Here is a 55,181-nt window from a genome sequence, read left to right as displayed (position 1 = left end):
ACTGGTGTCGGCCCTGGGCCAGCTGGCCCTGCAGACCATCCACGAAGTGGCCGAGGCCGCCGCGGCCGGGCACGCGGACGCGCAGCTGAGGGACTCGGACGAGTTGGCCCGACGCGAGCGCCAGTTGCTGGAACTGCTGCTCCGCGAGGACGCCGCGGAGGCGACAGCCATTCAGGCACTAGCCAACGCCGCGCGGTGGGCAGTACCGGAGCAGGTGGCGGTCGTGGTGTTCGGACCGGGCACAGACGGTTCCCACAAGGAGCCGTTCGGCCGGCCGATGGGAACCGTCGCGGACTTCGATGCACACCCCCCGCGACTGCTCGTGTCCGACCAGGTCGGCGCGGCCGGTGTCAGTGACACGGCGCTGCCTCTGGCGCTGCTCGGGCGCCCGGTGGTGATCGGTCCGACTGTGCCCCTGGCCAAAGCCGCGCACTCGCTGCGCTGGGCGACACGCGCCCTTCACCTCATGGAGCGTGGAGTCCTGCCGCAGCAGGGCCTCCTGCGATGTGCCGACCACCTACCAGCGCTGTTGCTGTACAGCGACGAATCGCTCTTGGCGCAGATCGCCGTACGCGCCCTGACACCGCTGGAGGCGGTTCCTGAAGCACAACGCAGCCGACTCCGCGAGACACTACTGGCCTGGCTGCTCGGTGGGTGCAACGTCCCTGCCACGGCCGCCCGCATGCACCTCCACCCGCAGACCATCCGCTACCGGCTCCGGCAGTTGGAAAAGCTCTTCGGAGACAAGCTGCACGACACCGACACGAGGCTGGAACTCGTCCTCGCTCTTCAGTCCGGATTCAACGTGGTATGCCCCGGATCTGATGGAGTCGGGTTGCTGGACAATTGACGATCCAGCAGCCTTCGGAGGTCGCGATGCCCCGCCGCCATCCGCCACAGTTCCGCCACACGGTCCTCGATCTCGTCGGATCCGGCAGAAAGGTCGCCGAGGCCGCCCAACTCTTCGGCGTCAGCGACCAGACGATCTATGTCAGGCCTCGCCAACATCCCATCGATACAGGGCAGTTGCTCGGCACACCTAGCAGCGACCAGCCAGAACTCGACTCCGCCCAACTCGGGACAGTTCGGAGTCTCCATCAGACCCGGAGCGGTTCAGTCAGAGGCGATCCCTCTGCTGTTGCATCTGCACGAATCTGAGACCGTGTTTGAGATCTGCCGTGCCCAGGTGGGTGCGTGGTCATTGAGCCTCATGTGAGCGGTGCTGGGGGGAGAGCACCCGTCGGACTTGACGGACGAGCAGTGGGCGTTGGTGGAGGTGTTGCTGCCGTCTGCGAGGGCGGGTCCGAAGGGAGGGCGGCGGGAGAAGTATCCGCTGCGGCGGATCGCGGACGCGATCTTCTACGTCTCGCGGACGAGCTGCGCTTGGCGGCAGCCGCCGAAGGACTTCACGCCGTGGCCGACGGCGTACTGGGTGGTAGTTCACGTTGTGGCACGACGACGGAACAGTCGAACGCATCCACGACGCACTGCGCGGCCAGAACCGTGAAGCCGACGGCCGCGACGCCGAGCCGAGCGCGGGCTTAATCGATTCGAGGTCCGTCCGCAATGCCGATACCGTTCCGGCAGCCACCAGACGATTCGACGCGGGCACGGAGGTCAAGGACCGTAAGCGGTTCATCGTCACCGAAACCCCCGGCCTGCTGCTGACCGTGCACGTGGTCGCGGCGAGCGTGCAGGATCGGGATGGCGCCCGCCGACCGCTGCTGTGGACGCGTCTCGGCCATCCGGGTATCAAGAAGATCTGGGCGGACCAGGGCTTCGCCGGCCGCTTGGTCAACTGGACCATCACCGTGCTCGACCGCCAGCTGGAGATCGTCCACAAGGACTCTGATTTCCCGGCAAGCCCTTGGCAATCTGCCGATGTGCCAGTCAAGACCCGCCTCCGCGGACACCAGTGCGGCGGCCCGGACACCCTGAGACGTCCAGCCGGTAACCGTCGTACCGCCGCGGCGTGCGTCGCCGCCCGGCGACAAGGACGAGCGAGTCGTCGAGGGAAGGTCGTCGTCGAGCAGGACCAGCGGTGGCAGGCTGCCCCCGTCGGCCGCCATCCCGTCGAAGCGCCGCTCGTGGCGTGAGTCCGCCAGGATCGCGCCGGGCGCGCAGTCGGCGAGGATCAAGCGCAGCCGGGTCATGGCGCGCCCGTTGGTCGGCGGATCCGCCGCTCGCCCCCCGTGCTCGGCAGGCGCGACCGCAATCCCCCGGGGAACGCAAATATCCGTCCTCCCGTAATCGAGCGAACGGCTTACGACCTGCATCAAGGCTGGTCGGGACGACAGGATTTGAACCTGCGGCCTCACCGCGCTCCCCGCGTGTGCCGGCCACACCCGACCACGCCGCCTGTCATTCCTCTGCCCTGACAGGGCAGGATCGACGCACAAGGATTCTCGTGATCGGCGGAACGTGGTTCCTGGGCAAGAAGATTACGGAAGGGGTACTCGCGAAAGGCTGGTCTGTCACCACCTTCAACCGCGGACGCTCCGGCCAGGACGTTGAAGGCGTCGAAACGGTACGCGGGGACCGAACAGCCGGGGATGACCTTCAGCGCCTCGCCCGGCAAGGGACTTGGGACGCTGTGATCGACGTCCAGCTCCGACTTCCCGCCCCGCGACATCCTGCTGGCCACAACCGCCCCAAGTGCCGCAGCTCGCCGCTGGGTACACATCTCCACCGTGTCCGTCTACCAGGGGTGGCCACACCAGTCCCTGACCGAGGTGTTCGGGAATGCCGCGGTCTTCCTCCGCCCCGGGGTCATCCTGGGCCCCGGGGAGCACGTTGGACGGCTCCCCTGGTGACTGACCCGGGCCAAGCAGGGCGGGAAGATCCTCGCCCCAGCGCCGAGCAGACAGCGGATCCCGCCGGTCGACGTCCGCGACGTGGCCGAGTTCGCCCTGGACCAGGCCGCGAGCGACACGAGCGGCGGCTACACCTCACCCACCCAGACGGGATCGCCTTCGAGGGGTTCATCAGCGAGTGCCTTTCCCACCGGAGGAGTAGGACCGCCCGTGTGGGTGAAGCCGGATGTACTTGTCGACCACGGCGTTGCTCAGTGGACCGAGTCGCCACTGTGGCGCACGCACGCCGGCACCTGGGCGGTTGACTCCAGCCGGGCGGTTGCTGCGGGACTACGGTGCCGACCAGTCGCAGAAACGGTCCGCGACACCTGGGCCTGGCTCGCAGCGGATGGGCGTCCCCTGGGCCACCCGAGGTGGGCAGAGCACGGGATCGCCTCGGAGAAGGAAGCGAATATCCTCGCCTCCTTGTGATCAGGAGGCAATGGCAAGGAGGGGAACGGGAGGGCCAAGCTGGCACGGTGGAAAGACCCGGGACATCTGATCACCGGGACATTTGATACGCCGATGCCGTCATCGACAGACCGGGAAGGACCGCAAGTGCGGGAATGGACGTGGCCCTTCCCGGCCGCCGCCCCATGATCGGCCGTGAGACACCCGGTCGGGATAGGGTCCAACGGTCCCTGCATGGGCCCATCGATAGGGACCAACGGCCCTTCTTCTCTTGGCTGTTGCCGGTCCAGGTGGGTCACCTGCGCGATCGCCGCGCGGTTTTGCGAAGTCATTGCGAGCCCAAGAGGTTCTGAGGGGCCCCGCGTTCGTATGTCCGTGCGTGCGGGATCCGCAAGCCGGATCAGGAGACACGGTGCTCGTTTCACGGAACGCGGCGGGAACCCTCTTTGTTAGTGGTGCGCTCGCCGCCACCCTGGGGTCCCTCCTCTACCCCGCCATGCTCGGAGTCCAGAAGGTCAACAGCGCACCCGAGCGGGTCATCGCCGCCCCGGAGAGCGGACAACTGACGGAAGCCGACCAGGATTTCGTGGTCAAGGTGCGCGCGGCCGGACTGTGGGAGTACCCCGTCGGCAAGATGACCTTGCGCAAGGGCACGACGAAGGCCGTCAGGACCGTCGGGCAGCAACTGGTTGCCGGGGCCGCCTCGTTGGACGCCGCCTGCCGCAAGACCGCCAGTGAGCTGGGCATCGCGCTGCCCGACCAGCCGTCGCCGCAACAGCAGGGGTTCGTGTCCCGGTTGAACGCCGACGGCGCCGAACAGTTCGGCGCCGACATGGCGACCACCGTGCGCGCGGCGGACGGCCAGTTGCTCACCACGATCGCGAGTGTCCGCAGCACCACGAGGAACTCGCTGGTCCGCGCGCTAGCCGACGAGGCGAACGACACGGTCCTGGACCACATCACGGACGTCGAGAAGACCGGCCTCGTCGACTTCGACCAGGCCCTCTTCCAGGAGACCTCGCCGCCCACGCTCCCGGCCAAGGACCTCACCCCACCGCCCGCCGTCGCGGGCCAACCGCAGGTCACCCTCACGCCCCCGGCCGACAGCACGGTCCCGCCGAGCCCGACGGTGGGGTGAGGGCCCCGGCCGATGAGCACCTCTCCGGTAATGCGCGTCCATCGTCGCGCCGGAGAGGCGCGGCGGGTGGCCCGCGGCAGCGTCCGTACCGGCCATGACCACGGCCTGATCGCGCTGGAATGCCCCAGCGGTGAACCACGGTGACAGTGCCCCCCTTCGGCAGTCCGGCGTGGTCCACGCCCATGGCCGGCGGCGGCTCCGTAGGCGTCGACCGTGAGGACCAGCCGCTCTGGGCGGTACACGCGGTCACGGGCGAGGCACGCCGACGTCTGCACACCGGCGGAGAGATACATGCAACGCCCATGCCGGCGGACGAGACGGTGTACGTCGGCAGCGAGGACGATGTGCGGTGCGGCGCTCCCAGCCGGCCAGCCAACCCGTTGACGGCTTTTCACAACCCCCTCCGAATCTCCACACGTCCTCCTTCCAGTGACCCGTGCGACAGAAGTGACCGATTCCCTGAACACGCGCGCGGGCTGGGGTTAGCCTCGTATCCCACTTCGGTGAACTGGCGTACGACGAACGTGACTTCGGGAGATTTCTTGTCGGAAGAGCGGCCGGTGCCGGCGGCCGATGCCGCCGCCGCGCTGCGGCAGACCGGTTGCTCACCACTGCGGAACGGCGACCCCGGGCGCGTGGGCCCCTACGTGCCGATGGCGTTGCTCGGCAGTGGCGGCATGGGACGGGTCTACCTGGCACGTTGCGCGGACGACGGCCCCGGTCTGGTCGCGGTGAAGGTGATCAGGCCGGAGTACGCCGAGGATCCCAGGTTCCGGCGCCGGTTCGAGCGCGAGGCATCGGTGCACGCCCGTCTTCGTACGCCGCACGCTCCGCGCCTTGCCGGCACGGGCTTCGATGACGAACTGCTGTGGATGGCCACGGAGTACCTCGCCGGCTTCGATCTGGCGGAGGCCGTACGAGAGGTCGGTCCTCTGGCGCCGGCCGCGGTCTGGCGGCTGGTGGCGGAGCTGGGGCAGGCTCTCGCAGACCTCTCCGTCGAGGGGATCGTGCACCGGGATCTGAAGCCGTCCAACGTGCTGCTGTCCGCCCGGGGCGCGCACGTGATCGACTTCGGTATCGCGAAGGCCGCGGACGCGAGTGCGCTCACCGGTACCGGAAACCGGGTGGGGACTCCTGCCTACATGTCGCCCGAGCATCTGCGCGAGGGGCGGTCCGACACGGCGTCTGATGTGTTCTCGCTGGCCGGGACGCTGGTCTACGCGACAGCGGGGCGGGCGCCGTTCGGCGACGGAACCGGTGTCGACGTGATGCACCGGGTGGCGTACGAGGACCCCGATCCCGAGGTGATCGGTCAGATCACGACGGCGGACGCGGAGCTCGGTTCCCTGCTGACCGCCTGCCTGGCCAAGGAGCCCTCGCGGCGGCCCACCCCGCAGGACCTCATCGAAGCGGCCGCGGCGTACTGCGTTGCGTCCACCTGGCCGCAGCCACTGCGCAGCAGGGTCCTGGACCGGCAGCGGGCATGCGAGGCGCTGCGCCGCGTGCCCGTCGCGGGCATGTCCGGTTCAGGGTCTCCGGGTGACCTGCCGCCGGTCGCCTCCGCGCAGATGCCCGAATCCGCTCCGCCTGGCCGGGAGAGCGCAGCCAGGGCCGCAGACGGACCGGTGGGAGCGCCTGCCCGGGCCCGGAGGAAGCGGTGGCTGGTCGCCGTCGCGGGCATCTCGGCCTGTGCCGTGGTCGCGGTGCCGTTACTGCTCATACGTCAGGACCCTCCCGCCGCCGACCCGGCGAAAGGTGGCGCCACAAAGGTCGTCGGCACCGCGCCCCGTGGCGACTCCAGCGCTCAGGTGTCGCCCAGCATGAACGGCCAGCCCCGGCCGAACGTCGACGGCGCGGTCGGGGACCGCGAGAGCCGGACCGACTCCACGCCGCGGCCCGGCGCTTCCGACTCCGCCAACGACCAGCACGACACCGCCTCTGCTCCAGGTACCGCGCCGAGCACCACCCGCTCGCCCTCAGCGACGGCCGACAGCCCCTCCGGCGGAACCGACACCGCTCCCTGGCTCACCGAGTGCCCGTACTACTCCGGCAACGGACGCACACGCCTTGGCGACAGCGGCAAGCGCGTACAGCAGGTTCAGTGCATGCTCACCGAACGCGGGTACAGCGTGGGAAGCACCGGCGTGGACGGCGAGTTCAGTACCGACACGGAGAGCGCGGTCCAGGCCTTCCAGTCGGACCGGGGCTGGACGCCGACGGCGTCGTGGCCCACGACACCTGGGTCGCGCTGCGCAGCACAGTGTGACGTCCGGGCCACGCACTCGCGAGCATCCGTCCGCCGCTCATGCCGCCCGCCAGGACCGCAACGGGTGGTCCGGACGACTCGTCGCTAGCCGTGATGGAAGAAGGGGTCCACGTCAGCAGCTTCGGCGCGCACCTGGATGCGATCTCGGCGGCGACGGAGGACCGGCATGGCAATCAGGGACAGTGGGCGCCGCCATCGGGCGGGGCCGGCTCCGGGCCGCAGGGCGGCGCGGCGGGGTGGGGGTGGGCCGACACGGCGCTACCGTCACGAAGGTGACAGGCAACGATTCCGACCGGCGGTGGTCCGCATCCATGCCGGCCGCCTACGAGCGGTACCTCGTGCCGGTGGTCTTCCAGCCGTTCGCGGAGGACCTCACGGCCCGGGCAGCGGCACTCGACCCTCGGCACATCCTCGAACTGGCAGCAGGCACTGGCGTGTTGACGTCCGAGCTGCTCGCGACGGCACCCTCAGCCGAGGTCACGGCCACCGACCTCAACGAGACCATGGTCGCTCTCGGGGCGACCCGGGCCCCGGGCGCGGCCTGGCGGCAGGCCGACGCGCAGCAGCTGCCGTTCCCGGACGCGAGCTTCGACCTGGTGGTCTGCCAGTTCGGTGTGATGTTCTTTCCCGACCGGGTCGCCGCCTTCACCGAGGTCCGCCGAGTGCTGGCCCCGGGCGGCCGGTTCCTGTTCAACACCTGGGCCCCACTCGCCACGCACGGCTTCGAAGTCGCGCTGCAAGCCGGACTGGAGCGGGCCTTCCCGGTCGACCCGCCGCGGTTTTTCGCCACGGTTCCGCACGGCTACGCCGACCCCACCCTCGTGACCGACGACCTGACGGCCGCCGGGTTCACCGTCGAGGACCAGCTGGAACTGACGCTTCAGGGCCGGGCTCCGTCGACCGCCGATCTCGCCACGGGATACCTCACCGGGACGCCGGTGCGTGCGGCCGTCGAGGATCGCGGCGACGCACCGGCCGTCCGAGCCACCGTCATCGAAGAGATGACGGCCCGTCTGGGCCCGGGGCCGGTCACCGCCCCCATGACGGCGTACGTATTCCGAGCCGCGGCCTGAACACAGCGCACAACGTTGCTGCCGTGGTTCAGCGGCCCGGCTTTCCGGGGCGCCGCTTGCCGACTCTGCGCGCGGTCGACGACGTCGACCTCAGGCTGCGCCGCGGGCGGACCCTGAATCCGGTGGGCGGATCGGGCTCGGGAAAGTCCGCCGCCGCGCACCTCGTGCCGCGCCTCGCCGACGCGAGTTGCGGACACATCCAGTTCGACGGCGCCGACGTCGGACAGTGGCCCGGGGACCTTATCCCCGATTCGAAGACCAGCGGGCACTGTGCGCCGGCTCGCTGCGCGAAGGCGGGAATGCAGACGCCGACTCCATGGCTACCGCCTCTGACTTCGCGCCCTCACAAGAGAGCGGTCCGGCAGACTGCCAGGAAAGGAAGAGCCTATCCGACCAGCGAGAGTGACGTTTTCCGGGCCTGTACCCGCCGCAAACCGACCAGGACGGTCCAGACCTTCCCGCACCAGCACGGTCCGCTCCGCTCGAAGTCCTCGTGAACCTCGAATAGTTGATCCCGGCCGCCCCGAGATCCCCCGGCGGAATCAGGTGCGTGTGCCCTCCAACGTCGGGTTGTCACGAAAACGAGCCGCCAATCGGTCATCCAGGGGAAGGGCATCTCGCGACGGGCTGCCCAGCAGCGTCATTCGTCCCAGAAACGGAGACAACTTGTTCGCCGCCTACCTTACGGTGACTCTCCTCGGCGTGGTCTTCAACGGTGCCGCCGCCGTCACCTACCTCATCGGCCACGAATACCCCAAGACCCAGGCGGACATGAAAGGGATCCCCCGCAAGTGGGTACCGGTGCTGGGCATGTTGTTGGCAGCGGGCACCGCGGGGCTGCTCGCCGGGCTTGCCGTGCCCGTTCTGGGAACCCTGGCCGCCGTCGGCCTCGTGCTCTACTTCGTCGGCGCCATCTTCGCCCACCTGCGGGTCGGTTCCCGCAACGTCGTCGGCGGGATCGTGTTCCTCGCCACCGCTGCGGCCGCCCTGGTGTTGGGGCTGGCCTACCACGGCGCCTACTGACCAGGGCAAGAAGCGCCGGCCGACGGTAGAGCTCCGACGCGGGTAGCGGCGTCGGAGCAGGGCCGCATGAGTTCGTCGGCACCGGAGTCGAACGGGGTGATCATGCCCTGTACGACTCCGGGCCGGTCCTGGCCGAAGGCCTTAGCCAGGCCGACTGGTCCAGGAAGGCGGGAGATTGCGAGCGGGCGGCTGGGCGGCTTCGCCGGGCGCGGCGGGCGGCGCGCCCGACTGCTTACCTGACGTCGACGAAGTCGCCGGTCGCTGTCGAGGAGGCGGTGGTGGCGGTGCCCGCGAAGGCGTAGCGGTAGTAACCGTCGACCGTGGCCTTGGTGGTGGTCTTCAGGACGCCGGTGGTGCTGGTCTTGACGGTCTTCAGGGTGGTGTACGTGCTGCTGCCCTTCTTGCGGAACTGCAGCTTCACGGGCTGGGACGCATAACCCGCGTACTTGCCCGTCGACCAGTTCGCGCGGGCGAGCTTGCCCGTGACCGTGATGGTCTTGCCCTTCTTGACCGGCTCGGGCGTGGCGTTGGCGGTCAGCGTGGAGGCCTTCTTGATCGCGGTGGTGGCGACGTCGTCGTTGTAGCTGGCGTTCGCGTACAGGTCCCACGCGCCCAGGAACAGCTTCCACGTCCCTGCGACGCCGTTGTCCTTCATGTCGGTGGCCGGGTGGATGTTGAAGACGGCCTTGCAGTTGTAGACGCCCTGGGTCGCGGTCTCCGTGCAGCTGGGGTCGTCGTCCGTCCCCAGGCCGCCGGTGATGCCGTCCGTGGTCGAGCTGTCGGTGCCCTGCCACAGGAAGGCCTCGGTGAGGGCGACGCCGTTCTGGTCGGTGGCGGTGTACGTGACGGTCACGGACTTGGTGCCGGTGACGCCGAGGACGATGTCCTTGCCACCGTTGATGACCGCGTTCGAGAACTTGGTGTTGCCCAAGGAGTCGTTCGGACGAACGGTCGTGGAGGCGTCGGAGGCGAAAGATCTGAGCTTCGTCGACGCAGCCGTGCGCTCCGACGCCTGAGCGGCGGCCGGAAGAGCGAGCGCGGAGAGAACGACGGCACCGGAGACGGTGACGGCCGCAACACGTATACGCATGAATCCCCCAAGGGAACCTGAGAGGCCCGCCGAAGTCCCCCTCCGGTCGGGCCTGTTGATCTCCGCATCATAGGAAATCGATTCAGAAACAGTGAAGATCCTTTGGGCAATAAGTGAGTAAGGGGTCACGGCTTTCACAAGTTGCAGAACGTCACGAAGCGCAAGAAGCTGGAAGCATCAGGCCGGGCTTCTCAGCAAGAGCCATAACACCGTGGTGGCGATCACTGTCGCGCCGCCGGCCTCCTCCTTCGCCCGGCCACCGGCCGACGGCCACGTATGCGCTCGCCCTCGCGGCAGAAGGCACGCGTGCGAAGGAGGCGTCATGAACGCGTCGGCCGAGAGCGGGACCGCCGTGCCCCGCTACTGCACTCAACACCCGCAGTCCCAACCCGTGTTGCGCCCGGACCTCAACCCGAATCGGTCCAGGGCCATACTCCTGGTCCGCGCCAAGTGGATCAACGGCACCGTCCTGCACTACGCATTCCTCGACCAGGGCGGCGACATCGGTGGCCCTGAGCAACTGGAGGAAGTCCGGCACGCCTTCCGGGCCTGGAAGGCCCTGGGGATCGGGCTGGAGTTCCAGGAGGTGGCCGATCCCGGCGACTCGGAGATCCGCATCCTGTTCCGGGAGAGCGAAGGGTCCGCGTCGTACGTCGGCCGGGACAACCTCGGCATCCCCGTCACCGAGGCGACCATGACGTTCGGCTGGGACCTGACCACCCCGTACGGCAGGGCGACCGCGCTGCATGAGATCGGGCACGCGATCGGCTTCGCCCACGAGCACCAGAACCCGTTCGCCGGGATCGTCTGGGACGAGGCGAAGGTCTACCAGGACCTCGGCGGACCGCCCAACAACTGGCCTCACGAGGTCACGTTCGACAACATCCTGCGCAAGCTGTCGCAGAACGAGGTGACGGGTTCGTCCTGGGATCCCGACTCGATCATGGAGTACAGCTTCGGGCCCGGCCTCATCGTCCGCCCGGAGGCCTACCGTGACGGCATCCCGGAGACGCTGGGCCTGTCCGCGACGGACAAGGAGCGGGTGCTGCAGTGGTACCCGCCGAAGGCCGCCAAGCCGGCCCGGCTCCAGCCGTTCCAGTCCACGCCGATGCGGCTCGCCACCGGGGACCAGGCCGACTTCGAGATCGTTGCACCGGAGACCCGCAGCTACCAGGTCGGCACGTTCGGCAACAGCGACGTCGTCCTGGCCCTGTTCGAGGAGACCGCCGACGGTCTGCGGTACGTCGCCGGCGATGACGACAGCGGGCAGGACCGCAACGGACGCCTCGATGTCCGGCTCGTGAAGGACCACCATTACGTGGCCCGCGCCCGCCTCTACTCCAGCTGGGGCAGCGGCTCCATCGCGCTCATGTACTGGTGAAGGGTGCCGGCCGCCCGAGGGGCGGCGAGGTCGACCAGGCGGCCGGCGAAAGCCTTCCGGAGGCGGAACGGGCCGTCAGCCGTCCGTGGCCGTGACGTCCGCGGCGTACACGAGGGCGACCCGGTGGTTGTACTGGATGGTGTACATCGCCTTGGCGCCGGTGACGACCGTTCCGCTGGAGGGGAAGAAGTCGTCCGTGAGGGACGGTGCCGCAGTGGCCACATAGGCCTGACCTGCCGGGACCACGTACATGCTCAACGGGGCCTGCGTCGAGGGAGACAGGCCCGAGGGGTACTCGCCGGCGTCCGGGTAGCTGGAGCCGTAGACCGCCACCGACGAGGTGCCGGCCGCTGCGATCACCTTCACGCCGTGGGCCGGGGCAGTGTTGCAGCCGTCCGGGTTGTGGAACCACACCTTCGCACCGCTGTACCAGATGGCGGTCCAGTCGCCGTCCTGACCGGCGACCACGAACTGCTGTCCCGCCACGGCCGTGCTGCCCCAGTCGTTGATCCGGTCGGTGCCGGCCGCGCCCGCGTGGATCGCCTGGTCGCCGAAGAGCGGGGCGGTGTCGCTCGGTTCGGTGCGCAGGTAGACGAAGTTCGACGGCTGCTGCACCTCGGTGCACGCCGTCGTGGCACCGGTCGGGTCGTCGGAGGGGCAGATCTGGACCGTCTGCGTGTTGTCGTCGAAGCGCGGAGCGATGGTGACCACGGAGCCGACGGGGCCGACGCCGTGCTTCGACGTGTGCACTCCGAGCAGGCCCATGAAGTGGTTCCAGTCCCAGGACGGGCCCGGGTCCCAGTGCATGCCGGAGACGAGGGACGACTTGGGTCCGGCGACGTTGTCGTGGCCGATGATGTGCTGGCGGTCCAGCGGTATGCCGAAGCGCGCGGCAAGGTACTTCACCAGCTCGGCCGTGGCCTCGTACTGCGCTTCGGTGTACCAGGTGGCTCCGTGCGCCGCGTAGCCCTCGTGCTCGATCCCGATCGAGTGCATGTTGGTCGAGTAGTTGCCCGCGTGGAAGGCGAGGTCCTTGGTGGGCACCATCTGGGTCACTGCGCCGTCGGAGGACCGCATGACGTAGTGCGCGGCGGCGCCGCCCGCCTGCTCGAAGGTGGTGATGGCGGCGTCGTACGAGCTCTCGGTGTCGTGGATGACGATGCTGTCGATCCGGATGCCGTTGGCAGGGCGGTTGGAGACCTGGCCGTTCGACGCCGCCGCCGGGACGAAGGTGCAGGCGACGGTGGTGGGACACTCGGTTTCGGTGTCCGCCGCGGACTCCAGGTGCAGCGAGGCCAGTTGTCCGGTGGACGGGCTGACGTCGCTGTCGGCCGCCAGGGACACGCGGCGGCCCTCGGCCGTGGTGCGGTGGGCGCCCTTCTTCACCGTGGCGAAGACGCGGTCGGCGAAGGCCTCGGCGCCCTGCCGTCGGGTGGACTGGCTGTAACGGGCCACGGCCGCGTACCAGTTGGCGGGGTCGGTCGACAGCGAGCCGGTCACCGTCTTCTGGTACGAGGCGAGAAGTGCCGCGCCGCCGCGGATGTTGGCCGACGGGTCGGTGCGCAACTCCTTCACCGACAGCCCGGTCAGCTTCGCGGCCGCCTGGATGGTGTGCAGAGCCGGAGCGGCGGCCAGCTTCGCCAACTCGCCACGGCCGACGGCGCCCGCGTCCCCGGAGGCCATCATCGCGGGAGTGACGTCCGTCAGGTGCATGGGCCCGTAGCCGCCGTCCGTGCTGTGCTGTCCGGCGTGCGTGTCCCAGGCCGACTCCTGGTACGCCACCGCCAGCAGCACCTGACGCGGGACGTGGTACGTGTCGGCGGCGGTCGTGAACTCCTGTTGCAGGGTGGGCTCCGCGGGCGCCGCATCACCCGTGGCCAGTGCAGGCATCTGCGTGGCTGTCCCGCCTGCGATGGCGAGAGCGGCGGCCGCGGCCAGCAGGGCGGGACGGCGGCGCTTTGACGCGTGTGCGCGCCTGGTCTTTCCAGTGGTCATGAAAGGGTCCTCGGACCTCAGAGAGTTCAAGTGGCCGAGTAGACGGGCGCATAAGACGACACATCGGTGCATCGACCGGTCGGCACGCGCACGGCTCCACACCCTGCGCAGGGCTCCGTCCATCGGAGTCTGGGCAGTGGATGATCCCCTCGGGACGATCCGACGTCAACTCCGGCTAGTCAAAGGGCACTTGAGGGGGATGGTGTCGGGTGTGACAATCACGGTCTCCCCGTCGCTTCTGGCAGACCTGATCCTTTGGCGCGGGGAGTGGAGGATGAGCTGGTCCCGCGCGTCGAGTCGGGCGACCCACGGCGTCAACGCGCGGACGTCTTCCGCCAGTTCAGCGTGGTGTCCTCGCGACCGGTAAAGACCGAACGTCGTCCAGCCCATCGCCTACGGGGCTGTGTGTTCGGCTTTCTCCAGCCATTCGGTGTACCAGCGGGCGAACCCCACCGGCATGGCGTCGTCGTCGAGCAGCGGGGCGAGGTCTACGTCGTCCACCCGGTTGTCGGACCAGATCGTGCCGCGGTGGCTGCCGCTGACGATCAGCCACTCCCTCTGGGCGCAGCCCAGGTGGCAGATCACGATGGCGCCGGCGGTGCGCTCCGGGGCGAACATGACATCCCCCCAGCGCTCGTCCCATCCCTCCATGGCGGCGTCGAAGTCCTCAGTGTTGTCGAAGTCCTCTTCCTCGGGGCATTGGGCAAGGAGGTCGTCGAGCAGCTTCGGGTCAGGGCCCTGTTCGGGAAACGGCTCGGAAAGCATCGACAGGTCGGCCATGTCCGCGCCGTCGCCTTCCCAGCGCCAGCGGCCTTGCTCGCGCCGAACCGGGAACAGACCATACGCAGGGCCCGCGCCGCCCGCGCCGACGTGGAGCAGGAAAGTCCGGTACTCCTCCGGCAGCCGCACGCCCATCTGAGCCTCGAGTTCGGCAAGCTCGTCCTGGGTGAGCGGTTCCTCCAGGACCCACTTGTGGCCCGGTGCCCCGAACACCTTGTCGCCGCCTGGCCCTCCGCCTGCCGCCTCGACCCGCTGACGTATGCCCACCCACCACTGATCAGTCATGTCCAGACCGTACGTGCAGCCACCGACATCTGGGCGCGGGGCCCAGGGCCGAGGTGCCGACGGGCAACGGAGCGGCCCGACAGCCGCTGGGGAGAGCGGCGCGTCACGACGGGTTGTCATATGCGCCAGGTGCTGGAGTACTGGATGTGCAGGCTTGCGGGTACGTTGCGACGGGTCTGGGGCCGTGGCCAGGGGCCGGGGCTGAGCTCTACGCAGAAGTGCCGGGCGTCCGGGTGGCGATGCAGATGGGACGGGGCTTCGTCGACGAGGCCGCGAAGTGTGGTGCCGTGCTCGCGAAACGCGGTGGAACTGCCCACGATGAACAGCGTATGCGCAGCGATGTGGAAATCGAGGTGGTCGCGGTACGACCGGAATTGCCGCTGCCGGTAATCGATGACCGCCTCGTCGGGGAAATCCTGGGCCGGGGTGGTGGGGGTCTGTGGTGTGCCGGCACCAAGTCGTGCCCGTACCTGTTTCCACGACGCGATCGGAAACTGCAGGCTGTGGTGGGCCAGAACCAGGTCCAGCGAGACCGGTTCACCTTCGCTCATGACGCCGTTGGGGACCGGGTTGGCGCGGATGGGCAGGTAGACCAGCGAGTGCGCGGACCGGGCGGCCAACGCCCACAGGTCGACGAGTTGGGCTGCGGCATGCCGGTCGGCGTACATCGACAGCCAATGACGGTCGTCGCGCAGCGCCAACCGTTCCGGGGTCGGGTCTGCCCGAATCACCCGAAACTCGTTGCTGCCCAACCGGACTCTGTGTATGTGCACCAGCTGTTTCACGGGCTTCCTACTGCTTCTCTCTCCTGATCGAGCCGAACCCTGCGCACCATGACACGATCCCGGGCGACATCGCACGACGGGGAAGGAAGACCGATGGCGCAACCCGAATTGTTCGATCTGGAAACCGTCGTCGTGGGGCAGCCGAAGCGTTCGCGATGGCGCAGCTACACAGGTCCCGCCCTGGCCGTATCCACCATCACCGGGATCCCACTCGCGCATGTCACACGCACCGACCCCACGCACTCGGTCCTCACGACGACATCCGGCGAGCTCATCGCTCGTATCGAACAGTACGGGCCGGCGGAGTTCCGCTTCACCGACGCCGCGGACCAGGAGGTCGGCACCGCCAACGCCCCTGGATACCTCACCACCCGGCAGCTGATCCTCCACACCCACCGGCAACGCCGCTTCCTCCTCACCCGGCCGGGGCTCCCGTTCACCCGATGGCAGCTCACCGAGACAGATCCGGAAGGAAGCCCGGCACCGGACATCCTCGGCCGGGTCACCGTGAGCACCACCGACTCGTGGATCGGGCTGCAGCAGTACGTCGTCGAAACCGACCCGCGCCTGGAAGCCTCCGAACGCCGCACCGTCCTCGCCTCGGTGGTCTGCCTGCATCGCCTGCGCCGGCCTCCGGACAGCACCACAACACCAGCGTGAGGAGGGCCCCGGCAACGCGTCCCTGGACGCGGGGGGGGCGGACCGTCGAGCACGACCGCAATGCGGATCTTCGGTAGGGTCGGCCCGAATTCCCCGGGCCTCGACCACCCCCCAGTCAACACCGAAGCTGATCAAATCCCCCAGCAAGAGAGAACGCACTCGACCTGGCCGGCATCAGCGCAGGTCCAAGAGCCTCGCCCGGTCAGCGAGCGACCCTGGTCGTGTCTCTCCTCGGAACGTAAGACGGTGACTCCTCCACCCCGTAAACGGGGTGGCTTCTCGCTAAGCGGGTTGAGCTTCGCGGCGGACCAGCCCGGCCCGTAGAACGTTCAGGGCGCCCACCGTGTCCGCGTGCGCGCGGTGGCCACACGAAACGCAGTGGAATTTCTCCTGGGTGGGCCGGTTCTCCTTGGCGGTGTGCCCGCATTCGGGGCACCGCCGGGAGGTGTTGCGGGGGTCCACGGCCATCACTTCCCGTCCGGCTCTTTCAGCCTTGGCGTTCAGGATCGCGAGGAACACCCCCCATCCGGCATCAGCTATCGAGCGGTTGAGCCCGGCTTTGGACGCGGCCCCGTTGGGCAGGAATTCGCCTGGCCTGTCGGGGTCGGGCTTCGGTGCGGGGGCCCGGCTCATGTTGCGGATCTTAAGGTCTTCGTACGCGATAAAGTCATGCTCACGGACCAGCGTCAGGGCGCTTTTGTGGGCGTGGTCAAGCCGCCGGCGTCGCACCTTGCCATGCAGCTCGGCAACCTTCTCCACGGCACGCTGGTGGTTGGCGGTGCGGTCCCTGGCCTTGCATCGCGGGAACCGGGACAGGGCTTGTTGCGCGGCTTCGAGCTTCACGGAAGCCTTCTGCCGGTGACGCGGATTGGCAACGAAGTTGCCGTTCGAGTCGGCGAGGAAGTTCGCTATGCCCACGTCGATGCCGACGACACTGCCGGTGGCGGGCAACGGCTCGGGCTGTGCCTGCTCTGCCGTCAGCACGACGAACCACTTACGGCCCTCGCGCTTGACGCTGACGGTCTTGACCTTGCCGGTCACCGGCCGGTGCTGGTTGACCTTGACGTGCCCAACGCCCTGGAAGCGGACGCGGGTGACCGGGTCGTGCGGCGCACTGTCCCAGCGGCAGCCGTCCCCGTCCTTGGGGAAGTCCACCGTGTCGAACCAGTTCACGCCTCGGAACCGCGGGTATCCAGGCGTCTCACCTGCTTTGACGCGGCGGAAGAACGCGGCGAACGCCTTGTCGAGCCGTCGCAGTGTCGCCTGTTGACTGGAGAAGGACCAGCGTCCCTGACGTTCCGGGTCGAAAGCCCGGATGTCCTTGAGCTGCGCAGACTGCATTCCGTACGTGACGCTTGTCTTCGACACGTGCCGGTAGGCGTCGCGGCGTTCCTGCAACGCGCCGTTGTAGAGCGAGCAGTGATCCCGCATCATCTCGCGAAGGGCCTCGTCCTGACGGACGGTGGGCCGCATGAGGAACTTGCACGCACGGATCATTCAGCCCACCCCCTTCGGGTCGGGTCGACCTCAATTCGAACATTGGTTCATGTCACCACGTTGGGAACCAAACCCCGATGTACGGCGCGGCCGTCACGTCCAATACAACCTGCACGCACACTTGGTATTTGCCACCAAGTACCGACGGAACGTCTTCAACGACACCATGCTCACCCGCTGCGAAGAGATCATACGGAAGGTCTGCGAGGACTTCGAGGCAGACCTGATCGAGTTCACCAGCGAAGAGGACCACGTGCACCTACTGGTGCATTACCCGCCGAAGGTCGCACTGTCGAACCTCGTCAACAGCCTCAAGGGCGTATCCTCGCGCCGGTTGCGGCAGGAGTTCACCGGCCGAGTGAGCCGCGCCATCATGCACGGCCGCTTCTGGTCAGGCTCCTACTTCGCCGGCTCATGCGGCGGCGCACCTCTCCAGGTAGTCAAGGACTACATCGAGAACCAGAAGCAGCCGGACTGAGCGCCGTGCCGCCGTGGAAGCTTTGTGAAGCGATGCTGCGGCGCTCCGCGCCGCAGGGCTCAGGATCGGATTCTCCCTCCCCGCCTCAAGGCGGGGATTCCCTCCGAAGAGGAGGGACGACAAGTTGACCCAGTGGTTGCGAGAGCGAAGGGGTCGTTTGGGGGTTCCATGGCAGGGCGTTGAATCTGCTGTGCTGTCCTGTTTTCGGCGACTTTCCGGGGGAGGACAGTACGTGATCGTGACCATGCGCAGTGAGGATCTGCCGCCCGCCGACCGCTTTCCGTGGTGGTGCGAGCAGATGGCCCAGGACATCGTGCCGTCGATGGTCAGCAGCCCGCACGCCGACGACTTCCGGTCCACGGTGACGGTGGCGGAGCTGGGCCCGGTCCTGCTGACGGCGCTGGACTACCCCGAGTTGCACTCCGTGCGCTCGTCGGCCCTGGTGCGTCGCTCGGACCCCGAGCGGTACGGGCTGAGCGTCGTCATGGCGAACGAGCTGTGCTGTGCCCAGCGGGACAACGAGTCCCGGCTGACCCCGGGCCATCTCCTGCTCCACGACACCTCTCAGCCCTTGGAAACGCACGCCGGGGTCGGCCGCGGGGAGATGGTGATGCTTCAACTGCCCAGGGCCGCGCTGCCGTTGCGTCCGGAACGGCTGTATCCGCTGCTCGCGCGGGCCATGTCCGGCGGCACCGGGATGAGCGCCGTCTTCGCCCGCTATCTGGTCGGCGTCGCCGGGGTTGTGAGACGGGGCGAGGTCGGCGAGCGCGAGGTGCGACGGCTCGGCGGGGTGGCCCTCGACCTGGCCGCCGCGACCCTGGCCTCGTACCTCGATGCCGAGGACCGGCTGTCCCCCGAGACCCGTCGGCAGGCGCTGCTCGCCCGGATCGAGGCGTTCGTCGAACTCAACCTCCCGGACCCGGAGTTGACGCCCGCGGCGATCGCCGCCCACCACCACATATCCCTGGGCTATCTGCACCGGCTCTTCCAGCACCGCGAACTCACCGTCGCGGCCTGGATTCGCCACCTGCGCATGGAGCGTGCCCGGGCCGACCTCGGCGACCCGCGTCTGCGCCATCATCCGGTCCATGTCCTCGGTGCGCGCTGGGGCTTCCGCCACGCCGCCGACTTCAGCCGCGCCTTTCGCACGGCGCACGGCATGCCCCCGGGCGACTACCGCCGCCAGGTCCTGGAGGCAGCCGGCACGGCAGTGGACGTAGCGTCAATCAACCGGTGACGCAACGCCAACGACGTCACCCCCTGCGCACTGACACCGTGTCCAACAGGTTCACGAACAGGAGTGCAGGATGAGTACGACAGCTCAGACAACCACGGCACAGGTCCGTCAGGCGATGGTGAGCAACTGTCTCTGGGGGGTCCAGCACACGGCAGACATCCACTACCCGCCGAAGCCCTCGGAGGCCCGGCCGATGCCCATCGGCATAGCCGTGCATCATCTCCCCTTCACGACCGACTGCTCCGGCTTCGCGACGCTGATGGCGAAGTGGAGCGGGGCTGGGGACCCGAACGGCAGCGGGTTCAACGGGGAGGGCTACACCGGCACGATGCTCGACCACTGTGAGCACATCAGCGCGGCCGAGACCCAGCCCGGTGACTTCGTGGTCTTCGGCCCGGGCGGCGGCGACCACGTGGTCGTCCTCGTCGAGAGCGCGGCCAAGGGGCTGGGGGCGCTGTGCGTGTCCCACGGCCAGGAGGCGGGTCCGCTCAAGACCACCGTGGCCGACGAGGCGAACTCGCATCCGAAGCCCATCACCTATCTTCGGCTGCCCGGCGGCGGTACCGGTTCGCCGACTCCGCCGTCCTCGAACCACAACCCGTTCTGCCCGCTCACCGTGGACGGCGGGTTCGGGCCGCTGACCGTCAAGGCGCTCCAGTGGGTGCTGGGTGTGAGCACGGACGGGCAGTTCGGGCCGAACACCAAGAAGGCCCTCCAGAGCCACCTCCATGTGCCGGTCGACGGCCAGATCGGTCCGCAGACCGTCAAGGCCCTCCAGGCGCACGTGGGTGTCCCTCAGGACGGGGACTGGGGGAAGCAGACCACGGAGGGGCTTCAGAAGGCGCTCAACGCGGGCCGCTTCTGAGAAGCCGGGGGGCGGCAGCCGGCCGAGAGCTCGGATCAGGGAGGGTGCTCGCCCGTGGGGGCGGGTGGGCGCAGCGCCCCGGGATCCTGACCGGCGTGCGGCTGCCGGCCGGAGATGCCGCGCGAACCTCGTGTTCGCGCGGCATCGACGGTTATCGGCCCGCTCCGTAGCGGAGGCCGTCGAGGAGCAGGTCCAGCAGGCGGTCGGCCCGTCCGCGCTGGTCGGGGGCGCTGGTGATCAGGGAGATGCCGCTGAGGCTGAGGCCGATGTCGACGGGGTCGATGTCCGGGCGCAGGAGGCCGGCTTCGGCGCCGGCGTGCAGCAGGGTGTTGACCGCGGTGCTCAGTCTGTCGAGGGACTCGGCGAAGGGGTCCGCGCCGGAGGCGATCGCGGCCCGCAGGGCTTCCGCCATGCCCTGTTTGGCGGCCAGGTAGTCGATGAACCTGTCCATCCACAGGCGCAGCGCCCGGTCCGGCGGGAAGTCGGAGAGCAGCTCCGCGGCGCTGTCGCAGACCCGGGCCAGCTCGTTGCGGTAGGCCGCCTCGACCAGCGCCTCGCGGGTGGGGAAATGGCGGTAGAGCGTGGCCGAGCCGACGCCTGCGGCCTTGGCGATCGTGTCGATCGGGACGTCCGCGCCCTTCTCGGAGAAGGCGCGCACGGCCGCTTCGAGGATGCGGTCCCGATTGCGGCGGGCATCGGCACGTAGTGGGCTCGGCTGGGCGGGCAAGGCTGCTCCTTTCCTCGAGGGATCAGTCTACCTGGACAACCGGGGAGTTCCCCGGTTACCGTTGTGACTAACCGGGGAACTCCCCGGTTACTGGCCGATGCCACTCGATGTCAGCCGATGCCAGCCACCCTCGACCAGGAGAACCCTGATGAGCTCCCCGAAGACCGTCCTGATCACCGGCACGTCCTCCGGCATCGGCCTGGCCGCCGCCGTCGGCGCCGCGCGGGCCGGCTGGACCACCGTCGCGACCATGCGGGACACGGGCAAGGCCGAGGCCCTACTCAAGGTCGCCGCCGAGAACGACGTCGCGGACCGTATCCAGGTCAAGCGCCTGGACGTGACCGACCCCGAGAGCATCGCCGGCTGCCTGGACGAGGTCATCGCCGAGCACGGCCACCTCGACGCGCTGGTCAACAACGCCGGCGCCGCCCAGGTCGGCACCATCGAGCAGAGCAGCCTCGACGACGTCCGCGCCGCGATGGAGGTCAACTTCTTCGGCGTGGTCGCCACCACCCGCGCCGCCCTCCCCCACCTGCGCGCCACCCAGGGCCGGGTGATCACCGTCACCAGCGTCGGCGGCATCGTCGGCCAGCCCTTCAACGAGGCCTACTGCGCAGCCAAGTTCGCCGTCGAGGGCTTCATGGAGTCCCTCGCCCCGGTCGCCGCCACCGTCGGCGTCGACGTCTCCGTGGTCGAACCGGGCGCGGTCGCCAGCGAGTTCGTCGCCAACCTCGGCCTCGACGTGCCCGCCCTGCTCACCGCGGCCGGCCCCTACGCCCCCGCCCTCCAGGCGTACATCGCCCGTACCCAGCAGTCCTTCGGCAACGCCCAGACTCCGGCCGAGGCCGCCGCGCCGATCGTCGAAGCCCTGACCGCCGACCGCCCGGCCTTCCGTATCCAGACCTCGCAGTGGGCCCGCGACTTCGTCGCCACCACGCTCGCCGACCTCGACGGCTCCGCCGTCCAGGACGTCACCCGCACCTGGGTCCGCTGAACCACCCCGGAGCAGGAACCACCTTCGCCGCTCGGGTGCCCTGACCACGGTCAGGTGTCCTGTACGACCAACCGGCCCTGCTCGGCGTCCGGTGAGACGAACGCGAACGCTGTGGGCGCGGCACCGAGGTTGAGGTGGAACGGCTGGAAGTTCGGGCTCAGTTGCAACGCCAGGTTCCAGGGGCCGCCGTCGGGCCAGTCATCTCCTTGGAAGAACGCCGGTGTTCCGCCGATCTTGTCGCCGCTGATCCGCTCCCAGTACTGATCGTGATCGTCGGGCTGCGGCCTCCCGTGGTCGTGCTGAGGACGGAAGTCGGGGTCCGTGTCGGGCCGGAGCCGGACGGTGTACTCGGCGTCGGACCCGTCCTCGGCGTGGTAGAGGGTGGGTCCGGTGGCCGTCGGGAGCGTCGAACCGCCGTAGACACCGCCCGGCTGCACGATGACCGCGTTCGCTCCCTCATCGGGAAAGGCGATGTCGGGGTCGAAGAAGGTCTCGTCGCCGTGCTCCGCGTGCGTCACGAAGACGTACGCCAGCTTGCCTCGCCCCACTTCGCCGAGCACGGCCCCGAGCTCGATCTGACAGACGAAGCGCATCGGCTCGTCCCACGCCTCGTTGACCGGCCAGCGCGGCTCGGCAAGCCACACCGGCTGGCCCCCGAACTTGGTGACCGGGGCGGTGATCGGCGCGTCGGCAGCAACGAACGCCTCGATCCTCGACGTCGCAACCATGAGCACCCTCCTCGTCGTGACCGCCCAGACAACCAGGGCGCCGCGTCAGACCGGACTACCGACCCATCGACCAATCGGCCAATCGACCTGCCGACGAAGCCGAATTCAAACGCGCGTTTAAATTAGCATCGGCGCTCCGATGCACGGCGGCTGGTCGCACGTCCCCCAACGCCCAACGGCAGTCGGTCAGTCCGTCCGCCGGGCCGTGAAGTGGTGCGTTCCGGCGGGTAGTTGGGAGACCGTGACCCGCCCGTCGACGTCGGCCACCCTGCCGTCCAGCGCTCGGCGCCCGTCCCACACCAGGCGACCGCCCATCCGCACGCTCAGGCGGCGGCTGTCCCCCGGCACGACGACCGCGCCCCGCGTCCCCTTGGGGACATCCACGCCGAGCCGGAAGACGGTGGCGGAGTTCTCCCAGGCCACCCGCAAGGGCCCGTGCGGGGTGGGGAGTTGGCCTTGGGCCCAGGTGACGTCGCCGGGATGCGGGCGGACCTCCCAGGTGGCGTATCCCGGCGTGGTCGGCCGGGCGCCCAGCAACTGGTGCGTGAGCGCGGGCAGGACGCCGGTGGACCAGCCGTGCGCCATGCTCGTATACGCGTCCTCGTACAAGGAGCCGCCCGGGCCGATGCCCTCCCAGTTGGTGATGCCCGGGTCGTGGCGGTCCATCCACCCGTAGGTACGGCGGATCTGGTCCAGCGCGGAATCGGCCCGGCCGGCCGTGAAGCGGGCCACGATCTCGGGATACGACGTGAACGCGTACACCCGCTGTGAGGCGCCGTCGAAGATCGTGTCGTTGTCCATGAACGCGTTGCCGTACGGGCGTTGTGTCGTGCCGTCGAGGTGGGCCAGGGCCGATGCCGCTCGGTCGGCGTCGGCGATGCCCGTGGTCACGGCGAGGGCGTTGCCGTCCTGGGCGTGGCGCGCGGGTCCCGTGCCCGAGTCGAGGTAGGCGCCCGCGGCTCCGTCCCACAGGTGTGAGTTGATCGCGTCCTTCACGGCGCCGGCCCGCGTCGTCCAGCGGGACGCGTCGGCCTCGTGGCCCAGCAGGCGGGCCAGCCGGGCGGCGTCGTTGAGGGCCTGGACGTACAGGGCGTTGTAGTAGGTGATGCGTCCCGTGCGGGACAGGAAGGCGTAGTCGCCGTATCCCCCGGTGTTGTTCAGCCCCTTGCTCAGCAGGCCCGCCTCGTCGGTGACGCTCGGGTACCAGGTGTCCAGCACCTTCAGCAGCTGGGGGTAGTAGCGGGCCGCGTAGGTGCGGTCCCCGGTGTAGAGGACGTAATCCCAGCTGCAGGTCACCCACCACAGCGGATAGTCGAACAACGGGAGGGTGTACGTGGCGATCGAGGCGGGCGGGATCCAGCCGTCGGCGCGCTGGTGTTCGGCGAGGTCGGCCAGGACGTTGCGGACGGCGGCCGCCGCGTCGTCGTGGGTGAGGTACAAGGTGGGGGCGGAGACGGCGAGGTCGCCGACGTAGGGGTCGCGGTCGCGTTTCGCTCCGTCGTGCAGGACGAGCTCGCCCTCCAGCGAGGCGCTCCACGCGCCGCGCGGGTCGACGTCGTCCTGGCGGAAGGTGTCGGTGACCAGTTCGTTGGTGTAGGCGGCCCCGTACCAGTAGCGGTTGAGGTCGTCGTCGGAGCACAGGAACCAGCCGCGGTAGCTGGCGGGTGTGCCCAGGTAGGCGGTGAAGTCCAGGCTGACGGCGTCGATTTCTACCGTTCCCCAGGGCTGGGCCGCCGGGGCGTCGGAGGCCAGGGCGTCGAGGGTGACGCGGAGGTAGCGGAAGCCGTGCAGCCCGTCGGCGTAGACCTTGTCGCCCGCCTGGAAGCCCTTGCGGTCCCGCCAGTCGGCGCCCTGCGCGGGTACGGCGAACTGGTCGCAGCCGCCGCCCGCGCCGCCGGACTGGTCGGAGCGGGTGAAGTCGGAGCGGTCGGTGAGGAACTGCCGTGTCTCGGAGAACGCCAGCCGCACGCCGGGCGAGTTGTCCGAGGCGGACGTGAACCGGATACGCGGGTAGCCGACCACGACCTTTCCGAAGTCGACCGTGACGCTCGGCGCCACCACCGGTTCGACCGGCTCCGGCCACACCTCGTTGATCCGGGTGAACGCACCCTTCGAGGTGTCCTGGACCCCGGTCACCGTGATCCGCACCCGGCTCGTGGAGACCGGCGCACTGAAGGTCACCGCCCGCTGGATGACATCGTTGTCGGCGACCGTCGCGGCGTTCTCCCAGGCCTCGCCCGCCCAGACGTCGACCGTGAAGTCGGTCGGCACGCCGTCACTGTTGGAGATCACCGTGATCCCGGACATGGCCTGGGCCTCGGGCAGGGTGATGGTCAGCGTGTCGGGGAAGGCGGCGAGGGTGTCGTCGTTCCAGAAGGTGTCCGGGTGGCCGTCGATGGCGTTGGCGGCTTCGTAGGTGCGTGGCTGCCCGTCGTTGCCGTTGTTGCCCGCGTGCGACGAGGATGCCTCGGCGGTGGTGCCGTCCGGCCAGCGAGGTGCGGGGGTCGGCTGCGGGCGGCGCAGGGTCGTTCTCGCACCGCCGGGCTTCAGCAGGGCTGCGGGGTTGCCGACGTCACCGGCCGAGTCGAGTACGCGCCCGGGCCGTACCGTGCGGGACGCCGGTCCCTGGACGTAGCGCTGCCAGCCGGTGCCGAGGCGCGGCGCCGGCTCGGGGGCAGCTGCCGCACCCAAGCCCGCGCCGGGCGCGGCCGCGGCCGGGCCGGCGACCAGAGGGGTGGCGGTCAGGGCGGCGGCTCCCGCCCCGACTCCGGCCGCGAGGACCGCGCGACGGCCGGGGCCGGGTTGTTCGGTGCTCGGCGATGTGCTGCTCGATGTCATGGCATCCCGTCCCTCGAAGGCGGCTTGAAACGATTCAATACGCTGGGGCAGGGCGACGTTATCCCAAGACTCCGACCGCGTACAGACACCGCACAGACGCTCCACCGGTTTCGATGTGGAGCATTCAGTGCTGCACCGACAGACCGGGGCAGTGGCGCCGCATCGCGTCCAGGACCGCCTCCGGCGGTACCGGCAGGGTGTTCGTGGCCATGTTGGCCGGGCCGAAACCGAGTCGGGCGTTCATGGACGCGGTGCTGCGGACGAGCCTGGGCGCACGGGCCAGGTAGGCGTCGGGATCGTGCAGGACCAGCTCGATGAAGAGCTGCGAGGTGTTGCGTACCCGTTGTTCGCGTATCCGCACGGCGGCTATCTCGTCCCAGCCGAAGCGGCCCAGCCTCGCGTGGTCCACTCCCCCGTCGTCCAGCGTGAGCTCCGGTCGGTCCAGGCTCAGGCGGCGGCCGATGAGCACCGCGCAGAAACCGAAGAAGGGGACGGCAGCCGCCCCCGCCACCGTCATCTTCACGGTGCTGTGGGCGACGAGGAACACCACGCCCGCGGCGACGAAGAGGAGGGAGCCGGCCAGCATGGCCCACACGCGCGCCTTGGGGAGCGGGTAGACCGTCGGGGGCAGTGGAACACCGTTACTGATCACGGGCTCAGACGATAGGACCACTGCCCTGGTCGGCGGAAGCCTTTCGCGGGTCGGCCACTGTCACGAGTTGTTCGAAGAAGAACTCGTGCTTGAGGAACGACGTCTCGTGTTCCGCCCCGGGGTACGGCGGGACGAGCTGGGCCGCCTGGATGAGGCGCCAGCCGTCCTGCAAGGCGGCGACACCCGTCTCGTACGGTGGCTCGTCGGTGTCTCCGGTGGTGGGGCGGGTCGTGCCGGTGCCGTCGTAGCGGGCCCAGCCGAGGACCGGGGAGTCGAGGGCGGAGGTGGCCAGGTAGAGGACGAGGACCTGCTGTCGGACTGTGGTGGAGGTGGTCATGCCGTGCTCCTCTGCGCCGGTCGGTTGGCGATGCGGGTCGCCCAGTACGCGATGTCGAAGTCCGGGTCCGCGGACAGGGACCGCCACAGCTTGATGCGGTTGTGGATCTCCAGGCGCCCCGTGGCCGGTTCGTACCAGGGGAAGGTACGGCCCAACTCCTCGCCCACGGCCGGGTCGTCGAGGTCCGTCGTGTCCCAGAGCCGTACCTGCGGCACGGTCGGGTTGAAGCGGATCTTGTACATGTGGCGGACGGTGTCACTGTCGTTGCGGCGGCCGCCGTGCCAGATGCCGTGGTGGAGCAGGACGACGGTGCCCGCGGGGCAGGTCAGCCGGATCTGGCCGCGCAGGTTCTGGTAGCGGCCGGTGTCGGACTCGTTGGTGCGGCGCAGCTGGCTGCCCGGGACGATGAGCGTGCCCCCCATGTCCGCGGTGACCTCCCGGGGGTAGTACATGAGCTGTACGTCGAAGGCGTCGGGCCGGACGTCGATGATGGCGTCGGCGTGCAGCGGCTGTGCACTGCCCTCACGCGGTTCGCGGGTGTGTACGTAGTGGTGGTCAACGGTCGGGTCCGGGCCCACCAGGCTCTCCAACGCGCCCGCGACGGCGGGCAGTTCGACGAGGCGGCGGGCGAAGGACCCCTCGGGGAACGCCTTCGGCACGGCCGTGCCGTAGGGCACGGAGGGCAGCCCGGCGGCGAAGGCGTCGAGGGCTTCGTCGTTCAGTTCCTGGGGCACTATGCCGTCCAGGCGCAGGAAGCCGTGCGCCACGAACCGCGCCACCTGGACGGAACTCAGGAGTTGTCGTGTGGTTGGCATGCGACAACCGTAGGAAGCGGCAGACCGTAAGTCGTGGGCTGTAATCGACGAGTACTGGTAATTTTCCACCATGTCGCATCTGGTGGAGCTTGCCCTCGATCTGCCTCCGCACGTCGAGAACGCGGGCGTGGGCAGCCACGGACACGCCGGTCCGCACGACGTGTTCCGGCTGCCGCGGCTGTGGCAGCTTCATCTGTACGGCTACTCCGGCATCCTGGAATTCGGCGGCTTCCGGCATCCGATCCGCCCCGGCCACATGAGCCTCGTGCCACCCGACACCGAGGTCCACTTCCACTACGACGCCACACCGTCCGAGCATCTGTACGCCCATTTCCGACTGCCCGGCGAGGGCGAACTCCGCCCGATCCCGGTGATGCAGGACGCCGGTGCGGACGCCGTGGTGCTCGGCGGCCTGCTGCGGCAGACGGTCGCGGCCGCCGCACAGTCCCCGGCGCGGGCCTCCGCGGAGCTGTGGACCGTGTTGTGGCGCATGACCGGCCTGACCGGCTCCGGCGACACCCACGAGACGTCCCGGCATCCCGCCCTCCGCTCGGCCAAGGCCCACATCGAGCAGCACCTCGCCGGTCCGCTGGACATCCCGGAGATCGCCCGTGCCGCCGGGATCTCCCACACCCATCTGACCCGGCTGTTCCGGGCGGACACGGGGCTCACGGTCGTCGGCTACATCCGGCACCGCCGGATGGAACGCGCTCGGCACCTCCTGATCGCCTCGACGCTCGCCATCCCGGCGATCGCCGCGACCGTCGGCATCCCCGACCTCCAGGCGTTCAACAAGACCTGCCACCGGGAACTGGGCGCCTCACCCCGGACCGTCCGACGCACAGGGCAGCCGGAGCGGCCCCGCTGACATGCGGAGGGTGCTCGTCCCGAGGCGGTTCAGGGGCTCGTGCGGGTGAAGGTCAGGTGGGTGACTCCGCTGGGCGAGGAGACGGCCTCGATCTCGTAGTCCTTCTCCAGGTCCTCCAGTCCTTCCCAGAGGCGTACTCCTCGGCCGAGCAGGATCGGGGCCACCACGACGTGCAGGTGGTCGATGAGCCTGGCGGCAAGGAAGTCGCGGACGACGGTGGGGCCTCCGCCGATGCGTACGTCCTGGCCGTCCGCGGCCTCGCGGGCCCTCTCCAGCGCCTCGGCGGGCGAGGTGTCCAGGAAGTGGAACGTCGTGCCGCCCTCCATCTCGATCGACGGGCGCGGGTGATGGGTCAGGACGAAGGTCGGCGTGTGGAACGGCGGGTTCGGCCCCCACCACCCTTTCCACTCCGGGTCCTTGTGCCATCCGGGATGACCGAACTTCCCCGCCCCCATGATCTCGGCACCGATCCCGGGTGCGAACCGCCGGGCGAAGGCGTCGTCCAGGCCCGCACTCCCGCCGGGCCGGCCCACCATGTCGTGCCAGAACCGGGTGGCGAACATCCACTCGTGCAGCCTCTCGCCGGCGTGACCGAACGGCGCGTCGAGGCTGAGGCCCTCTCCGGTGCCGTATCCGTCGAGGGAAATCGAGAAGTTGTGGACTCGGGCCAGTGACATGGCGGGCGACTTCCTTCCTGATGCCGTTCGGACGGTGCTCGGAGGTTAGTGGCCGATTCCGCGCTTCGCGACATTTGAGCCACCGCTTCAACGTGTGGCGGCGGCACGCGTCCGGAGAGGAGCCGGTGGCCCGTCGGCTCCGTCATGTTGACGGAGCCGACGGGACGCAGTTCCGCTGGAGGTCCCGCCGGGCGGGTCAGCGTCCGCGGCCGGTGCCCAGCTCCGTCAGAACGGCCTCGGCCATGGCCGCCTCACCCTTCGCGTTGGGGTGGGCCGGAGCCGCCGGTGAGGCCGGCTGGAGTGGCTCGATCCAGCGGTCCGCGGGCGGTTTGCACATGTCGTGGTCGCGCGTAGGGCCGTAGGTGTCGACGTACTCGACGTGGTTGAGCGCGGCCGTCGCACGGAGCATCAGGTTCAGGCGCTTCTCGGTGTCACGCAGGTAGGGGAAGTCCTTGGCTGCGAAGGGCACCGAGGGGTAGCAGCCGCTGCCGTCGTCCGGCAGGAGGTCCGGATATCCGACGACCAGCACGCGTGCGTGCGGTGACCTCTCGTGCACGGCCCTGAGCACCTTGGTGATCTTCGGTGCCGTCTTGAGGATCGTCAGCGCCAGCTGGTCGACACCGGACGCGGTGTAGTACTGCTGGCAGGGGTTGCCCGTCAGGTCCTTGGCGGAGAGCTGCGCGCAGGTGGCGATGATGGAACCGAACCCGACGTCGTTGCCGCCGATCTGCACCGTCACCAGGTCGGTGTCCCGGTCCACCGCGTCCAGCTGGGGTCCGTTGGTGCCCTGGGGCTTCCACATCTCCTCGGTGGTCGCGCCGGCGCAGCTCATGTCGATGAGAAGGGTCGCTCTTCGCTCCGCCGCCACCAGGGACGGGTAGTTGTGATCGGAGCGGGCACAGTTCGCGTCCACCTGGTCGGGGATCACGGGACCCGAGGTGTACGAGTCGCCGAGGGCCACGTACTCGGTGTGCCGGTCGCCGCGTCCGCCGTTCGTGTGCGCCGCCGCCGGTGTCCCCGCGGCCAGGACCAGCGCACAGCCACTGACCGCGGCCGCAACTGTCCTTGCCCGTGGGCGCGTTCGCGCTGGTACAGCCGGATCCGTCACATGTCTCATGCGGGCCTCCCCTTCCGAGCCGTCATGGCGGGGCTCGACCCGTGTGCGGTCGTACCCCGTTCAACTGAGCTTGTATACCGGCGAGTAGAGCCCGTGGACCAGGGGTGTGCGCCGACCAGTTTCCCTGTGCTGTACTGCACTTCTGCCCGCCCGGCCGAGATCACTCCGGAGGCCCCGTCCCATGGCCCGCCTGTACCTGCGCTCCGGCATGGATCCCGGCGCTCCCGAGACGGCCTACGCCGTCCTCGTCGTCGATCCCGGGGGAACGCCCGGGGAACGTGCCGTCGCCGCGCTGGGCTCCTACTGCTACGAGGGTGACGGCGCGCTCTACCTGGTGCGGACCGACGGCTGGGCCGAGAAGTCAGCCGTGGCCGGTCAACTCGTGGTCGGCATCGCCGTACATCCCGTCGCGTTGCGGCAGGCCGACGTGAACCCCGAGGAGTTCCCCGGCCGTTCGTCCGCGGACCCTCGGGCCGTGCTGCTGCTGGAGGTCCGCGCGCCCGTCGACCCGGCGCTCACCGCGCACCTGGCCGAACCGACCGCCGTGTTCGGCGCGGGTCCCGATACGACGGTCGACGAACTGCTCGCCTCGGACGACGCGTGGCCCATGCTGCTCGCTCCACCACCGCAGAACTGACGCGAAGCAGCTTGAGAGGGCTATGCCGTCCGAGGCCCTGGGCGGCGACGGCGGCCGTCACTTGTGCGGCGTCGGGGTGGGAGTGACTTCGGTACGCACGGCATCATGGCCGTCCTCGGGGCGGGCGGCGACCACGGTGCCCTTCTTCGGGTGGCGGGGGATGACGTCCTGGGGGAACGTCAGCTGCTGGTTCATCCACTTCAGCGCGGCCGGCATCTCCCGTACCCAGGTCGGGAAGTTGTGGCTGCCGTGCTCGGGCAGGATCGACGCGACGCGCATGGGTGCCCGGACGGCCCTGATGAACGCCAGGGTCTGCGGGTAGCCGCGCTCGCCGTGCTTGCTCTCGGCGACCAGGACGGAGACCTGCGGGACGGGCAGATGCCTGAGCCGCCACATCAGGTCGTGGCCGTTGACGCGGTTGACGCGGCCCAGCCCGCTGCCGAAGAGGTTGCCCGTCGTCGGATCGTCCTTGACCCGGTAGTCCGGCGAGAGGGCACCCGCCGTCGTGTACACGTGGGGATTGCGCATGGTCAGCTGCAGGGCGCAGCTTGCCCCGGAGGAGTAGCCCATGACGCCCCAGGCACTCGCGTCATGGCCCACCCGGTAGGCGGACTTCAGGGCGTCCGGGAGGTCCTTGGCCAGGAAGGTCTCGGTCTGCGGGCCACCCGGGACGTTCACGCACTCGGTGTCGCGGGGCGGGGCGATCGTCGGCCTGATCATCACCATGACGGTCGGCTGCATCCGGCCCGTCCGCTGCAGTTGTCCGGCGGTCTGTGACACCCGGAGGTACTGCGCGAGGTTGAAGATGCTCCCCGGGTAGCCGCTGAGCGCGACGATCACCGGGAATCGCTGGCGGCGATACGCCTTCTGGAAGTACTGCGGCGGCAGATAGACGAACGCCGGGTCGACCACGCCGGTGCGCCGGCCGATGACCTTCACGGACTCCACTCGCCCGTTCACCGCCGCCGGGCCGGAGGGCAGTCCGCTGACCCGGTTCAACTGCTCGTCGGAAGCGGGTTGCACCAGCGCCCCCTTCACGGCGACACCGTTCACCGTGCCGTCGCCGTCGCGGGCCCCCGCCTGGGTGACCCCCACGGGCGCGGTCTCGACGTGACCGAAGAGTTCACCCCACGACCCGAAGAACTGGTACGAGGAGTTCAGCCAGCAGGCGAACGCCGCGACGATCACCACCTGCGTCACCCCGATGGCCGCCAGCCGTGCCAACACCTGCCGCACGCCCTGCCGGGCGAACCGTGGCCACAGCCACACCAACAGCCCCACACAGACGGCGGCCAGAGCTGCCGTCACATACACGGTCGTCTCGCTGGTCAGACCCATACCACTCGATCCCCGGTTACCTGTCGGCGCCGTCCCCTTCATCCAGAAGGAGGGCTACGGACTCCTATACGTTCCCCAACGAACGCAAAAGGGATAAAGGAGCGGCCCAAATGGACGCCTGCTCCTGAACCCCGAGGAGCAACGAGACCGGGAAAGAGCGCTTCGTCGACCGGACTACTGCGCGCAGGTGAGCCGGGCGTCCGCCCAGTCCGCGTGGTCGTGGGCGTTGCCGTCGCCGCCGTCCTGGACCACCAGGTGCAGGTCCTGGACGCCGCTCACGTCGACGTCCAGGGGTACGGCCGTCGAATCGCCGGTCAGGACGGGGGTGGTGGTCAGGGTGCGGCCGTCGGCGACCAGGGCGAAGGTGACCGAGCCGTACGGGGCGACCTCGTCGTCGATGCCGACCGTGGCGGTCAGGCGGGTGCAGTTGCCGCCGAGGTAGAAGGCCACGTCGGCGGCCGCGTGGACGCCGAGTCCCTTGGTGTACGCGGTGCCGCGGATGGTGATCGGCTGCCCGTCGCCCGCGGCCTGTTCACCGTTGGAGCTGTCGCGTTCCACCGGGCCCCAGCCGTTGGCGCCGGAGACGAACGACAGGTCGCTGAGGTACGGGCTTCCGGTGGGCGGTGGGATGGGCACCTGGGTGCTCGCCGTGCCGTACGTCCAGTGTCGTACGGCGTCTCGGTCGTATGTGGCGAGCGGGGAGAAGGTGTTGGTCACGGGTGTGTCGGCGGCCGTGGGGGCGGTGACGGTCCAGTGCGCCGTGACCGAGTGGCCCGGGGTGACCCGCGAGAAGGTGACCGGTGTGGTGGCGGTCGCTTTCCAGCCTGCCGGGGTTCCGGGGGTCAGCGTGACGTCGGTGGCCGCTGAACCGGTCGCGGGGACGGCGAAGGTGGCCGTGAGGGTCGCCGATTCGCCGCGGTGGACGGTCGAGGGCAGGGTGGCGGTGAGGGTGGCCGGGGTGCCGCCGGGTGCCGTATCGGGGTGATGCTGAGGTTGTCGAACTCGTCCGTCTGGTAGCCGACGACGCCGAGGCCGATCTGCCCGGTCGAGTAGGCGGAGTCGTCGACCGCGCCGATGCGTCGGCCGTCGACGCTCGCGGTGATGGTGGTGCCGCTGAAGCTCAGGCTCAGGTTGTGCCAGCGGTGGGTGCCCAGCGTCCGGGTGGTGCCGTCGGCGAGGGTCGTCAGCCGGCCGCCGCTGTCGCTCCTGACCACGGACCACCGGCCAGTGTCGGCGACCCGCAGGAAGTAGCCGGCCTGGTGGGACTGCGGACGCTGTTGTTCGCCGGCCCTGCCGATCAGCTCGACCGTGCCGGGTTGCTCCAGGTAGACGTCCGAAGCGACCGTGTAGTCCTGCCAGTCGGTGTCGCCGAGGAGGGCGAAGGCGTCACTGTCGTCCTGCCACTCGATGGGCTTCTCGGCGGCCATCTGCCGTACGCAGCGACCCTGGCGTCCTCCCCTGCAGGGCGCGGTCTCGAAGGAACCCTGCATGTCGGACAGGTACTTCGCCTCGCGTCCGGGGGTGTGCTGCTCGAAGGAGTCGCGGTACGGCAGCGCCAGGTGGCCCTGGGGCGGGCCGGCCGCCGTGCCGTGTCCCTGGCCGGTGGTGGTGGTCAGTGAGTAGACGTGGCCGGGCTCCAGCGTGACGGAGAAGTGGCCGTTCTCCGGGGTCGCGTCGCCGGTGTGGACGAAGCCCCGGCCGCCCGTCGCCAGATCGGTGGACCAGATGTGCACCGTTCCGGTGGGGAGTCCGCCGCCGATGGTGAAGTCCGCGGTCTGTGCGCTGCTCGCGGTGGAGGTCTCCACGATGGTGCTGTAGGCCGAGTTGTCGGCCGGTTTCAGGGTGACGTAGCTGCCGTTGGTCCGGTCTCCGTCCAGGTAGCCGCTTGCCTGGTCGACGAACTTCCAGCCGGGGCGGGTGACTTGGGTGACCTGCGCGGTCGTCCAGAGGCTGGTGCCGAGGTCGTATGCGCCCGACCAGGGCTGGTCGGCCACCGCGAGGCCGACCGTGTCGTAGGGCAGGTTGGGGTAGACGGCCGCGAGCAGGGGCCAGTTGAGGTAGGCGGTGAACCTGCCGTCGAGATAGCCGCGGGTGATGGAGCGGATCAGCGCGCCGGCGCCGGTGTTCTCGTCCAGGGAGCCGTTCTCACTGGCCCACAGCGGTTTGCCGGTGGCCTGGGCGTTGTCCGAGCTGTAGCAGGTGTCGGCGCTTCCTCCGTCGCCGCCCTCGCAGGGGTAGTGGACGCCCACGACGTCGACGGAGTCGGCGAACTGCGTGTCCTTGAGCATGTCGTCGGCGACGTCCAGCCCCGAGTCGGCGGCGACGATCCGTACCGGCAGATGCCGGTCCGCGAGCGTGCTGTGCAGCTTCTCGTACCAGGCCTTGTCGTAGCCGCGTTCGTTCCAGCCACCCAAGTAGTCGATGTCCAGGCCGTGTCGGCGGGCGCAGCCCAGCCAGTCGGTCAGGTAGTCGATCATGTCCTGGGACCAGAAGTCGCCGCCGCCCGGGGAGTTGTCGGTGTTGCCGATCCAGCCGGGGGCGCCCCAGGCGAGGCCGTACAGCTTGATGTGCGGGTTGCGTTTCCTGGCCTGCTCCATCAGCCACCACTCGTAGCCGCTGTCACAGTGCACGGTTCCCCGGGTGTGCTCGATGCTGGGCTCGGAGCCGTCGGTGGAGTTGGTGTCGCCGCCGATCTCCACCTTGAGCAGTTGCAGCGAGGCGCCGTAGCCGGGCTTGAAGAGGTAGTCCAGGATCTGACTGCGTTGCGGTTCGGGGTAGTTGATGAGCAGCCGGGAGTTGCCTCCGCCGCCGCTGATCGCGCCGATGCCGTCGAAGGTGCGGCCGGTGCCGGAGCCGTCCACCGCGATCTCGGTCGTGCCCGGCTCGGGCGCCTCGCCGGTGAAGTCGATCCGGTCCACGGTCACGGCGGTGCCGGTGGCAGCGGCGTTCTTACGGCCCGTCCAGGTCAGGGTGAAGGTGTGGGGTCCGTCGGTGAGCGTGGGGCTGGTCCACAGGGCGACGTCGCCCGTCCGCGAGGTGGCGTAGAAGTCGACGTCGACTGCTGCTGCGCCGTCGATGGAGACCGCGCCGATGCCGTGTCCGGGGTCGGTCACCCCGTGGAGGGTGAGGCCGGTGCCGGTGAAGTCGAAGGCGACGGAGTCACCGGTGTGGTCGGTCCAACTGTTCGTACCCTGATAGGGGTTGGCGGGAGCCCCTTCGCCACTGGCATGGCCCCAGCCGGAGCCGTGGTAGTCGAACTGGTCCCGTCCGCTGCCCTGGATGGAGTCGTCCACGCTGACAGTCGTGGCAGCCGTGGCGGCGTTCGCCGGTGCCGGTGTCACGGCGGACGACAACAATGCAAGGGCACTTGTCACCGCGCCGCCCCACAGCAGGACACGGTGCCGGACGGACTGGAGCATGCGCTCTCCCGACCTCGGATGCGACGGAGGTGAACACCTCCGCACACATGGCTACAGGAACGCACGCCTCCGAGGAAGACTCTGCTCAGGATCCAACACAGGAAATTGCCAAGTGGGTTGGCTCCGGCAGCACGTCCCGAATGCCCGCCCATTCACGGTCTACGACGATCCTGCTCATCGCCCGTCTCCCGCCTTGCCCGGCGGGCGGGTTCAGGCGTCCTGGGCGCCGTAGAGGTACCGGTTGGCGATGTCGATGATGAACGCGCCGCCGTAGGACGGGTAACGCTCCAGGATCGCCTTCTTGTACGCCTCCCCGTCGTCGCCGAGCAGTTCGCGCGCGTCGGCCAGGTAGCGGCGCAGGTCGGCGAAGACCTCCGGTCCGGCGGGCAGTCCGTGTCCGGCCAGGACGGTGTCGTACGACTGCTCGGCGGCGAGGGCGTCGAGGGCCTGGCGCCAGCCGTCGATGTCGTTGTCGCCCAGGAACAGGTGGATGTCGTGGTAGACGAGGTCCTGGGCGACGAGGACGCCCTGCTCGGGCAGCTTGACGACCAGTTGGTCGGCGGCCTCCCCGCCGGAGTGGGCCTCGAAGACGAACGGGACACCGTCGATCACCTCCGTCCCCGGCGTGATCTCGACGGTCGGGGCGATGTCGGCGGCCGGGATGACGGTGCCGGACGGGTCCCGGCCGTCGCCCTGGGCGGCGATCTGGTCGCGGACCGCGGGCAGGGCGTGGACGGGGGCTGCGAAGCGGGCGGCGCCGTGGAAGTGGTCGGGGTGGGCGTGGGTGATGATCAGCCGGTCGATCGGCTTACCCAGGCCCTTCGCGTACGCGACGACCTCGTCGGCGTAACCGAGGGCGTACTGCCCGTCGACGGCGACGATCCGGGCCGGCGTCTCGATGAGCTGAGTGGTGACATTCAGACTGTCGTCCGGCGCCATGTAGCTGTGGACGCGGACCGTTCCCTTGTCGATGACCGTGACAGTGCCGTTCATGATGCGCCTTCCTCCAGGTCGGACGGCATCCGGTGAGCCGTCCACTCCCCCACTGTCGCGCCCGGGCCGCGGCCGGGCGAGATACGCTGGAGACCTGTGATGGTCGGAATCGGACATGCCGAGAGGCAGGCGGTCGTAGTGGCCCGGGAGATCGCCGGTCGTGCCGTGGAGGGTGACGTCACGATCCCCGCGTTCGGTTTCCACCCGCCCACCACCCCGGTCTCCGGTCTCGAGGTCACCGACCTGGCCACGGTGCACGCCCGGATGTCCGACGGCAGTCTGGAGCGGGTCCACCGGGTCGACTTCCACACCGTCATCCTGATCACCGAGGGCAGCGGGGAGCGCTCGGTCGACTTCGTCACCCACCCCTGCCGTCCGGGCACGCTGCTGTGGATCCGGCCCGGTCAGGTGCAGCGTTTCGGACGTCCCGGCACCATGAACGGCACCCTCCTGCTGTTCACCCCCGCCTTCCCGCCCCATCTGGCGAGCACCGAGCGGATCCTGCGTGAGTGGTACGGCGGCCCCGTCTGCCGACAGCTGGGCGCCGGCCGCGACCACGCCACCGTCTCCGCCCTGGTGAGCCAGATGCGGGCCGAGTTCAGCCGCTCGGACGGCGCGGTGTCCCGGGAGATCCTCCAACTCCAGCTCGCCACCCTGCTGTTGCACCTCGACCGGCTGCCCCGCTCCGACGGGCCCGGCGAATCGGGCACGGGCGGTGAGATCTACGCCCGCTTCCGCGCCGAGCTGGAACGCTCCTACGCCACCACCCGCCGCGCCGACGACTACGCCCACCGCCTCGGCTACACCGTCAAGACCCTCACCCGCGCCTGTCTGGCCGCCACCGGGCAGCCCGTCAAGCAGGTCATCGACGCCCGGGTCGTCCTCCAGGCCCAGCGGCTGCTCGCCCACACCGACCAGCCCGTCGCGGTCATCGCCCGCGGCCTCGGCTTCTCCGAACCCACCAACTTCGGCAAGTTCTTCACCCGCCACACCGGCACCGCCCCGGGCGACTTCCGCCGCGCCCACCAGGCCCCGCAGTGACCCGGCGCACCGGGCAGTACGCGCAACCCTGCCCGCGGACGCCGGCCGGTTCGGCGCGCGCTCAGGAATCCGCGCGGACCTGCTCGATCACGCCTTTGCGCTCGGCCTCGTCCTTGAGCAGCATCGACAGCAAAGAGGCCACGGTCAGACCGGCCTCGGCCGGGTGACGCAGGATCCCGCTCGGGTCGATGCGGTAGCTGTTGGCCCGGCCGTTGCGGGTGTGGGACAGGTACCCGTCGCGCTCAAGGTCCGCGATGATCTTCTGTACGGCCCGTTCGGTGAGTCTGCAACGCATCGCGATGTCACGGATCCGGGCGTTGTGGTTGTCCGCGATGCTGGCCAGCACACGCGCATGACTGGTGAGGAACGTCCATCCGGTGTGCGGCTCGGGTACTCCATCGACTCCCACCATGACCAAATCGTACGACTTGGCGTTCACGCACACAAAAACGCGAAAGAAAATTCACGTATGCCTTGACGTGTTAAAAGGGGCGTATGACTCTGGGACGGGGTACCCCGTCGACCGATCAGCGGGAGGCGATCATGCCGGAACGTCCCCTTGGAGAGTCGTTCACGAGCGGAGACCAGGGCGAGGGCACGTCGCCGTCCTCCCGGGCTCTGGTGGTGGAGACGGGGCCTGACGACGACCGTGTGGCGGTCACCGTGAGCGGGGAGTTCCGCCTCGACGACAGCCAGAATCTGCGGCGTGCCCTGGTGGATGCCCTCTCCAGGTCGGCCACGGGAGTGGACCTGGATCTCGGCCGACTCACCTTCGCGGACTGTTCCGCGCTCAACGTGCTGCTGGCCATCCGCCGTGACGCCCTGGTCATGGAGAAGACGATTGCCGTGACCGCCGCCAGCCCGGCCGCGGAACGCCTGTTGACCTTCACGGACACCTACGAACTCTTCACCACACCCCCATCCGGGCCCTCGGGGCCACCGTCCGAGGGCGCCAACGACGGGCTGCTCCAGTCCGAGGTGGTCCAGCTCCGGCGTGCGCTGCGCACCCGGCCGGACATCGACCTGGCCCGCGGGATCCTGATGGCCTCCTTCAACCTCGACCCCGATCAGGCCTGGGAGGCGCTGGTCACCGCCTCCCAGCACACGAACACCAAGCTGCACCGCCTGGCCAAGGACGTGGTGGCCGCCGTGCACGGGGCTCCGCTGCCGGATCCGGTCAAGAAGCAGCTCACGGAGGCCGTCACCAGGGCCGGCAGGGCGGCCCCGCAGCGGGCGGACAGCACTCGCGCGGAGCCCGCCCGCGAGAGCGTGGAGTGCCCGTAGGGGCGGATCGACGCAGCCGACACCGCCGCGCGGGCACCAACGCGCACCGGTCGGCGACGACGAGTCCCACGGCCTCCGCACTCGCGGCACCGCCTCGGCGTTCAGGACGCCTCACTGCCTACGGTCACGCGGCCGCGTGCTCCGGGTACAGCCGCTCCACGCCGTCGCGCTCGGTGTACATCTCCCAGTACAGGTCGGCGAGTTGGTCCGGGTCGACGACCGGGAACCCGTCGAGTCCGCGCTCGGCCGCCTTCTCGCTGACCTCACTGCGGGCGATCATGGCGCCGACGGAGAGGGTGCCCGCGTAGATGCCGCCGTCGGCCAGTTCGGCGTTGAGGGAGTACACGTAGTTGCGGGCCGCGGCCATGACGGGGCCTATGCCACTGAGGTGGGCCATCGGCGTGACCGCCGAGGCGCCGGTGGTCATCAGGAAGGCGCCGTCGCCGCGCTCGGTCCACTCGGGCAGGACGGCGCGGGCCACCTCCACCGGGGTGAGCAGGAAGAGCGGGATCAGCCCCTCGAGGGTGGCCGCGTCCAGCTGCGCGGCCGGGGTGAAGCCCTGGTCCCCGCCGACGGGGCCGTACTCGATCGCGTCGATCCGGCCGAAGCGCTCACGGATGGCCGCGACCAGCGCGGGGATCTCGGCCGGCTGCTGGAGGTCGGCGGGGAAGCCGGCCGTCTCGATGCCCTCGGCGGCGAGCTCCGCGACCAGCGTGTCCAGGCGCTCCTTGCGGCGGGCCACCAGGGCGACACGGAAGCCTTCGCGCCCGAAGCGGCGGGCCACGGCGAGACCGAGGCCGGTACCGGCCCCGAAGACGGCGATCACTTTGGACATGGGGGTGCTCCTCGGCAGACATGCATCTTGACCCAGTGGTCAACTTACTTCGAGACCGTAACATGAAACTTGACCTCGGGGTCAAGTTCGGTTCCGGGGAAGGATGCGACCATGGGGGACGCCGTACCAGGAGCGGGAGGAACGACCGGATGCGGGCCGACGCGCAACGCAACGCGGAGAAACTGCGGGCAGCCGCCTCAGAGCTGTTCCAGGAGCGCGGGCTGCAAGTACCGCTCAAGGAGATCGCCCGGCGGGCCGGCGTGAGCCACGGCACCCTCTACAACCTCTTCGGCACCCGTGAGGCGCTCATCGACGAGGTGGTCACCGACCTGGCGGCGGAGCGTCTGGACGCGATCGCCCAGCGGGCGCTGGCCTTCGAGGACGCCTGGGACGGGTTCGCGTTCTACATCGAGAACATCTGCGAGCTTCAGGCCAACGATCCGGCCGTGGCCGACGTGGTCGGCGGCCGCTATCCGGGCGCCGAGCGCCTGATGACCGTGTGCGGCCGCACCCTGGCCACGGTGGAGCGGATCGTCGACCGCGCCCGGCAGGCCGGCACCCTGCGGCCCGACTTCACCAGCGAGGACCTGGTGCTGATCCTGGGGGCCAACGCGCACCTGGCCCGCGCCGCCGCCGAGTCGGCCCCCGACGCCTGGCGCCGCGCCGTCGCCTTCCAACTCGACGGCCTGCGCACCGAGGCCGCCCGCCGACCGCTGCCCGTCGGCCCCCTGACACCGCAGCAGGTCTACGAGGTGTCGGGCAGCCTCAACAGGGAGCCCTAGCCGGCTCGCTGGACGATCAGGGCTTCGCCCCCGACCCGTCGAGCAGCACCGGCATCTGGCGGGCCTCGGTGAGGCGGGTGCGCAGGCGCTGTGCGTCCTGGCCGGGCGGGAGGCCGTACTCGCGCCGGTACTCGCGGTTGAACTGGGTGGCACTGACGTATCCGACCGCCTGCGCGACCTGAGCCGCCGTCACATCACCCGCGAACAGCCGCCTGCGCGCCTCCTGGAGCCGCAGGTGCTTCTGGAACTTCAGCGGGCTCATGCCCGTGGCCGCCTTGAAGTGCCGGTGCAGGGTGGCCGGGCTCATGCGGGCCACCTCGGCGATCTCGCCGATGCCCAGCGGTTCGGCGTAGTGGTCGCAGATCCAGCGGGCCACCCTGCGGATCCGGGAGGCTGCCGAGTCGGCGAGGGACCACTGGCGAAGCACGGGGCCGAGGGGGCTGCGCAGCAGCCGGTAGAGGATCTCGCTCTCGACGCGCGGGGCCAGCGGGCGGATGTCCTCCGGGTGGTCGAGGAGGCTGACCCAGCGGGTGACCGCGTCGACGAGTTCCGGTGCCATCGGAGCGGTGACCGCGGCGGTGACGGCGGGTGGCGGCGGCGATCCGGCCTCGTCCAGTTCCATCTGTACGGCGGCCAGCTCCTGGCTGTCGAGGCGCATGACCGCGGCGCGGTAGGGCACCTTCTCGAAGGCGGCGGTGACCGGCAGGTCGAGGGTGATGAGGGCCATCTCGCCCCGGGGCGTGATCCAGGTGCGGTCCCCCGCCGCGGTGCGCTTGGCGCCGTCGGCGATGAAGCAGATCATCGGCTCGTACATCACCTGCATCGGCTCGATGAACTCGTCGAGCGCGACCAGCGAAAGCCGGGGCACGGCGGTCTCGGACCAGCGTCCCTCGCAGTGCCGCCCGACGGCGCGGGCCAGCGGGTCCAGCATGAGAGGCATCCTTCGCACGAGTACGGATGAGAGGATCAGGCAATCCTATGCGATCAGCGCCCCATGACGTCCCGGTGCCGTCCTCCTAGCGTTGATCGCATGACACAGCACGACAAGAACCTCCCCCACCGCAGGCTCGGCACCCAGGGTCTGGAGGTCGGCGCCCTCGGTCTGGGCACGATGGGCATGACCATGGCCTACGGGGCCGGCGACGAGCGGGGCGGCATCGCGACCATCCGGCGCGCGTACGAACTCGGGGTCACCCTCTTCGACACGGCCGAGCTGTACGGCATGGGCACCGGCAGCAACGAGCAGCTGCTCGGCCGGGCGGTGAAGGGCTTCCGCGACGAGGTCACGATCGCCACCAAGTTCGGCTTCGACCTGAGCGATCCGAGCAAGGTCGGCGCGGCCCTGGACAGCCGTCCCGAGCACATCCGCGAGGTCACCGAGAACAGCCTGCGTCACCTCGGGACCGACCACGTCGACGTGCTCTACCAGCACCGGGTCGACCCGGACGTCCCGATCGAGGACGTGGCCGGGACGGTCGGCGAGCTGATCGCCGAAGGCAAGGTGCGCTACTTCGGCCTGAGCGAGGCGGGCCCCGACATCGTCCGCCGCGCCCACGCCGTGCACCCGGTGTCCGTGCTGCAGACCGAGTACTCGGTGTTCGAGCGGGCCGTGGAGGCCGACGTCCTGCCGGTGGTACGGGAGTTGGGCATCGGCTTCGTACCGTACTCGCCGCTGGGCCGCGGCTTCCTCACCGGCGCGGTCAAGCCGGCCGCCGAGTACCCCGCGGACGACATGCGCAGCTTCGACGAGCGCTGGCAGCCCGGGAACTACGAGCAGAACCTCGCCGCCATCCGCGAGCTGACCTCCCTCGCGGAGAGCAAGGGCGTCGCGGTCACCCAGCTCGCCCTCGCCTGGCTGCTGGCCCAGGGTGAGGACATCGTCCCCATCCCGGGCACCCGCAGCCCCCGCCGTCTGGAGGAGAACGTCGCCGCGGCGCACGTGCACCTCGACGCGCAGGACCTGGCCCGCGTCGAGGAGATCCTCCCGCACGGCGCGGCCGGAGCACGCTACCCCGCGCGCATGATGCCGACCTGGTGAAGACGCCGGACGCTCAGGCATGGAAGCGGGGCGGGACGGCCGGCGGCGGGAAGACCCGCTCGCCGGTCTCCGCGTCCTCGATGCCGATGGCCTCGATCGGGCACGACTCGGCGACCTCCAGTACGAGTTCGGAGGCGGGCAGTGTCCTGGTCCTGGCCCGCCCCTGTCCGCCCTCGTCGAGTTCGAACTCCGCGGGGGCGGAGGCCGCGCACAGGCCCGTGCGGACGCAGACCCGTCTGTCGACGGTGACCGTCCAGCGGTCCGTCATCGCCGGGCTCCTTCGATGACGAGCGGCAGGGTCTTCCAGCCGCGGACGGTCGAGGTCTGCGCCAGTTCGGCCCGGTCCCAGTCGACGTCCCAGTCGGGGAAGCGTTCCAGGATCTCCTCCGCCGCGATCCGGCCCTCCAGGCGGGCGAGGGCCGCGCCCAGGCAGTAGTGGGCGCCGGCACCGAAGCTCTGGTGCTGGGTGACGCGGTGGATGTCGAAGGCGTCCGGGTCGGGGAATCGGCGCGGGTCGCGGTTGGCGGCGGCCAGGAGGAACAGGACGGCGCTGCCGGCCGGGACTGTACGGTCGTACAACCGGACGTCCTTGGTGACGTACCGCGCGGCGAACGGGCCGGTCGGCTCGAAGCGCAGGACCTCCTCCACGGCGTTCGGGACGAGGGACGGATCTGCCGCCAACTCCCGTCGTGCGTCGGGGAATCGGGCCATCAGCGCGCCGAACCAGCCGATGAGGCGGCCGGTGGTCTCGTTTCCGGCGCCGGCGACCACCGTGCAGTAGGTGAGGACCTCGTCGTCGGTGAGGGTGCGGGTGACCCCGTTCTCGTCCTCGAACTCGGCGGTCATGAGGTCCGTCATCAGGTCGTCCGAGGGATGCTGCTTGCGCCACTCGATGTATGCCTTGAAGGCGTCCGTGCTGAGGATGTCCTCGTGGTCGATCTTGCCGCCGTCCTCCGTGCCGAGCGTGTCGTCGGTGTAGTCGCGGATGGCGGGCTGGTCGGCCTCCGGGATGCCCAGCAGCATGCCGATCACCCGCATCGGCATCTCGGCGCCGACGGCCTGGACGAGGTCGAAGCGCTCGGCGCCGGCGACCGGTTCGAGGGCGCGGCGGCAGTAGGCGCGTACGCGTGGTTCGAGGGTGGCGATACGGCGGGGTGTGAAGACGCGGGCGAGCAGCCGGCGGTGGATGTCGTGAGCGGGCGGGTCCTCGAAGATGAGGGTGCCGGGCGGGAGTTCGAGTTCCGCCTGGATGATCTCCAGGATGTCGCCGCGCGCGGAGGAGTAGGTCTGCCAGTCGGCGAGGCCCCGCTGGACGTCGGAGTACCGGCTGACGGCGTAGAAGTCGTGCTTGTCGTTGTAGTAGAGCGGTGCCTCCTCACGAAGGCGTGTGTAGAGGGGGTACGGGTCACGGGCGAGGGCGGGGTCGTAGGGGTCCCAGTAGATCGCGTGGGCGGTGGTCACGGGCGCAACTCCTCTGCTGTGCGGCTCACTTGAGCAGGGCGCCGGCGTCGATCGGGAGTGTCACGCCGGTGATGAAGCGGGACTCGTCGGAGGCGAGGAAGAGGACGGCGTTGCTGATGTCGAGGGGCTCCACCCACGGGGTGGGAAGCATGTGCATGGCCTGGGAGACGGCCGCGAAGTCGTCGACGGTGGGATTCTCCAGGTCGGGGCGGAACATGCGGTAGGTGCCCTCGTGCATCACCATCGGCGTGTTGACCTGGGTGGGGTGCAGGGTGTTGACGCGGATGTCGTGCGGCCCCAACTCCCCTGCCAGCGTGCGCATCAGGCCGACCACGCCGTGCTTGGCGGCGATGTAGTGGCCGATGTTGGCGTACCCCTTGAGGCCGCCGACGGAGCTGGTGAGGACGACCGAGCCGCCGCGGCCGCCGGCGACGATGTGCGGGGTGGAGACCTTGGTGGACAGCCATACGCCGGTGAGGTTGACGTCGATCATGTCGCGCCAGGTCTTCTCCTCCATGGCGTCGAGGGTGGCGCCTTCACTGCCGAGGCCCGCGTTGGCCACGACGATGTCCAGCCGCCCGAACTCGGCGACCCCGTCGTCGACGGCGGCCTTCAGCGTGTCGTGGTCCCGGACGTCCGCCTGCACGGCGTGGATCCGCCGCCCCAGCTTCTGCACCTGCCGGACCGTCTCCTCCAGGTCCTCCCGCGTGGACATCGGGAAGGAGACGCCGTCGAGCTGCCTGCACACGTCGATCGCGATGATGTCGGCGCCCTCCTCGGCCAGCCGTACGGCGTGGCTGCGGCCCTGACCGCGGGCGGCGCCGGTGATGAAGGCGACCTTGCCTTCGACTCGTCCGGGCATGACTACCTCTGTTCCTGGGGTGAGTTGGGGGTGAGCTGTGTGGTGGTGACGGTGGCGGGGAGGCCGGTCACCGGGCGGTGCGTCGGCGCCCGCGCAGGAGGAGCAGCAGGAGGAGCAGCGCGGCGGCCGGGGCAGCGAACCGTTTGAGGGCGCCGGTCGCGGCGATGAGGTCGATGGGTTCGGCCGTGGGCGGTCGTACGACGGCGGGCTCGTCCGGGGTCACGTCCCGTGCCGTCGTGGCGAGTTCGCCGGCGAGGTTCTCGGCGAACCGTCCGATGAGGGTGCCGGCCACCTCGGCGAGAGTGCCGCGGCCGAACTGGGCGGGCTTACCGGTGACGGCGAGGTCGGTCTCGACGAACACGTCGGTGGCATCACCGCCGGAGCCGACCAGGCGACAGGTCACCGTCGCCCTGGCGGTGCCGTTCCCACGTGTCTCCCGGCCGGCCGCTTCCAACACCACTTTCCTGTCGCCCTCGTTGAGGGAGAGGAACTTGACGGTGCCGCTGTAGGTGAGGCCGACAGGCCCGAGTCTGACCTTGATCCGGCCCTGGAACGTGTCGCCGTCCCGGGCGGTGAGCGACGCTCCGGGCACGCACGGGGTGATGCGCTCGATGTCGAGGAGAACCCGCCAGGCCTCCCCCACCGGCACCGGAATGGTCAGCTTGTTCTCCAGTCTCATATCGGGTCCTGGCTGTCGGCGGCGGCCCGGACCGCGTTGACGATGCCCTGGTAGCCGGTGCAGCGGCACAGGTTCCCGGACAGGGCCGCGCGGATCTCCTCGTCGGTGGGCTTGGGGTGTCCGGCGAGGAACGCGGTGACCGAGACGACGAAGCCCGGGGTACAGAAGCCGCACTGCAACCCGTGGTGTTCACGGAACGCGGCCTGTACGACCGAGAGTTGACCGTCGGCCGAGGCGATCCCCTCGACGGTCGTCACCTCGCTGCCGTCGGCCTGCACGGCGAACACCAGGCAGGCGCGCACCGCTTCACCGTCCAGCAGCACCGTGCAGGCCCCGCAGACCCCGTGTTCGCAGCCCAAGTGGGTGCCGGTCAGGCCGCAGTTGACGCGCAGGAAGTCGGCCAGGGTGAGCCGGGGTGGCACGGTGTCGCGGCGCGCGATGCCGTTGACCCGTGTCCGGAGTTCGACGTCAGCCATGGACTGCCTCCCGTACGGCGCGCCGCCAGGCCCGGGCCACCATGGCCGCGCCCACGCGCCTGCGATATGCGGCGGATCCGTGCAGGTCGGAGGGGATCGAGTCGAGGTCGGCGGTGGCGAGGTCGCCGATCTCGTCGGCCTTGTCCTGGTCGGGTTCGGTGCCGAGGACTTCCGTCTCCACCGTGCGGGCCCGGCGCGGGGCCGGGCCGAGGCCGAACAGTCCGACGGCACACCGGTCGATGCGCCCGTCAGGGCCGAGGCCCACGGCGACCGTGGCGCCGGCGAGGGCGAAGTCCCCGCTCCTGCGGGCGAATTCCTCGACGGCGAAGCCGCAGGGTCCGCGCCAGACGGGAAGGACGACGGCCGTCAGGAGTTCGTCCTCGGCGAGGGCCGTGGTCCAGGTCCCGGTGAAGAAGTGCCCGGCCGGGATCGTGCGGCGGCCGCGCACCGAGAGCGCTTCGAGCTCGGCGTCCAGGGTCAGCGCCACCGCCGGGTACTCGGCCGCGGCGTCGGCGTGCGCGAGCGAGCCGCCGATCGTGCCGCGGTTGCGGATCTGGAAGTGGCCGATGAGTGGGGTCGCGTAGGCGAGGAGAGGCACCAAGCGCCCAATTTCTTCCGAGCGTTGGACGGTGGACTGGGTGGTCGTGGCGCCGATGCGCACCGTCCCGTCACGGTGTTCGATGCCCCGGAGCTCGTCCACGCGCCGGAGGTCGACGAGGTGCCCGAACGCCGCGAGCCGCAGGGCCAGCATCGGGACCAGGCTCTGCCCGCCCGCGAGAACCTTCGCCTCCTCCCCCAGCTCGGTGAGCAGCGCGGCTGTCTCCTCGGCGCTGCCGGGAGCGTGGTATTCGAATGCGGCCGGTTTCATGCGCGCCTCCGGGCCTGCTCGACGAGGTCGACGATCGTTGCCGGTGTCAGCGGCAGCCGGCTGATGCGCACGCCGAGGGGTGCGAGGGCGTCGGCGACGGCGTTCACGACGGCGGGCGCGGAGCCGATCGCGCCGCCCTCGCCCACGCCCTTGTGGCCGCCGGGCCCGGGGCTCGGCGTCTCGATGTGTCCGAGTTCGATGGTCGGGACCTCGGTGGCCGTGGGCAGGAGGTAGTCCATGAAGGTGGTCGCGAGGGGGTTGCCGTCCTCGTCGTGGGCGAGGTGTTCGTAGAGCGCGCCGCCGATGCCCTGGACCGTGCCGCCGTAGATCTGTCCCTCCACCACGGCGGGGTTGATCATCGGGCCGCAGTCCTCGCTGACGACGTACCGCAGCAGCTTCACCGCGCCGGTGACCAGGTCGACCTCGCACGTGCAGACGTGGGTGGCGTTGGCCCAGATCATGAAGTGCGGGGTGCGGTAGCGGCCGCTCGCCTCGAGGCCGGGCGGGATGCCGGGTGGCAGGGCGTGGGTCTGGAAGTGGGCGAGGTCGGCGATCTCGGCGAGGGTGAGCCCCGTCGAGGGGTCGCCCTTGACCGAGGCCCGGCTGTGGGCCAACTCCAGGTCTCCCGCGTCGACTTCGAGGCGGTGGGCGGCGATGGCGAGGATGCGTGCCCGTAGTCCGGCGGCGGTTTCGGCGATGGCGCCGGCGGTCATCGGGCCGGAGCGGCTGCCGCCGGTTCCGGCGCCGTATGGGGTGAGTGCGGTGTCGCCCTGGATGGTGTTGACGTCCTCGATGGCGGCCCCGAGTGCGTCGGCGGTGAGCTGGACGACGGTCGTCTCCAGGCTGTTGCCGCAGGATCCGCCGGCCATGTAGACGTTGACCTTGCCGGAGGGCTCGATGCGGATCGTGGCGCCCTCGGTGGCGTGGAACGGCGTTGCGCCCGCGGTCGGTTCGACGTAGGTGCAGGTGCCGACTCCGAGGTAGCGGCCCTGTGTCAGGGCTTCCTTCTGCTCGTGCCGGAAGGCCGGGTAGTCGAGGATCTCCAGGGCCTGTTCGAAGGTCTCGTACGGGGTGATGTCGTCGTAGGGCATGCCGTTGAAGTTGGCTGTGGGCAGGTCTTCGCGGCGCAGCATGTTGCGACGCCTCAACTCGACGGGGTCCATCGCGAGTTGGCGGGCGGCGGTGTCGAGGAGGACCTCGCGGGCCATGGACTCGAACTGCCAGGGCCCGCGGTACGCCACCCGGCCGCTGGTGTTGGAGAAGACGAAGCGGGAGCGGAAGGTGCCCTCGGGGATGCGGTACGGGCCGGGGAACAGCATGCCCACGGCGATGCCGCTCCGCACGGGCGACGGGGTGGGGTAGGCGCCGGCGTCCTGGACGTGGTCGAGGGTGGCGGCCAGGATGCGGCCGTCGTCGTCGAGTGCCAGGCGGGCCTCGCCGTGCTCGTGGCGGGCCTGGCCTGCGGCGAGGAGGTGTTCCTGCCGGTCCTCGATCCACTTGAGGGCGGCGGGCAGTCGTACGGCGGCCAGCATCACGCACATGTCCTCGCGCTGCGGCAGCACCTTCTGCCCGAAGCCGCCGCCGGTGTCCCGCATGACGACCCGTACGCGGTGCTCGTCGACGCCGAGCAGCCGGGCGCAGAAGGACCGGACCTCGTGCGGGGACTGGGTCGCCGCCCAGATGGTCAACTCCCCTGCCGGGGCCGACCATTCGGCGATGATGCCGCGGGTCTCCATCGGGACCGGCCCGTAGGACTGCTGGTGGACGGTCACCGTGACGGTGTGCGGCGCCCCGTCGAAGACGGGATCGAGTTCTTCCATCGGGCGTCCGGCGAGCTGTCCGACCAGGTTGCCCGGGTGGGTGGCGTGCACGGACTCCGGGGCGTCCAGCGCGGTGGCGTAGTCGACGACCGGAGGCAGCTCCTCGTAGTCGATGACGACCGACTCGGCCGCGTCCTCGGCGATGTAGCGGTCGGCGGCGACGACCATCGCCACCGGGTCGCCGACGAAGCGCACCTCGTCCTCGGCGAGTGGCGGGCGCGGGGTGTCGGGGTCGTCGCGTCCGTTCAGCGTGTACCACTGCTCGCGGACACCGGGGTTGAGGTCCGCCGCCGTGAACACCGCGTGCACGCCGTCGAGTTGGAGTGCCTCCGCGACGTCGATCCCGGTGATGCGGGCCCTGGCAAGGGGGCTGCGTACGAAGCAGGCGTGGAGCATGCCGGGGCGGACGACGTCGTCGACGTAGGTGCCGGTGCCGGTCAGCAGCCGCGGGTCCTCGACGCGCGGGATGCGGGTGCCCGTATAGCGAGCCATCTGCCTGGCCCTCCGTCCATGCTGAACGAGTGTTTAACACGAGCGCTGAACAAGTGTTTAACATCGGTCCGTGGAGTCGTCAAGCAGATCGGCCGGTGGAGCAGTCAAAGAGATCGGCCGGTGGAGCCGTCGAGGAGAATGAGCCGCATGACCGCACCTCGCCGTATGGGCACCGAGAACTCGAAGACCCGCCAGGTGCTGCTCGACGTCACCGAGCGGCTGATGCTGGAGGAGGGGTATGCGGCGGTCGGCATCCGCCGGGTGGCGCGGGAGGCAGAGGTGGCGCCGGCGCTGGTGCTGTACTACTTCCGGACGCTCGACGATCTGTTCCTGGCCGTGCTGCGGCGGCGCGGCGACGAGGAGTTGGAGCGGCAGATCCGCCTGCTGGACGGGCCGCGGCCACTGCGCGCGCTGTGGCAGCTCAACAGCCACCCGGGCAACGCGCTGACCACGGAGTTCACCGCGCTGGCCAACCACCGCAAGACGATCCGCGCCGAACTCGCCGACCGCGCCGAGCGCTACCGCGAGGCCCAACTGGAGGCGCTCACGCGCCGCCTCGCGGAGACGGGCACGGAGCTGCCGCCCGAGGTGTCCCCGGCGGTGCTGCTCATGCTGACGAACGCGCTCGGGCGGATCATCATGATGGAGAACACGATGGGCATGACCACCCGGCACGCGGAGGCGCTGGCATTCGTCGAGCAGGTGCTGGAGCGGTACGAGGGGACTGCCGCCGACGACTGAGGGCCGATCGGCGTCCGAGGCGGAGTCACCCTGCGTGCTCGGCGCACAGGCAGCCGATCCCCGGATCGAGCCACTCCCGTCCGGCCCACTCCGGATGCCGCTCGATCAGCAACGCCCGGACCTCGGCCACGACTTCGCGCTCGGCCATCGCCGAATCGCGCCGCCGCCACGTCTCGTCGCGCAGTTCACGCAGGTAGTCACGGACGTCGGCGAGGAGTTGCGGCCCGCCCGGCTCTCCGTGTCCCGGCACCACCGTCCGCGGTGCAGTGGTGGCCAGTCGGTCCATGACCGCCAGCCAGCGCACACCGGAGACGTCGGTGTCGTACGGCGGGAACCACGGGAAGATGGCGAACTGTCCGGTCTCCGCGAGGTCTCCGGTGAACAGCACGTCGGCGTCGGGTACTTCGACCACCTGGTCGCCCAGGGTGTGTCCGCGGCCGGTCGGGCGCAGCCGTACGGTGCGGCCGCCGAGGTCCAGGTCGTGGGTGCCGTCGTAGACGACGTCCGGGGTGGGGATCCGGGTGCCGTCGAGGCGGTGGGCGATCGCGCCGCCGAAGCCCCGGAACATCTGCAGGTAGCCCGGCCCCTTGGCCGTCAGGTCGTCCGCCTGTGCACGGTTGACCAGGTAGGTGGCCCGATCCGCGAACACGCCCGCGCCGAAGGCGTGTTCGGGGTGGAAGTGGGTCGTGGTCAGGTACAGGCGACGGCCCTTCGCCAGCTCGGAGGCGAAGGCGAGGACCTCTTCGGCGTTGGCGTCGCCGATGCCTGTATCGACGACCAGGACGGCCCGTGTGCCGCCGATGACGCCGATGTTGGGGACCAGTTGGACCCCCTGGTTGGGGATGACCAGCAGGTCGTGGGCGATCTCCTGGGCGCCGGTGACGCGTACGGCGGGGTCGGGCAGGGACTCGGGGCTGGGCGTGTCGGTCATGCTCCGATTGCATCGCCGGGGCCCGGCGGCCGTCCAAGACCGGCTGGGTCGGGCCGATACCGGGCGGGTATCGTCGCCGGTCATGGAGGTACGTACGCTGCGCTATTTCATGGCCGTCGCCGAGGAACTCCACTTCGGCCGGGCCGCCGCCCGGCTGCACATGACCCAGCCGCCGCTGAGCCGGGCGATCAGGCGGCTGGAGGCCGACCTCGGCGCCACCCTGCTGCACCGCTCCCCCGCCGGCGTCACGCTCACCCCGGCCGGGTCGGCGCTGCTGGACGAGGCCCGCAGCCTGCTGGACCAGGTCGAGCGGGCACGCGTGCGGGTGGCCGCGGCGGCCGGCGCCGCGACCCTCACAGTCGGCATCCTCGGCGACAGCACGGACCCCGGCGCGACGCGGCTGGCCGCCACCTACCGTCGGCTCCACCCGGGCGTCGAGGTCCGCGTCCGCGAGGCCGATCTGACCGACCCGACCTGCGGGCTGCGCGCCGGTCTCGTCGATGTCGCCCTGACGCGCGGCCCGTTCGACGAGACGGGTCTGACGGTGCACGAACTACGCGCCGACCCGGTGGGTGCGGTGTTGCGCGCCGACGATCCGCTGGTCCGGCGCGACCAGCTGAAGCTGGCCGATCTCGCCGGGCGGCGCTGGTTCCGGTTCCCGGTCGGCACGGACGCGCTGTGGCGGTCGTACTGGAACGGCGGCGAGCCGCGCGAGGGTCCCGTGGTGCGGGCCGTCCAGGAGTGTGTGCAGGCCGTGCTCTGGAACGGCACGGTCGGGATGACCCCGCTCGGGCACGACCTGCCCGGGCAGCTGGCGGTCGTCCCGGTGACCGACATGGCGCCGAGCCGGGTGGTGGTCGCGACGAGGGAGGGTGACACGAACACGAATCCGCTGATCCGGTCGTTCGTGCGGATCGCGAGGACCGCCTACCGCGGCTGAGCCCGCCGATGCGGTTGCGGGCCACCGGCCCTGCGGGCGAACTCGGCGGGTGTCTCGCCGTATTGGCTCTTGAAGGCCCGGATGAAGTGGCTGCTGTCGGCGAACTGCCCGTGGGCGGCGAGTTCCGAAATGCTCGGCGGGAGTGGTGAGTTGAGGAGTTCGAGGCGGGCGCGTTCCAGTCTGCTGCGGCGGATGTAGCCGGCGACCGTCTCCTCCGTGGCGGCGAACGCGCGGTGCAACGTCCGTACGGAGACGTTGAGTTCGCGGGCCAGCGTCGACGGGGAGAGGTCCGGTTCGGTCAGCCGGCTGTCGGCGAGGGTCTGCGCCGCCCGGGCCAGGGCTAGGCCCAGCCGTGGCTCGGTCGCGTCGGTCTGCTGCCGCAGTACGCCCTTGACCAGCTCGATCAGGGCGTTGCGGGCGGCCTGTGCGCCGACCGGGGTGAGGTCCGCCGCGGTCTCGTCGACCATGTCGACGTGGGCCAGGAGGAGGCGCGTCTCGGGTGAGGCCGCCGATCCGGCGATCAGGCGGTCCCCGATCAGCGGTCCGACGGCGGACGCGGGCAGGATCAGCACCGTCGCCGTCGTGTTCCGTGCGGTCTCGAAGGTCGGGGGGCCGCTGCGTTGCACCATGAAGTGCCCCGCCGGCACGGCGAGTTCGCCGTCGCGCCGTCGGGAGAAGCTCCAGGTGTGCCGGCGTACGACGTGCATCAGCACCTGGTCGTCGGGGTGCTCGGTCACGCCCGCGTTCGTGCCGATCAGCGACTCGCTGTGGACGTCCGCGAGCACCGAGTCGTGCGCCTTCACGGCACGGACGCTGATCCGGAAGTCGCCGGTGCTGCCGGGCGTGAAGGCGGGTGCGGGGTAGGCCTCGCCGACCTGCGTCTCCCATCCGCGCCGGAAGCGGTCGAAGCCCTGCGCCGGGGTGCCCGACGCGCTGACGTCCGCGGTGAACGTCCCCCTGGGCCTCGGCCCGTCCGTCACCGTCACCGCCGTGTCGCTCCCGTCCTGGCACGGATGTTCCATCCGTCTGGCACTGCGGTTCAAGCCTATGCGGTGCCGGTCTCCCTAGCGTGGGCGAGGCCGGACGCGGGCTGCGGACCCATCCGCTGCGGCGGCGCAGGGACAGGAGAGGACCGAGGTTGTGAGTGGTTTTGCCGAGCGAGTGGTCGTGGTCACCGGGGGCGGATCGGGGATCGGGGCCGCGGTCGCGCACCGGTTCGCGTCCGAGGGCTATGCCGTGGTGATCGTCGGGCGGACGCGGGACAAGCTGCGGAAGACCGCTGCGGCGGCCCCTACCGACGGGATCGTCCTCGCCCGCACCGCCGACCTCACCGTGCCGGAGGAGGTCGACGCGCTGATCGACTCCGTCGTCACCGACCTGGGCCGCCTCGACGTCCTCGTCAACAACGCGGGCGTGCCGGCCTTCGGCACCGTCGAGACCGTCACCCCGAAGGAGTGGCGCAATGCCATGGCCATCAATCTCGACGCCTACTTCCACACCAGCCATGCGGCGATACGGCATCTGCGGGCCACCCGCGGCTGCATCGTCAACGTCGGTTCGACCGGGGGTCTCGGCGGCGACCACGGCATGGTCGCCTACAACACCGCCAAGGGCGCGGTGGTCAACCTCACCCGTGCCATGGCGCTGGATCACGCGCCCGAGGTCCGGGTGAACGCGGTCCACCCCGGGTTCACCCTCAACACCGGGATCACCGCCGGAGCCACCTCCGACCTGCCGGTCGTGCGGGCCTTCGCGGACCGCATCCCCTTCGGCCGTGTTGCCGAACCCGAGGAGATCGCGGGGGTCGTCGCCTTCCTCGCCGGGCCCGACGCGCGCTATGTCACCGGCGCCCAGATCCCGGTCGACGGCGGGCTCGGCGCGGCCAACGGGCAGCCCCGCATCGAGATGTGAGCGCATTTACTAACACTTGATTGAACAGTCCAGACTGATAAATCTAGTGTTAGTACCCATGAGAGCGGATACAACGGCAGACGGTGGCGACACCCGCGACCTCGGCGACAGTGCCCGGCTCGCCTCCGAACTCCGGCTCGCGGTGGGCCGTATGACACGGCGGCTGCGTCAGGCCCATGCGGTGGGGGACGTATCCCTTTCGGGGGTGTCGGTGCTCGCGCGGCTCGCCCGCGACGGAGCCGACTCGCCGACCTCCCTCGCGGAGGCGGAGCGCGTACGTCCGCAGGCGATGGCCAGCACCCTCGCCCTGCTCGAACAGCGCGGACTCGTCCGCCGTACCCCTGACGCGGCGGACGGACGGCGGAGCATCGTCGCCGTCACCGAACAGGGGCGCGCCATGCTGGCCGAGCGGCGTTCCGAGTCGGTGCGGCGTCTCGCGGCCGTGCTCGACGAGTTCACCGCCGAGGAGCGCGCCACGCTCGCCTCCGCGCTGCCGCTCCTGGACCGGATGGCTGAGCGACTGTGAAGCGGCACCTCGAACCGGGTCCCGGCTACAAGTGGGTCGCGCTGTCGAACACCACGCTCGGCGTGCTGATAGCCACGATGGACGCCTCCATCGTGATCATCTCGCTGCCCGCCATCTTCCGCGGCATCGGCCTCGACCCGCTCGCGCCCGGCAACATCGGCTATCTGCTCTGGATGATCCTGGGCTATCTGCTGGTCTCGGCCGTCCTCGTGGTCGTACTCGGCAGGCTCGGCGACATGTTCGGCCGGGTGCGGATCTACAACCTGGGCTTCCTCATCTTCGCGTGCGCCTCCGTGGCACTCTCCCTGGACCCGTTCCACGCGGGGGCGGGCGCCATGTGGCTGATCCTGTGGCGCATCGTGCAGGCCTTCGGCGGCTCCATGCTCACCGCCAACTCGGCGGCCATCCTCACCGACGCCTTCCCGGCCCGGCAGCGCGGCATGGCGCTGGGCATCAACCAGATCACCGCGCTCGCCGGGCAGTTCCTCGGTCTCCTCGCGGGCGGCCTGCTCGCCGCGGTCGACTGGCGCGCCGTGTTCTGGGTGAGCGTTCCGATCAGCATCACCGGCACGGTCTGGTCGTACCTCAGCCTCCGGGAGACCGCGACGGGCCGCCCCGGCCGCGTCGACTGGCTCGGCAACATCACCTTCGCGACCGGCGCCGGCATCCTCCTGGCCGCCATCACCTACGGCATCCAGCCCTACGGCGGCAGCGCCACCGGCTGGGGAAACCCGTGGGTGCTCAGCGGCCTGACCGGGGGCGCCGTACTGCTGCTGCTCTTCTGCCACGTCGAGAAGCGGGTCGCCGAACCCATGTTCAACCTCGCCCTGTTCAAGGTCCGGGCGTTCGCCGCGGGCAATCTGGCGGCCCTGCTCACCGCGATCGCGCGGGGCGGACTCCAGTTCATGCTGATCATCTGGCTGCAGGGCATCTGGCTGCCCCTGCACGGCTACGACTTCGAGGACACCCCGCTGTGGGCGGGCATCTTCATGCTCCCGCTCACCCTCGGCTTCCTCCTGGCCGGTCCCCTCTCCGGCTACCTGTCCGACCGCTTCGGCGCCCGCCTGTTCTCCACGCTCGGCCTCGCCCTCGTCGCCTGCTCCTTCCTCGGACTGCTCGCCCTGCCGGTCGACTTCGACTACGGCCTCTTCGCCGCCCTGCTGCTGCTCAACGGGCTGGGCCAGGGCATGTTCTCGTCGCCGAACACCTCGTCCATCATGGGCAGCGTGCCGCCGGAGTACCGGGGCGTCGCCTCGGGCATGCGCTCCACCTTCCAGAACTCCGGTACGGCCCTGTCCGTCGGCGTGTTCTTCTCGCTGATGGTCTCCGGGCTGGCCTCCTCGCTGCCGGGGACGCTGAGCAGCGGACTCCAGGCGCACGGTGTACCGGCCGCCGCGGCCGAGCATGCCGCGTCACTGCCGCCGGTCAGCACCCTGTTCGCGGCGTTCCTGGGCAACAACCCCATCGAGCACCTGCTCACCTCCCAAGGAGCCCTCGACCACGTCTCCGCGACCCAGCGCGCCGCCCTGACCGGCCAC

The 55,181-nt window shown here is 69.9% G+C and carries 55 protein-coding genes and 1 pseudogene (2 of these 56 only partly in view); 26 read left to right on the top strand and 30 right to left on the bottom strand.

The genetic code is table 11. The annotated features are described in order from the left end of the window. From ACQEWB_RS48405 to ACQEWB_RS48365, 9 genes are all read left to right on the top strand, one after another. Positions 1–850 carry the 3' portion of a helix-turn-helix domain-containing protein gene (locus tag ACQEWB_RS48405; RefSeq protein WP_432843122.1) on the top strand. Its footprint begins 431 nt before the window's first position, so only the last 850 of its 1,281 coding nucleotides appear in the window; the start codon falls outside the window, past its left edge; the stop codon is at positions 848–850. A 369-nt stretch (positions 851–1,219) separates the two neighbouring features. Further along, on the top strand, positions 1,220–1,507 hold the full coding sequence (locus ACQEWB_RS48400; protein WP_432843120.1) for a transposase: 288 nt from the start codon (positions 1,220–1,222) through the stop codon (positions 1,505–1,507). Beyond that, positions 1,446–2,096 (top strand): transposase, encoded by a 651-nt coding sequence (locus ACQEWB_RS48395; RefSeq protein WP_432843118.1) that lies wholly within the window; start codon positions 1,446–1,448, stop codon positions 2,094–2,096. Before ACQEWB_RS48400 ends, ACQEWB_RS48395 begins: the two co-directional genes overlap by 62 nt. Next, positions 2,042–3,118: an NAD-dependent epimerase/dehydratase family protein gene (locus tag ACQEWB_RS48390; RefSeq protein ID WP_432843116.1), complete on the top strand. Its 1,077-nt coding sequence runs from the start codon at positions 2,042–2,044 to the stop codon at positions 3,116–3,118. The genes ACQEWB_RS48395 and ACQEWB_RS48390 overlap by 55 nt, the downstream gene beginning before the upstream one ends. Positions 3,119–3,675: 557 nt before the next feature. After that, positions 3,676–4,401 (top strand): DUF4142 domain-containing protein, encoded by a 726-nt coding sequence (locus ACQEWB_RS48385; protein WP_432843114.1) that lies wholly within the window; start codon positions 3,676–3,678, stop codon positions 4,399–4,401. Positions 4,402–4,943: 542 nt separating this feature from the next. Next, on the top strand, positions 4,944–6,755 hold the full coding sequence (locus ACQEWB_RS48380) for a protein kinase domain-containing protein (RefSeq protein WP_432843112.1): 1,812 nt from the start codon (positions 4,944–4,946) through the stop codon (positions 6,753–6,755). 223 nt (positions 6,756–6,978) lie between these two features. Next, positions 6,979–7,740 (top strand): class I SAM-dependent methyltransferase, encoded by a 762-nt coding sequence (locus tag ACQEWB_RS48375; RefSeq protein ID WP_432844393.1) that lies wholly within the window; start codon positions 6,979–6,981, stop codon positions 7,738–7,740. Positions 7,741–7,763: 23 nt separating this feature from the next. Further along, positions 7,764–8,237 carry an ATP-binding cassette domain-containing protein gene (locus ACQEWB_RS48370; protein WP_432843110.1) on the top strand — a complete coding sequence of 158 codons (474 nt, stop codon included), beginning with the start codon at positions 7,764–7,766 and terminating at the stop codon, positions 8,235–8,237. Positions 8,238–8,406: 169 nt separating this feature from the next. Then, complete coding sequence (locus ACQEWB_RS48365) at positions 8,407–8,763, top strand: DoxX family protein (protein WP_432843108.1); 357 nt, start codon at positions 8,407–8,409, stop codon at positions 8,761–8,763. Between the two features lie 232 nt (positions 8,764–8,995). Here ACQEWB_RS48365 and ACQEWB_RS48360 read toward each other — a convergent pair whose 3' ends face one another. After that, on the bottom strand, positions 8,996–9,853 hold the full coding sequence (locus ACQEWB_RS48360) for a hypothetical protein (protein WP_432843106.1): 858 nt from the start codon (positions 9,851–9,853) through the stop codon (positions 8,996–8,998). Between the two features lie 322 nt (positions 9,854–10,175). Here ACQEWB_RS48360 and ACQEWB_RS48355 point away from each other — a divergent pair, with 322 nt between their 5' ends. Continuing rightward, positions 10,176–11,234, top strand: coding sequence for a M12 family metallopeptidase (locus ACQEWB_RS48355; RefSeq protein WP_432843104.1), 1,059 nt, complete (start codon positions 10,176–10,178; stop codon positions 11,232–11,234). Positions 11,235–11,309: 75 nt separating this feature from the next. Here the strand turns inward: ACQEWB_RS48355 and ACQEWB_RS48350 are convergent, their stop codons facing one another. The 3 genes from ACQEWB_RS48350 to ACQEWB_RS48340 form a co-directional block, all read right to left on the bottom strand. Next, complete coding sequence (locus ACQEWB_RS48350) at positions 11,310–13,229, bottom strand: N-acetylmuramoyl-L-alanine amidase (protein WP_432843102.1); 1,920 nt, start codon at positions 13,227–13,229, stop codon at positions 11,310–11,312. 393 nt (positions 13,230–13,622) lie between these two features. Further along, positions 13,623–14,294 carry an SMI1/KNR4 family protein gene (locus ACQEWB_RS48345; RefSeq protein WP_432843100.1) on the bottom strand — a complete coding sequence of 224 codons (672 nt, stop codon included), beginning with the start codon at positions 14,292–14,294 and terminating at the stop codon, positions 13,623–13,625. 116 nt (positions 14,295–14,410) lie between these two features. Next, positions 14,411–15,046: a hypothetical protein gene (locus ACQEWB_RS48340; RefSeq protein WP_432843098.1), complete on the bottom strand. Its 636-nt coding sequence runs from the start codon at positions 15,044–15,046 to the stop codon at positions 14,411–14,413. Positions 15,047–15,172: 126 nt separating this feature from the next. On the opposite strand from ACQEWB_RS48340, the gene ACQEWB_RS48335 reads away from it, so the two are divergent. Next, entirely contained in the window at positions 15,173–15,739 is a 567-nt protein-coding gene (locus ACQEWB_RS48335; RefSeq protein ID WP_432843096.1) for a hypothetical protein, read from the top strand. Positions 15,740–16,021: 282 nt separating this feature from the next. Here the strand turns inward: ACQEWB_RS48335 and ACQEWB_RS48330 are convergent, their stop codons facing one another. After that, complete coding sequence (locus ACQEWB_RS48330) at positions 16,022–17,236, bottom strand: RNA-guided endonuclease InsQ/TnpB family protein (RefSeq protein ID WP_432843094.1); 1,215 nt, start codon at positions 17,234–17,236, stop codon at positions 16,022–16,024. A 49-nt stretch (positions 17,237–17,285) separates the two neighbouring features. Here ACQEWB_RS48330 and tnpA point away from each other — a divergent pair, with 49 nt between their 5' ends. The 3 genes from tnpA to ACQEWB_RS48315 all read left to right on the top strand — a co-directional run bounded on the left by tnpA (position 17,286) and on the right by ACQEWB_RS48315 (position 19,816). Then, positions 17,286–17,714: an IS200/IS605 family transposase gene (gene tnpA, locus ACQEWB_RS48325; protein ID WP_432843092.1), complete on the top strand. Its 429-nt coding sequence runs from the start codon at positions 17,286–17,288 to the stop codon at positions 17,712–17,714. A gap of 244 nt (positions 17,715–17,958) precedes the next feature. After that, positions 17,959–18,951, top strand: a complete 993-nt coding sequence (locus ACQEWB_RS48320; RefSeq protein ID WP_432844391.1) for a helix-turn-helix domain-containing protein — start codon at positions 17,959–17,961, stop codon at positions 18,949–18,951. Between the two features lie 70 nt (positions 18,952–19,021). Then, positions 19,022–19,816 carry a hypothetical protein gene (locus ACQEWB_RS48315; RefSeq protein ID WP_432843090.1) on the top strand — a complete coding sequence of 265 codons (795 nt, stop codon included), beginning with the start codon at positions 19,022–19,024 and terminating at the stop codon, positions 19,814–19,816. Between the two features lie 151 nt (positions 19,817–19,967). Here ACQEWB_RS48315 and ACQEWB_RS48310 read toward each other — a convergent pair whose 3' ends face one another. Next, entirely contained in the window at positions 19,968–20,543 is a 576-nt protein-coding gene (locus tag ACQEWB_RS48310) for a TetR/AcrR family transcriptional regulator (protein WP_432843088.1), read from the bottom strand. A gap of 148 nt (positions 20,544–20,691) precedes the next feature. Between ACQEWB_RS48310 and ACQEWB_RS48305 the strand changes: the two genes are divergently transcribed. Further along, complete coding sequence (locus tag ACQEWB_RS48305; protein WP_432843086.1) at positions 20,692–21,537, top strand: SDR family NAD(P)-dependent oxidoreductase; 846 nt, start codon at positions 20,692–20,694, stop codon at positions 21,535–21,537. A 50-nt stretch (positions 21,538–21,587) separates the two neighbouring features. Here the strand turns inward: ACQEWB_RS48305 and ACQEWB_RS48300 are convergent, their stop codons facing one another. From ACQEWB_RS48300 to ACQEWB_RS48280, 5 genes are all read right to left on the bottom strand, one after another. After that, positions 21,588–22,265, bottom strand: coding sequence for a hypothetical protein (locus ACQEWB_RS48300; RefSeq protein WP_432843084.1), 678 nt, complete (start codon positions 22,263–22,265; stop codon positions 21,588–21,590). Between the two features lie 186 nt (positions 22,266–22,451). After that, positions 22,452–25,103 (bottom strand): alpha-L-rhamnosidase C-terminal domain-containing protein, encoded by a 2,652-nt coding sequence (locus tag ACQEWB_RS48295; protein ID WP_432843082.1) that lies wholly within the window; start codon positions 25,101–25,103, stop codon positions 22,452–22,454. Between the two features lie 124 nt (positions 25,104–25,227). Then, on the bottom strand, positions 25,228–25,755 hold the full coding sequence (locus tag ACQEWB_RS48290; protein WP_432843080.1) for an STM3941 family protein: 528 nt from the start codon (positions 25,753–25,755) through the stop codon (positions 25,228–25,230). Positions 25,756–25,759: 4 nt separating this feature from the next. Continuing rightward, on the bottom strand, positions 25,760–26,092 hold the full coding sequence (locus ACQEWB_RS48285; protein ID WP_432843078.1) for a hypothetical protein: 333 nt from the start codon (positions 26,090–26,092) through the stop codon (positions 25,760–25,762). Beyond that, the gene (locus ACQEWB_RS48280; RefSeq protein ID WP_432843076.1) at positions 26,089–26,907 is read right to left on the bottom strand and encodes a phytanoyl-CoA dioxygenase family protein; all 819 of its coding nucleotides are present in this window, start codon (positions 26,905–26,907) and stop codon (positions 26,089–26,091) included. The genes ACQEWB_RS48285 and ACQEWB_RS48280 overlap by 4 nt, the downstream gene beginning before the upstream one ends. A gap of 70 nt (positions 26,908–26,977) precedes the next feature. On the opposite strand from ACQEWB_RS48280, the gene ACQEWB_RS48275 reads away from it, so the two are divergent. Then, positions 26,978–27,775, top strand: a complete 798-nt coding sequence (locus ACQEWB_RS48275) for a helix-turn-helix domain-containing protein (protein ID WP_432843075.1) — start codon at positions 26,978–26,980, stop codon at positions 27,773–27,775. A 29-nt stretch (positions 27,776–27,804) separates the two neighbouring features. Here ACQEWB_RS48275 and ACQEWB_RS48270 read toward each other — a convergent pair whose 3' ends face one another. Both ACQEWB_RS48270 and ACQEWB_RS48265 read right to left on the bottom strand, forming a co-directional pair. Further along, on the bottom strand, positions 27,805–28,452 hold the full coding sequence (locus ACQEWB_RS48270) for a dihydrofolate reductase family protein (protein ID WP_432843073.1): 648 nt from the start codon (positions 28,450–28,452) through the stop codon (positions 27,805–27,807). Between the two features lie 196 nt (positions 28,453–28,648). Continuing rightward, entirely contained in the window at positions 28,649–29,569 is a 921-nt protein-coding gene (locus ACQEWB_RS48265) for an SGNH/GDSL hydrolase family protein (RefSeq protein WP_432843071.1), read from the bottom strand. Positions 29,570–29,750: 181 nt separating this feature from the next. On the opposite strand from ACQEWB_RS48265, the gene ACQEWB_RS48260 reads away from it, so the two are divergent. Beyond that, positions 29,751–30,206: a hypothetical protein gene (locus ACQEWB_RS48260; protein ID WP_432843069.1), complete on the top strand. Its 456-nt coding sequence runs from the start codon at positions 29,751–29,753 to the stop codon at positions 30,204–30,206. A gap of 57 nt (positions 30,207–30,263) precedes the next feature. On the opposite strand, the gene ACQEWB_RS48255 is transcribed toward ACQEWB_RS48260, so the two are convergent. The 5 genes and pseudogenes from ACQEWB_RS48255 to ACQEWB_RS48235 form a co-directional block, all read right to left on the bottom strand. Further along, entirely contained in the window at positions 30,264–31,544 is a 1,281-nt protein-coding gene (locus ACQEWB_RS48255) for an alpha/beta hydrolase (RefSeq protein WP_432843067.1), read from the bottom strand. A 174-nt stretch (positions 31,545–31,718) separates the two neighbouring features. Beyond that, the gene (locus ACQEWB_RS48250; RefSeq protein WP_432844389.1) at positions 31,719–32,261 is read right to left on the bottom strand and encodes an NPCBM/NEW2 domain-containing protein; all 543 of its coding nucleotides are present in this window, start codon (positions 32,259–32,261) and stop codon (positions 31,719–31,721) included. Positions 32,262–32,324: 63 nt separating this feature from the next. Then, positions 32,325–32,402: pseudogene (locus ACQEWB_RS48245) on the bottom strand (hypothetical protein); the annotation flags it as partial. Further along, the gene (locus tag ACQEWB_RS48240; RefSeq protein WP_432843065.1) at positions 32,387–34,963 is read right to left on the bottom strand and encodes a galactosylceramidase; all 2,577 of its coding nucleotides are present in this window, start codon (positions 34,961–34,963) and stop codon (positions 32,387–32,389) included. The gene ACQEWB_RS48240 and the pseudogene ACQEWB_RS48245, both read right to left, overlap by 16 nt. A 210-nt stretch (positions 34,964–35,173) precedes the next feature. Continuing rightward, positions 35,174–35,956 carry an MBL fold metallo-hydrolase gene (locus ACQEWB_RS48235; RefSeq protein WP_432843063.1) on the bottom strand — a complete coding sequence of 261 codons (783 nt, stop codon included), beginning with the start codon at positions 35,954–35,956 and terminating at the stop codon, positions 35,174–35,176. A 99-nt stretch (positions 35,957–36,055) separates the two neighbouring features. Here ACQEWB_RS48235 and ACQEWB_RS48230 point away from each other — a divergent pair, with 99 nt between their 5' ends. Then, positions 36,056–36,997 (top strand): helix-turn-helix domain-containing protein, encoded by a 942-nt coding sequence (locus tag ACQEWB_RS48230; protein ID WP_432843061.1) that lies wholly within the window; start codon positions 36,056–36,058, stop codon positions 36,995–36,997. A 61-nt stretch (positions 36,998–37,058) separates the two neighbouring features. Here the strand turns inward: ACQEWB_RS48230 and ACQEWB_RS48225 are convergent, their stop codons facing one another. Then, positions 37,059–37,409, bottom strand: coding sequence for a MarR family transcriptional regulator (locus tag ACQEWB_RS48225; protein WP_432843059.1), 351 nt, complete (start codon positions 37,407–37,409; stop codon positions 37,059–37,061). A gap of 131 nt (positions 37,410–37,540) precedes the next feature. Here ACQEWB_RS48225 and ACQEWB_RS48220 point away from each other — a divergent pair, with 131 nt between their 5' ends. Continuing rightward, entirely contained in the window at positions 37,541–38,281 is a 741-nt protein-coding gene (locus ACQEWB_RS48220; RefSeq protein ID WP_432843057.1) for an ANTAR domain-containing protein, read from the top strand. Between the two features lie 124 nt (positions 38,282–38,405). Here the strand turns inward: ACQEWB_RS48220 and ACQEWB_RS48215 are convergent, their stop codons facing one another. Next, complete coding sequence (locus ACQEWB_RS48215; RefSeq protein WP_432843055.1) at positions 38,406–39,116, bottom strand: SDR family NAD(P)-dependent oxidoreductase; 711 nt, start codon at positions 39,114–39,116, stop codon at positions 38,406–38,408. Positions 39,117–39,265: 149 nt separating this feature from the next. Between ACQEWB_RS48215 and ACQEWB_RS48210 the strand changes: the two genes are divergently transcribed. Beyond that, complete coding sequence (locus ACQEWB_RS48210) at positions 39,266–39,898, top strand: TetR/AcrR family transcriptional regulator (protein ID WP_432843053.1); 633 nt, start codon at positions 39,266–39,268, stop codon at positions 39,896–39,898. A 16-nt stretch (positions 39,899–39,914) separates the two neighbouring features. On the opposite strand, the gene ACQEWB_RS48205 is transcribed toward ACQEWB_RS48210, so the two are convergent. Next, positions 39,915–40,829 (bottom strand): AraC family transcriptional regulator N-terminal domain-containing protein, encoded by a 915-nt coding sequence (locus ACQEWB_RS48205; protein WP_432843051.1) that lies wholly within the window; start codon positions 40,827–40,829, stop codon positions 39,915–39,917. Positions 40,830–40,928: 99 nt separating this feature from the next. Here ACQEWB_RS48205 and ACQEWB_RS48200 point away from each other — a divergent pair, with 99 nt between their 5' ends. Next, positions 40,929–41,936, top strand: a complete 1,008-nt coding sequence (locus tag ACQEWB_RS48200; RefSeq protein WP_432843049.1) for an aldo/keto reductase — start codon at positions 40,929–40,931, stop codon at positions 41,934–41,936. Positions 41,937–41,949: 13 nt separating this feature from the next. Here the strand turns inward: ACQEWB_RS48200 and ACQEWB_RS48195 are convergent, their stop codons facing one another. The 7 genes from ACQEWB_RS48195 to ACQEWB_RS48165 form a co-directional block, all read right to left on the bottom strand. After that, entirely contained in the window at positions 41,950–42,204 is a 255-nt protein-coding gene (locus ACQEWB_RS48195; protein WP_432843047.1) for a ferredoxin, read from the bottom strand. After that, positions 42,201–43,397 carry a cytochrome P450 gene (locus tag ACQEWB_RS48190; RefSeq protein WP_432843045.1) on the bottom strand — a complete coding sequence of 399 codons (1,197 nt, stop codon included), beginning with the start codon at positions 43,395–43,397 and terminating at the stop codon, positions 42,201–42,203. The genes ACQEWB_RS48195 and ACQEWB_RS48190 overlap by 4 nt, the downstream gene beginning before the upstream one ends. A 25-nt stretch (positions 43,398–43,422) precedes the next feature. Then, positions 43,423–44,259: a mycofactocin-coupled SDR family oxidoreductase gene (locus ACQEWB_RS48185; protein ID WP_432843043.1), complete on the bottom strand. Its 837-nt coding sequence runs from the start codon at positions 44,257–44,259 to the stop codon at positions 43,423–43,425. Between the two features lie 67 nt (positions 44,260–44,326). Beyond that, positions 44,327–44,938, bottom strand: a complete 612-nt coding sequence (locus tag ACQEWB_RS48180) for an SRPBCC family protein (protein ID WP_432843041.1) — start codon at positions 44,936–44,938, stop codon at positions 44,327–44,329. Beyond that, positions 44,935–45,414: a (2Fe-2S)-binding protein gene (locus ACQEWB_RS48175; protein WP_432843039.1), complete on the bottom strand. Its 480-nt coding sequence runs from the start codon at positions 45,412–45,414 to the stop codon at positions 44,935–44,937. The genes ACQEWB_RS48180 and ACQEWB_RS48175 overlap by 4 nt, the downstream gene beginning before the upstream one ends. Further along, positions 45,407–46,282, bottom strand: coding sequence for an FAD binding domain-containing protein (locus ACQEWB_RS48170; RefSeq protein ID WP_432843037.1), 876 nt, complete (start codon positions 46,280–46,282; stop codon positions 45,407–45,409). Before ACQEWB_RS48170 ends, ACQEWB_RS48175 begins: the two co-directional genes overlap by 8 nt. After that, positions 46,279–48,594, bottom strand: a complete 2,316-nt coding sequence (locus ACQEWB_RS48165) for a xanthine dehydrogenase family protein molybdopterin-binding subunit (RefSeq protein WP_432843035.1) — start codon at positions 48,592–48,594, stop codon at positions 46,279–46,281. Before ACQEWB_RS48165 ends, ACQEWB_RS48170 begins: the two co-directional genes overlap by 4 nt. A 147-nt stretch (positions 48,595–48,741) precedes the next feature. Between ACQEWB_RS48165 and ACQEWB_RS48160 the strand changes: the two genes are divergently transcribed. Next, positions 48,742–49,335 carry a TetR/AcrR family transcriptional regulator gene (locus tag ACQEWB_RS48160; protein WP_432843033.1) on the top strand — a complete coding sequence of 198 codons (594 nt, stop codon included), beginning with the start codon at positions 48,742–48,744 and terminating at the stop codon, positions 49,333–49,335. A 25-nt stretch (positions 49,336–49,360) separates the two neighbouring features. On the opposite strand, the gene ACQEWB_RS48155 is transcribed toward ACQEWB_RS48160, so the two are convergent. Further along, on the bottom strand, positions 49,361–50,266 hold the full coding sequence (locus ACQEWB_RS48155; protein WP_432843031.1) for an MBL fold metallo-hydrolase: 906 nt from the start codon (positions 50,264–50,266) through the stop codon (positions 49,361–49,363). Positions 50,267–50,348: 82 nt separating this feature from the next. On the opposite strand from ACQEWB_RS48155, the gene ACQEWB_RS48150 reads away from it, so the two are divergent. Then, the gene (locus ACQEWB_RS48150) at positions 50,349–51,206 is read left to right on the top strand and encodes a LysR family transcriptional regulator (RefSeq protein WP_432843029.1); all 858 of its coding nucleotides are present in this window, start codon (positions 50,349–50,351) and stop codon (positions 51,204–51,206) included. Here ACQEWB_RS48150 and ACQEWB_RS48145 read toward each other — a convergent pair. Beyond that, positions 51,194–52,192, bottom strand: a complete 999-nt coding sequence (locus tag ACQEWB_RS48145; protein WP_432843027.1) for a helix-turn-helix domain-containing protein — start codon at positions 52,190–52,192, stop codon at positions 51,194–51,196. The genes ACQEWB_RS48150 and ACQEWB_RS48145 overlap by 13 nt on opposite strands. A 154-nt stretch (positions 52,193–52,346) precedes the next feature. Between ACQEWB_RS48145 and ACQEWB_RS48140 the strand changes: the two genes are divergently transcribed. The 3 genes from ACQEWB_RS48140 to ACQEWB_RS48130 all read left to right on the top strand — a co-directional run. After that, on the top strand, positions 52,347–53,117 hold the full coding sequence (locus ACQEWB_RS48140) for an SDR family NAD(P)-dependent oxidoreductase (protein WP_432843025.1): 771 nt from the start codon (positions 52,347–52,349) through the stop codon (positions 53,115–53,117). A gap of 58 nt (positions 53,118–53,175) precedes the next feature. Next, positions 53,176–53,643, top strand: coding sequence for a MarR family winged helix-turn-helix transcriptional regulator (locus ACQEWB_RS48135; RefSeq protein WP_432843023.1), 468 nt, complete (start codon positions 53,176–53,178; stop codon positions 53,641–53,643). 77 nt (positions 53,644–53,720) lie between these two features. Continuing rightward, positions 53,721–55,181, top strand: the 5' portion of a protein-coding gene (locus ACQEWB_RS48130; RefSeq protein ID WP_432844387.1) for an MFS transporter. The gene runs 210 nt beyond the window's last position; 1,461 of the gene's 1,671 nt are visible here — the first part of the coding sequence; it begins with the start codon at positions 53,721–53,723; its stop codon lies off the right edge, out of view.

This window comes from Streptomyces sp. CA-249302 (genome assembly GCF_050936785.1).
Taxonomy (GTDB): Bacteria; Actinomycetota; Actinomycetes; order Streptomycetales; family Streptomycetaceae; genus Streptomyces.
This window is presented reverse-complemented; position numbering and strand designations above follow the sequence as displayed.

Coding starts and splice junctions, on each gene's coding strand:
- ACQEWB_RS48375 (WP_432844393.1), top strand. CDS start 6,979: ATGCCGGCCGCCTACGAGCGGTACCTCGTGCCGGTGGTCTTCCAGCCG.
- ACQEWB_RS48360 (WP_432843106.1), bottom strand. CDS start 9,853: ATGCGTATACGTGTTGCGGCCGTCACCGTCTCCGGTGCCGTCGTTCTC.
- ACQEWB_RS48355 (WP_432843104.1), top strand. CDS start 10,176: ATGAACGCGTCGGCCGAGAGCGGGACCGCCGTGCCCCGCTACTGCACT.
- ACQEWB_RS48350 (WP_432843102.1), bottom strand. CDS start 13,229: ATGACCACTGGAAAGACCAGGCGCGCACACGCGTCAAAGCGCCGCCGT.
- ACQEWB_RS48345 (WP_432843100.1), bottom strand. CDS start 14,294: ATGACTGATCAGTGGTGGGTGGGCATACGTCAGCGGGTCGAGGCGGCA.
- ACQEWB_RS48335 (WP_432843096.1), top strand. CDS start 15,173: ATGGCGCAACCCGAATTGTTCGATCTGGAAACCGTCGTCGTGGGGCAG.
- ACQEWB_RS48330 (WP_432843094.1), bottom strand. CDS start 17,236: ATGATCCGTGCGTGCAAGTTCCTCATGCGGCCCACCGTCCGTCAGGAC.
- tnpA (WP_432843092.1), top strand. CDS start 17,286: ATGTCACCACGTTGGGAACCAAACCCCGATGTACGGCGCGGCCGTCAC.
- ACQEWB_RS48320 (WP_432844391.1), top strand. CDS start 17,959: ATGCGCAGTGAGGATCTGCCGCCCGCCGACCGCTTTCCGTGGTGGTGC.
- ACQEWB_RS48315 (WP_432843090.1), top strand. CDS start 19,022: ATGAGTACGACAGCTCAGACAACCACGGCACAGGTCCGTCAGGCGATG.
- ACQEWB_RS48305 (WP_432843086.1), top strand. CDS start 20,692: ATGAGCTCCCCGAAGACCGTCCTGATCACCGGCACGTCCTCCGGCATC.
- ACQEWB_RS48300 (WP_432843084.1), bottom strand. CDS start 22,265: ATGGTTGCGACGTCGAGGATCGAGGCGTTCGTTGCTGCCGACGCGCCG.
- ACQEWB_RS48295 (WP_432843082.1), bottom strand. CDS start 25,103: ATGACATCGAGCAGCACATCGCCGAGCACCGAACAACCCGGCCCCGGC.
- ACQEWB_RS48285 (WP_432843078.1), bottom strand. CDS start 26,092: ATGACCACCTCCACCACAGTCCGACAGCAGGTCCTCGTCCTCTACCTG.
- ACQEWB_RS48280 (WP_432843076.1), bottom strand. CDS start 26,907: ATGCCAACCACACGACAACTCCTGAGTTCCGTCCAGGTGGCGCGGTTC.
- ACQEWB_RS48275 (WP_432843075.1), top strand. CDS start 26,978: ATGTCGCATCTGGTGGAGCTTGCCCTCGATCTGCCTCCGCACGTCGAG.
- ACQEWB_RS48270 (WP_432843073.1), bottom strand. CDS start 28,452: ATGTCACTGGCCCGAGTCCACAACTTCTCGATTTCCCTCGACGGATAC.
- ACQEWB_RS48265 (WP_432843071.1), bottom strand. CDS start 29,569: ATGAGACATGTGACGGATCCGGCTGTACCAGCGCGAACGCGCCCACGG.
- ACQEWB_RS48260 (WP_432843069.1), top strand. CDS start 29,751: ATGGCCCGCCTGTACCTGCGCTCCGGCATGGATCCCGGCGCTCCCGAG.
- ACQEWB_RS48255 (WP_432843067.1), bottom strand. CDS start 31,544: ATGGGTCTGACCAGCGAGACGACCGTGTATGTGACGGCAGCTCTGGCC.
- ACQEWB_RS48240 (WP_432843065.1), bottom strand. CDS start 34,963: ATGCTCCAGTCCGTCCGGCACCGTGTCCTGCTGTGGGGCGGCGCGGTG.
- ACQEWB_RS48235 (WP_432843063.1), bottom strand. CDS start 35,956: ATGAACGGCACTGTCACGGTCATCGACAAGGGAACGGTCCGCGTCCAC.
- ACQEWB_RS48230 (WP_432843061.1), top strand. CDS start 36,056: ATGGTCGGAATCGGACATGCCGAGAGGCAGGCGGTCGTAGTGGCCCGG.
- ACQEWB_RS48225 (WP_432843059.1), bottom strand. CDS start 37,409: ATGGTGGGAGTCGATGGAGTACCCGAGCCGCACACCGGATGGACGTTC.
- ACQEWB_RS48220 (WP_432843057.1), top strand. CDS start 37,541: ATGCCGGAACGTCCCCTTGGAGAGTCGTTCACGAGCGGAGACCAGGGC.
- ACQEWB_RS48215 (WP_432843055.1), bottom strand. CDS start 39,116: ATGTCCAAAGTGATCGCCGTCTTCGGGGCCGGTACCGGCCTCGGTCTC.
- ACQEWB_RS48210 (WP_432843053.1), top strand. CDS start 39,266: ATGCGGGCCGACGCGCAACGCAACGCGGAGAAACTGCGGGCAGCCGCC.
- ACQEWB_RS48205 (WP_432843051.1), bottom strand. CDS start 40,829: ATGCTGGACCCGCTGGCCCGCGCCGTCGGGCGGCACTGCGAGGGACGC.
- ACQEWB_RS48200 (WP_432843049.1), top strand. CDS start 40,929: ATGACACAGCACGACAAGAACCTCCCCCACCGCAGGCTCGGCACCCAG.
- ACQEWB_RS48195 (WP_432843047.1), bottom strand. CDS start 42,204: ATGACGGACCGCTGGACGGTCACCGTCGACAGACGGGTCTGCGTCCGC.
- ACQEWB_RS48185 (WP_432843043.1), bottom strand. CDS start 44,259: ATGCCCGGACGAGTCGAAGGCAAGGTCGCCTTCATCACCGGCGCCGCC.
- ACQEWB_RS48180 (WP_432843041.1), bottom strand. CDS start 44,938: ATGAGACTGGAGAACAAGCTGACCATTCCGGTGCCGGTGGGGGAGGCC.
- ACQEWB_RS48175 (WP_432843039.1), bottom strand. CDS start 45,414: ATGGCTGACGTCGAACTCCGGACACGGGTCAACGGCATCGCGCGCCGC.
- ACQEWB_RS48170 (WP_432843037.1), bottom strand. CDS start 46,282: ATGAAACCGGCCGCATTCGAATACCACGCTCCCGGCAGCGCCGAGGAG.
- ACQEWB_RS48165 (WP_432843035.1), bottom strand. CDS start 48,594: ATGGCTCGCTATACGGGCACCCGCATCCCGCGCGTCGAGGACCCGCGG.
- ACQEWB_RS48160 (WP_432843033.1), top strand. CDS start 48,742: ATGACCGCACCTCGCCGTATGGGCACCGAGAACTCGAAGACCCGCCAG.
- ACQEWB_RS48155 (WP_432843031.1), bottom strand. CDS start 50,266: ATGACCGACACGCCCAGCCCCGAGTCCCTGCCCGACCCCGCCGTACGC.
- ACQEWB_RS48150 (WP_432843029.1), top strand. CDS start 50,349: ATGGAGGTACGTACGCTGCGCTATTTCATGGCCGTCGCCGAGGAACTC.
- ACQEWB_RS48135 (WP_432843023.1), top strand. CDS start 53,176: ATGAGAGCGGATACAACGGCAGACGGTGGCGACACCCGCGACCTCGGC.